This window comes from Parendozoicomonas haliclonae, from assembly GCF_900174585.1.
GTDB lineage: Bacteria > Pseudomonadota > Gammaproteobacteria > Pseudomonadales > Endozoicomonadaceae > Sansalvadorimonas > Sansalvadorimonas haliclonae.
In genome coordinates this window covers 576,329-633,999 of record NZ_FWPT01000001.1, presented here as the reverse complement: position 1 = coordinate 633,999, position 57,671 = coordinate 576,329, and the positions used below count along the sequence as shown (strand labels likewise).

General features: G+C 51.9%; 51 protein-coding genes (2 of these 51 running past the window's edge). 18 read left to right on the top strand and 33 right to left on the bottom strand.

All coding sequences use genetic code 11. The features are described 5' to 3' along the window. Positions 1-521: the start of a hypothetical protein gene (locus tag EHSB41UT_RS02980; protein WP_133060369.1), read on the bottom strand. The gene continues 1,015 nt to the left of window position 1, outside the view; only the first 521 of its 1,536 coding nucleotides appear in the window; its start codon is at positions 519-521; its stop codon lies beyond the left edge, outside the window. Between the two features lie 134 nt (positions 522-655). Beyond that, positions 656-1,075 (bottom strand): CBS domain-containing protein, encoded by a 420-nt coding sequence (locus EHSB41UT_RS02975; RefSeq protein WP_087106714.1) that lies wholly within the window; start codon positions 1,073-1,075, stop codon positions 656-658. 153 nt (positions 1,076-1,228) lie between these two features. Between EHSB41UT_RS02975 and ppa the strand changes: the two genes are divergently transcribed. The 12 genes from ppa (at position 1,229) to EHSB41UT_RS02915 (ending at position 15,652) form a co-directional block, all read left to right on the top strand. Next, positions 1,229-1,753 carry an inorganic diphosphatase gene (gene ppa / locus EHSB41UT_RS02970; RefSeq protein ID WP_087106712.1) on the top strand — a complete coding sequence of 175 codons (525 nt, stop codon included), beginning with the start codon at positions 1,229-1,231 and terminating at the stop codon, positions 1,751-1,753. Between the two features lie 143 nt (positions 1,754-1,896). Continuing rightward, positions 1,897-3,762, top strand: a complete 1,866-nt coding sequence (gene dsbD, locus EHSB41UT_RS02965; protein WP_087106710.1) for a protein-disulfide reductase DsbD — start codon at positions 1,897-1,899, stop codon at positions 3,760-3,762. Positions 3,763-3,903: 141 nt separating this feature from the next. Then, positions 3,904-4,356, top strand: a complete 453-nt coding sequence (aroQ, locus tag EHSB41UT_RS02960) for a type II 3-dehydroquinate dehydratase (protein ID WP_087106708.1) — start codon at positions 3,904-3,906, stop codon at positions 4,354-4,356. 24 nt (positions 4,357-4,380) lie between these two features. Further along, positions 4,381-4,842: an acetyl-CoA carboxylase biotin carboxyl carrier protein gene (gene accB / locus EHSB41UT_RS02955; RefSeq protein WP_087106706.1), complete on the top strand. Its 462-nt coding sequence runs from the start codon at positions 4,381-4,383 to the stop codon at positions 4,840-4,842. Between the two features lie 10 nt (positions 4,843-4,852). Further along, positions 4,853-6,199, top strand: a complete 1,347-nt coding sequence (gene accC / locus EHSB41UT_RS02950) for an acetyl-CoA carboxylase biotin carboxylase subunit (protein ID WP_087106704.1) — start codon at positions 4,853-4,855, stop codon at positions 6,197-6,199. Between the two features lie 180 nt (positions 6,200-6,379). After that, on the top strand, positions 6,380-7,264 hold the full coding sequence (gene prmA, locus EHSB41UT_RS02945; protein WP_087106702.1) for a 50S ribosomal protein L11 methyltransferase: 885 nt from the start codon (positions 6,380-6,382) through the stop codon (positions 7,262-7,264). Positions 7,265-7,370: 106 nt separating this feature from the next. Then, on the top strand, positions 7,371-8,447 hold the full coding sequence (locus tag EHSB41UT_RS02940) for a zinc-ribbon and DUF3426 domain-containing protein (protein ID WP_087106700.1): 1,077 nt from the start codon (positions 7,371-7,373) through the stop codon (positions 8,445-8,447). A 294-nt stretch (positions 8,448-8,741) separates the two neighbouring features. Then, positions 8,742-9,680, top strand: a complete 939-nt coding sequence (gene dusB, locus EHSB41UT_RS02935; protein ID WP_242667230.1) for a tRNA dihydrouridine synthase DusB — start codon at positions 8,742-8,744, stop codon at positions 9,678-9,680. After that, positions 9,677-9,976: a DNA-binding transcriptional regulator Fis gene (fis, locus tag EHSB41UT_RS02930; RefSeq protein ID WP_087106696.1), complete on the top strand. Its 300-nt coding sequence runs from the start codon at positions 9,677-9,679 to the stop codon at positions 9,974-9,976. The genes dusB and fis overlap by 4 nt, the downstream gene beginning before the upstream one ends. 229 nt (positions 9,977-10,205) lie before the next feature. Then, the gene (purH, locus tag EHSB41UT_RS02925) at positions 10,206-11,789 is read left to right on the top strand and encodes a bifunctional phosphoribosylaminoimidazolecarboxamide formyltransferase/IMP cyclohydrolase (RefSeq protein ID WP_087106694.1); all 1,584 of its coding nucleotides are present in this window, start codon (positions 10,206-10,208) and stop codon (positions 11,787-11,789) included. Between the two features lie 99 nt (positions 11,790-11,888). Then, complete coding sequence (purD, locus tag EHSB41UT_RS02920) at positions 11,889-13,169, top strand: phosphoribosylamine--glycine ligase (protein ID WP_087106692.1); 1,281 nt, start codon at positions 11,889-11,891, stop codon at positions 13,167-13,169. A gap of 119 nt (positions 13,170-13,288) precedes the next feature. Further along, positions 13,289-15,652 (top strand): response regulator, encoded by a 2,364-nt coding sequence (locus EHSB41UT_RS02915; RefSeq protein ID WP_165767127.1) that lies wholly within the window; start codon positions 13,289-13,291, stop codon positions 15,650-15,652. A gap of 25 nt (positions 15,653-15,677) precedes the next feature. Here EHSB41UT_RS02915 and hemE read toward each other — a convergent pair whose 3' ends face one another. After that, positions 15,678-16,736 carry a uroporphyrinogen decarboxylase gene (hemE, locus tag EHSB41UT_RS02910; RefSeq protein ID WP_087106688.1) on the bottom strand — a complete coding sequence of 353 codons (1,059 nt, stop codon included), beginning with the start codon at positions 16,734-16,736 and terminating at the stop codon, positions 15,678-15,680. A gap of 424 nt (positions 16,737-17,160) precedes the next feature. Between hemE and EHSB41UT_RS02905 the strand changes: the two genes are divergently transcribed. Next, positions 17,161-17,535, top strand: coding sequence for a RidA family protein (locus EHSB41UT_RS02905; protein ID WP_087106686.1), 375 nt, complete (start codon positions 17,161-17,163; stop codon positions 17,533-17,535). A gap of 79 nt (positions 17,536-17,614) precedes the next feature. On the opposite strand, the gene EHSB41UT_RS02900 is transcribed toward EHSB41UT_RS02905, so the two are convergent. The 9 genes from EHSB41UT_RS02900 to EHSB41UT_RS02860 all read right to left on the bottom strand — a co-directional run bounded on the left by EHSB41UT_RS02900 (position 17,615) and on the right by EHSB41UT_RS02860 (position 30,635). Next, positions 17,615-19,033: an FAD-dependent oxidoreductase gene (locus EHSB41UT_RS02900; protein WP_087106909.1), complete on the bottom strand. Its 1,419-nt coding sequence runs from the start codon at positions 19,031-19,033 to the stop codon at positions 17,615-17,617. A 95-nt stretch (positions 19,034-19,128) separates the two neighbouring features. Beyond that, positions 19,129-23,586, bottom strand: a complete 4,458-nt coding sequence (gene gltB, locus EHSB41UT_RS02895; RefSeq protein ID WP_087106908.1) for a glutamate synthase large subunit — start codon at positions 23,584-23,586, stop codon at positions 19,129-19,131. Positions 23,587-23,965: 379 nt separating this feature from the next. Further along, the gene (aroB, locus tag EHSB41UT_RS02890; protein ID WP_087106684.1) at positions 23,966-25,045 is read right to left on the bottom strand and encodes a 3-dehydroquinate synthase; all 1,080 of its coding nucleotides are present in this window, start codon (positions 25,043-25,045) and stop codon (positions 23,966-23,968) included. Between the two features lie 74 nt (positions 25,046-25,119). Then, positions 25,120-25,635, bottom strand: coding sequence for a shikimate kinase (locus EHSB41UT_RS02885; protein WP_087106682.1), 516 nt, complete (start codon positions 25,633-25,635; stop codon positions 25,120-25,122). 8 nt (positions 25,636-25,643) lie between these two features. Next, complete coding sequence (locus EHSB41UT_RS02880) at positions 25,644-27,770, bottom strand: type IV pilus secretin PilQ (RefSeq protein WP_087106680.1); 2,127 nt, start codon at positions 27,768-27,770, stop codon at positions 25,644-25,646. Between the two features lie 96 nt (positions 27,771-27,866). Next, positions 27,867-28,397 carry a pilus assembly protein PilP gene (locus EHSB41UT_RS02875; protein WP_087106678.1) on the bottom strand — a complete coding sequence of 177 codons (531 nt, stop codon included), beginning with the start codon at positions 28,395-28,397 and terminating at the stop codon, positions 27,867-27,869. Next, a complete protein-coding gene (locus EHSB41UT_RS02870) occupies positions 28,397-29,014 on the bottom strand; it encodes a type IV pilus inner membrane component PilO (RefSeq protein ID WP_087106676.1) in 618 nt (205 codons plus the stop codon). Before EHSB41UT_RS02870 ends, EHSB41UT_RS02875 begins: the two co-directional genes overlap by 1 nt. Beyond that, the gene (locus EHSB41UT_RS02865) at positions 29,011-29,571 is read right to left on the bottom strand and encodes a PilN domain-containing protein (RefSeq protein WP_087106674.1); all 561 of its coding nucleotides are present in this window, start codon (positions 29,569-29,571) and stop codon (positions 29,011-29,013) included. Before EHSB41UT_RS02865 ends, EHSB41UT_RS02870 begins: the two co-directional genes overlap by 4 nt. Beyond that, complete coding sequence (locus EHSB41UT_RS02860) at positions 29,571-30,635, bottom strand: pilus assembly protein PilM (protein ID WP_087106672.1); 1,065 nt, start codon at positions 30,633-30,635, stop codon at positions 29,571-29,573. The genes EHSB41UT_RS02865 and EHSB41UT_RS02860 overlap by 1 nt, the downstream gene beginning before the upstream one ends. A 202-nt stretch (positions 30,636-30,837) precedes the next feature. On the opposite strand from EHSB41UT_RS02860, the gene EHSB41UT_RS02855 reads away from it, so the two are divergent. Further along, positions 30,838-33,345, top strand: coding sequence for a penicillin-binding protein 1A (locus EHSB41UT_RS02855; RefSeq protein ID WP_087106670.1), 2,508 nt, complete (start codon positions 30,838-30,840; stop codon positions 33,343-33,345). Between the two features lie 74 nt (positions 33,346-33,419). Here EHSB41UT_RS02855 and EHSB41UT_RS02850 read toward each other — a convergent pair whose 3' ends face one another. Together EHSB41UT_RS02850 and rpmE are read right to left on the bottom strand one after the other, a co-directional pair. After that, positions 33,420-34,688, bottom strand: coding sequence for a malic enzyme-like NAD(P)-binding protein (locus tag EHSB41UT_RS02850; RefSeq protein ID WP_087106668.1), 1,269 nt, complete (start codon positions 34,686-34,688; stop codon positions 33,420-33,422). 326 nt (positions 34,689-35,014) lie between these two features. Continuing rightward, a complete protein-coding gene (rpmE, locus tag EHSB41UT_RS02845) occupies positions 35,015-35,230 on the bottom strand; it encodes a 50S ribosomal protein L31 (protein WP_087106666.1) in 216 nt (71 codons plus the stop codon). Positions 35,231-35,538: 308 nt separating this feature from the next. On the opposite strand from rpmE, the gene EHSB41UT_RS02840 reads away from it, so the two are divergent. Together EHSB41UT_RS02840 and EHSB41UT_RS02835 are read left to right on the top strand one after the other, a co-directional pair. After that, complete coding sequence (locus tag EHSB41UT_RS02840; RefSeq protein WP_087106664.1) at positions 35,539-36,726, top strand: CD0519/CD1768 family membrane protein; 1,188 nt, start codon at positions 35,539-35,541, stop codon at positions 36,724-36,726. 80 nt (positions 36,727-36,806) lie between these two features. After that, on the top strand, positions 36,807-39,074 hold the full coding sequence (locus tag EHSB41UT_RS02835; RefSeq protein WP_087106662.1) for a primosomal protein N': 2,268 nt from the start codon (positions 36,807-36,809) through the stop codon (positions 39,072-39,074). A gap of 273 nt (positions 39,075-39,347) precedes the next feature. On the opposite strand, the gene EHSB41UT_RS02830 is transcribed toward EHSB41UT_RS02835, so the two are convergent. The 13 genes from EHSB41UT_RS02830 to hslV form a co-directional block, all read right to left on the bottom strand. Continuing rightward, a complete protein-coding gene (locus EHSB41UT_RS02830) occupies positions 39,348-40,073 on the bottom strand; it encodes a 16S rRNA (uracil(1498)-N(3))-methyltransferase (protein WP_087106660.1) in 726 nt (241 codons plus the stop codon). A 101-nt stretch (positions 40,074-40,174) separates the two neighbouring features. Continuing rightward, positions 40,175-40,972, bottom strand: a complete 798-nt coding sequence (tatC, locus tag EHSB41UT_RS02825; protein ID WP_087106658.1) for a twin-arginine translocase subunit TatC — start codon at positions 40,970-40,972, stop codon at positions 40,175-40,177. A 24-nt stretch (positions 40,973-40,996) separates the two neighbouring features. Next, on the bottom strand, positions 40,997-41,374 hold the full coding sequence (gene tatB, locus EHSB41UT_RS02820; RefSeq protein WP_087106656.1) for a Sec-independent protein translocase protein TatB: 378 nt from the start codon (positions 41,372-41,374) through the stop codon (positions 40,997-40,999). A gap of 126 nt (positions 41,375-41,500) precedes the next feature. Then, on the bottom strand, positions 41,501-41,749 hold the full coding sequence (tatA, locus tag EHSB41UT_RS02815) for a twin-arginine translocase TatA/TatE family subunit (RefSeq protein ID WP_207626547.1): 249 nt from the start codon (positions 41,747-41,749) through the stop codon (positions 41,501-41,503). Between the two features lie 75 nt (positions 41,750-41,824). Then, the gene (locus EHSB41UT_RS02810) at positions 41,825-42,160 is read right to left on the bottom strand and encodes a histidine triad nucleotide-binding protein (RefSeq protein WP_087106654.1); all 336 of its coding nucleotides are present in this window, start codon (positions 42,158-42,160) and stop codon (positions 41,825-41,827) included. Between the two features lie 54 nt (positions 42,161-42,214). Beyond that, positions 42,215-42,571 (bottom strand): phosphoribosyl-ATP diphosphatase, encoded by a 357-nt coding sequence (locus EHSB41UT_RS02805; RefSeq protein WP_087106651.1) that lies wholly within the window; start codon positions 42,569-42,571, stop codon positions 42,215-42,217. Between the two features lie 26 nt (positions 42,572-42,597). Next, positions 42,598-43,002 (bottom strand): phosphoribosyl-AMP cyclohydrolase, encoded by a 405-nt coding sequence (gene hisI / locus EHSB41UT_RS02800; RefSeq protein WP_087106650.1) that lies wholly within the window; start codon positions 43,000-43,002, stop codon positions 42,598-42,600. A gap of 28 nt (positions 43,003-43,030) precedes the next feature. After that, on the bottom strand, positions 43,031-44,629 hold the full coding sequence (gene ubiB / locus EHSB41UT_RS02795) for a ubiquinone biosynthesis regulatory protein kinase UbiB (protein WP_087106648.1): 1,599 nt from the start codon (positions 44,627-44,629) through the stop codon (positions 43,031-43,033). 7 nt (positions 44,630-44,636) lie between these two features. Next, positions 44,637-45,323 (bottom strand): ubiquinone biosynthesis accessory factor UbiJ, encoded by a 687-nt coding sequence (locus EHSB41UT_RS02790; protein ID WP_087106646.1) that lies wholly within the window; start codon positions 45,321-45,323, stop codon positions 44,637-44,639. Further along, entirely contained in the window at positions 45,320-46,078 is a 759-nt protein-coding gene (gene ubiE / locus EHSB41UT_RS02785; RefSeq protein WP_087106644.1) for a bifunctional demethylmenaquinone methyltransferase/2-methoxy-6-polyprenyl-1,4-benzoquinol methylase UbiE, read from the bottom strand. The genes EHSB41UT_RS02790 and ubiE overlap by 4 nt, the downstream gene beginning before the upstream one ends. Before the next feature lie 89 nt (positions 46,079-46,167). Beyond that, a complete protein-coding gene (locus EHSB41UT_RS02780; protein ID WP_087106642.1) occupies positions 46,168-46,551 on the bottom strand; it encodes a gamma-butyrobetaine hydroxylase family protein in 384 nt (127 codons plus the stop codon). A gap of 144 nt (positions 46,552-46,695) precedes the next feature. Next, positions 46,696-48,030: an ATP-dependent protease ATPase subunit HslU gene (gene hslU / locus EHSB41UT_RS02775; RefSeq protein ID WP_087106639.1), complete on the bottom strand. Its 1,335-nt coding sequence runs from the start codon at positions 48,028-48,030 to the stop codon at positions 46,696-46,698. A gap of 54 nt (positions 48,031-48,084) precedes the next feature. Next, positions 48,085-48,627, bottom strand: coding sequence for an ATP-dependent protease subunit HslV (gene hslV, locus EHSB41UT_RS02770; protein WP_087106904.1), 543 nt, complete (start codon positions 48,625-48,627; stop codon positions 48,085-48,087). Positions 48,628-48,931: 304 nt separating this feature from the next. Here hslV and EHSB41UT_RS02765 point away from each other — a divergent pair, with 304 nt between their 5' ends. Together EHSB41UT_RS02765 and EHSB41UT_RS02760 are read left to right on the top strand one after the other, a co-directional pair. Beyond that, positions 48,932-50,665, top strand: coding sequence for a DnaJ-like cysteine-rich domain-containing protein (locus EHSB41UT_RS02765; protein ID WP_133060368.1), 1,734 nt, complete (start codon positions 48,932-48,934; stop codon positions 50,663-50,665). 224 nt (positions 50,666-50,889) lie between these two features. Further along, positions 50,890-51,267: a hypothetical protein gene (locus tag EHSB41UT_RS02760; protein ID WP_133060367.1), complete on the top strand. Its 378-nt coding sequence runs from the start codon at positions 50,890-50,892 to the stop codon at positions 51,265-51,267. A 110-nt stretch (positions 51,268-51,377) separates the two neighbouring features. Here EHSB41UT_RS02760 and trpC read toward each other — a convergent pair whose 3' ends face one another. The 6 genes from trpC to EHSB41UT_RS02730 all read right to left on the bottom strand — a co-directional run. Next, positions 51,378-52,193 (bottom strand): indole-3-glycerol phosphate synthase TrpC, encoded by an 816-nt coding sequence (gene trpC / locus EHSB41UT_RS02755; protein ID WP_087106634.1) that lies wholly within the window; start codon positions 52,191-52,193, stop codon positions 51,378-51,380. Between the two features lie 23 nt (positions 52,194-52,216). After that, positions 52,217-53,263 carry an anthranilate phosphoribosyltransferase gene (gene trpD / locus EHSB41UT_RS02750; RefSeq protein WP_087106632.1) on the bottom strand — a complete coding sequence of 349 codons (1,047 nt, stop codon included), beginning with the start codon at positions 53,261-53,263 and terminating at the stop codon, positions 52,217-52,219. 30 nt (positions 53,264-53,293) lie between these two features. Further along, positions 53,294-53,878 carry an anthranilate synthase component II gene (locus EHSB41UT_RS02745; protein WP_087106630.1) on the bottom strand — a complete coding sequence of 195 codons (585 nt, stop codon included), beginning with the start codon at positions 53,876-53,878 and terminating at the stop codon, positions 53,294-53,296. An 18-nt stretch (positions 53,879-53,896) separates the two neighbouring features. Then, on the bottom strand, positions 53,897-54,754 hold the full coding sequence (locus EHSB41UT_RS02740) for an ion transporter (RefSeq protein ID WP_207626546.1): 858 nt from the start codon (positions 54,752-54,754) through the stop codon (positions 53,897-53,899). 97 nt (positions 54,755-54,851) lie between these two features. After that, the gene (trpE, locus tag EHSB41UT_RS02735) at positions 54,852-56,324 is read right to left on the bottom strand and encodes an anthranilate synthase component I (RefSeq protein WP_087106628.1); all 1,473 of its coding nucleotides are present in this window, start codon (positions 56,322-56,324) and stop codon (positions 54,852-54,854) included. A gap of 360 nt (positions 56,325-56,684) precedes the next feature. Beyond that, positions 56,685-57,671, bottom strand: the 3' portion of a protein-coding gene (locus tag EHSB41UT_RS02730; protein ID WP_087106626.1) for a TolC family protein. 462 nt of this gene lie beyond the right edge of the window; 987 of the gene's 1,449 nt are visible here — the last part of the coding sequence; its start codon lies off the right edge, out of view; the stop codon is at positions 56,685-56,687.

Below are 57,671 nucleotides of genomic sequence, written 5' to 3'. Positions count from 1 at the left end.
AGGAAAATACCAAAGCCGACAGCACCAATTCCGACCTGAAGCTCTTTATTATGCATCAGCTCGTGCATGCCTTTTTTGACGATGGAGAAGAAGGCTTTCAGCTTGCCCGAGCTGCCCTTCTCCAGCTCTCCGGATTCTTCCTTTTTCTGTACCTCAGCAAGGAGCTTATCCTGAGCCAGAGGGAGATCATCGCCATTCGTGCGGGTAAAGATGATTTTGCCTTTATCGCCTAAATCCAATTCACCTGACGGAGGTAACTCTCCCGGTGGAGTCAGCTTGGAGGATAAAGGCTCATGGACAGCACTTTTACGCTGGCCCAATTCGGTTAGCTTGGAAGGTGGCGTACCAGGGGCACCAGTCAAAGACGGTCCCAGATTACGCGTGGGCTGGGTCTTGTGAATAGACCTTCCCTTCTGATCCTGCCCCATGCGTTTCTCTAGCCCGGACTCCTGTTCCGAGCCACCAAGGTGGCCTGGACCTACAGGAACCGGTTGAGTTGAAACGCTCTGCGACCTGTCCATATCAATCTCCGTGACAGATTAGGTCTTCCCGGACCTGTCTCAGTTTTAGCTTAGATGATTCAATGATAGGCAGAACCTGCCCATTAGACGGGCTGGTGACGAGTTTCCGGCAGAAAGGAGATTGAAGTTTTTATTTAACCAGCAGAAGCCACCGGTTTTTCATAGTATTCAAGCACAGCAGCCATAAGATCCTTCGGGCTGAGCATACCCTCAATTTTTCCAGTCTCGTCCAGAACAGGAACACGCTGAGCATTTTTCGCCATGCACTTTTCGTAAATATCGATAATGCTGTCGGAAGGGCTGGCTGTTACAACATTACGGGCCATAAACTCAGAAACCACATTACTTTCCTGCGAGTAATAGCTTCCGGAGAGGGTTCCCGCCAGACAATCCGTTTCCGAGAGAATCCCCACCAGCTTTCCATCATTATCCAGAACCGGGACTGCCGTAATATCATTACGGAGTAGAATTCTGAGCCCTTCAACAATGTCCATGTCCGGCTTTACAGTAACAACAGCCCGGGTCATGCAGTCCTGCACTTTGATAGAACGCATAGTGATTACTCCCGCCAAATAGCGAAATCCTTCAGCTTCATTTATAGGCTATAGCTGCCAACCTGAAAGCTGGCAAATATTTGGGGTGGCGGGCACATCGGCAGAACACATATAATTCGCGGGCTTACACACAAAAACAGGGGTTAATACCTAATGAATTTCAACGCCATAGTGCCCGGCAAAGATATCCCTAACGACATTAACGTCATCATTGAAATCCCTGCCAACAGCGATCCGATCAAATATGAGATCGATAAGGACACCAATGCGCTGTTTGTGGACCGCTTTATGTCCACCCCAATGTTCTACCCAGCCAACTATGGCTACGTGCCTCAGACTCTGGCTGATGATGGCGATCCCCTGGACGTTCTGGTTGTAACCCCTTACCCGGTTGCCCCTGGCTCCGTGATTCGCTGCCGTCCGGTAGGTGTGCTGAATATGTCTGACGAGAGCGGTCAGGATGAGAAAGTCATTGCCGTTCCCCACGACAAGCTCACCAAGATCTACAAAGACGTCAAAGAATATACCGACCTGCCTGAGCTGCTGATCAAGCAGATTGAGCATTTCTTTGAGAACTACAAAGATCTGGAAGAAGGCAAATGGGTAAAAATCGACGGATGGCAGAATGCTGATGCCGCCCGTGAAGCCATCATCAAGTCTGTAAAAGCCTACAGCTGATCCCCCTCAAGAGCGGTTCACTGAGCCGCTCTTCTTTCCAGATTGTCCTTTCACCCAAAACCACTCCAATAAACCATTGCCCTGCTGCTAACCTGAGGCAACAATACCTCCATACCAAACAGAAAGAACGTGACTCTCTGGCTATGCATTTAAACACCAGATTATTTTTCCCTGCTTTTTCTATCCTTTTGGCTTTTTTATTGTGTTTCTCTGCACAATCTCAGGCCATCAGTTTCAACTCGCTACTCAATGGGGATAACCAGAAGGCTGAATTCCTGCCTGTAGATGAGGCATTTCAGGTTTCAGGTGAGATTCTGGGCGGCGACCTGATCGTTAAGTTTGCAGTCACTCCCGAGCACTATCTCTACCGACATATGCTGAGTTTTCAGCCTGCAGACTCGGCCATAACCTCTTTGGGTGCACCTCTGTTTCCGGAAGGGATCACCAAATACGATCAGTTTATGAGAGAGGATGTGGAGACCTATCCGACGGATATGGAAGTCACCCTCCCCATAAACTCGACAGAAGAACTTCCTGAAATCATTGTCAGCTTTCAAGGATGTGCCGATGCCGGGCTGTGCTATCCACCCACTTCAGTCAACATCATCCCCATTACAACGGGTGCTGAAGCAGCATCATTATCTAACCCATCTTCGACTTCGGCTCTAACCGAAGCTTCAGTATCTGACCAACCGATTGCCGAAGATTCCTTTTTGGCCTCTCTGATCAATGGTGCGAGCTTGGGTAAAGCCTTGCTGCTGTTTTATCTGGGCGGATTGGCTCTCACCTTTACCCCCTGTGTTCTGCCGATGATTCCGATTGTCTCTTCCCTGGTTGCCAATGCGCAGGGGAGCCGAAGACATCGTGTCACACTGACTCTGTTCTATGTGCTGGCCATGGCGATGACTTATGCCATTGCAGGTATGCTGATGGGTTACTTTGGCGCCAGCCTCAATCTGCAGGCTCGCCTACAGTCTCCCTGGTTACTGATCCCGTTTGCAATTCTGTTCGTCATCCTTGCACTCTCCATGTTTGGCCTGTTTGAACTTCAGCTTCCAGAAAAACTGCGGGACAAATTGTCCAAGGCCGATCAGCAAACCTCTCAAAAACGGAAAGGAACAATAACAGGCGCAATTCTGGCCGGAATATTCTCAACTTTGCTGGTATCTCCCTGTGTATCAGCCCCGCTTGCAGGCGCGCTGGTTTATATCAGCAGCACCGGGGATGTCGCTATCGGCGGTCTGACCTTGTTTGTTCTGGGCTTGGGGATGGGTACACCATTGCTGATCGTAGGGATCGGTGGGGCCAGCCTTCTTCCCAAAGCCGGCCCTTGGATGAACGGAATAAAGTCTGCCTTTGGTGTACTGATGCTGGGTGTCGCCGTCTGGCTGCTGGAACGCATAATTCCTGAATCTGCAACACTGCTGCTATGGGGAGCTTTGGCAACAGGCTGTGCGGTTTATCTGGGTGCCCTCAATTTTACTCAGAAAGCAGGATGGGCGGCCTTCCGGCAGGTTATAGGTGTCCTGCTGCTGGTTTATGGCGTTTGCCTGCTGGTTGGAGGCATTCAGGGCCACTCTGACCCACTGAGACCTCTTGGAGAACCTGCCACGTCCCAAGCCGGCATTCCTTACAGCGATACTGGCTTTACCACTCTCACAACATCTCAACAGCTTGAAGCCGCTCTACAACAGGCCGCAAGACAAGGGAAGCCAACCTTTATCGACTTTTATGCCGACTGGTGCATAAGCTGCAAAGTCTTTGAACGAGAAGTGCTGGCATTACCAGAGGTTCAAAAAGCACTGGCACCTTTCTCCAAAATCAAGCTCGATATCACCGACAACTCCGCCGATCATCAAGCGATCTTGTCCCGATATAAGCTTTTTGGCCCACCAGCCTACCTTTTTTACTCAAAAACTGGCCAGGAACTGGATTTTTTGCATCGCCAGGGTGAAATCAGTGCAGAAACACTACTCACATTGCTGAAAAAGAGCAGCTCAGCTCCGTAAACTGGTTTTGAAGCTATGGTGAAAATAAGTAAACATGCCGATAACCTCCTGTAACATGCAGCGTATAGACTCGTTACAGTGCATCGGGCACAATGTGTAGATATTGTGTTTATTAATAAGAGTCACTGACGAGGTTTCCCGATGGCCACAATCCTTGTATTGCATGGTCCCAACCTGAACCTGCTGGGTTCCCGGGAACCGGGTATTTATGGGACAGACACTCTCGAAGGTATCAACCAGAAACTGATCGCCCAGGCCCAGAGTGCCGGCCATCAGCTCAGTTGCTTCCAGAGTAATGCCGAATATCAGTTGATCGATCAAATCCATGAAGCCGCCCAACAGGGTGTAGACTTCCTGATCATCAATCCGGCAGCGTTTACCCATACCAGTATTGCCCTGCGTGATGCCATTCTCGGAGTGAAACTGCCGTTTATCGAGGTTCACCTGTCGAATGTGCACAGCCGCGAGTCTTTCCGCCACCACTCCTACTTCTCAGATATTGCCGTGGGAGTTATTTGTGGTCTGGGAGCGTCCGGCTATGACTATGCCCTGCAGGCCGCCATCAAACATCTCGAACAGTCCTCATCTCACTAATCGTTTCAAGTTTCGGAAGACACCATGGATATCCGTAAAGTTAAAAAGCTGATTGAACTGCTTGAAGAGTCCGGCATTGATGAGCTGGAAATTCACGAAGGTGAGGAGTCTGTTCGTATCAGTCGCCATTCCAGTCGTGCCGCAGCACCAGTACCACAGGCTTATGCGGTACCACCTGCAGCCCAGCCAACTCCAGCAGCCGCTCAACCTGTACAGGCGGCAGAAGCACCTGCTGCTGACCCAGCCATGACCGGTCATCAGATTCTGTCTCCAATGGTCGGCACCTTCTATCGCTCCCCTTCCCCGAGCTCCCCGGCTTTTGTTGAGGTTGGCCACAGCGTTAAAGAAGGCGACCTCCTCTGCATCGTGGAAGCGATGAAGATGATGAACCAGATTAAAGCTGACAAATCCGGCAAAATTGAAGCGATTCTCGTCGAAAATGGCGCTCCGGTTGAATATGACCAGCCTCTGTTCACTATTGCCTGAGGTCTGAGTCATGCTGGAGAAAGTTCTCATTGCCAACCGCGGAGAGATCGCACTGCGCATCCTTCGCGCCTGTAAAGAGCTGGGCATCAGTACTGTTGCGGTTCATTCCAAAACGGATGAAGACCTGATGCATGTCCGTCTTGCCGACGAAACCGTCTGCATTGGCCCTAACAGCGCGTCTGAAAGCTACCTGAACATCCCTTCCATCATCAGTGCTGCTGAAGTCACTGATGCTGTCGGCATCCACCCAGGCTATGGCTTCCTGGCCGAAAACGCAGACTTCGCCGAACAGGTTGAACGCAGCGGCTTTACCTTTATTGGCCCTTCTCCAGAGGCTATCCGCCTGATGGGAGATAAGGTGTCTGCCATCAGAGCCATGAAAAAGGCTGGCGTCCCTACCGTTCCAGGCTCCGATGGCCCGCTGACTGATGATCACGAACGTAATCTCGAGATTGCCCGCAAGATCGGTTACCCGGTCATCATCAAAGCTGCCGGTGGTGGCGGTGGTCGTGGTATGCGAGTTGTTCATCGTGAACAAGGACTGTTGAACGCTATCAGCGTAACCCGTACTGAAGCGGCCGCGGCATTTAATAACGATGTCGTTTATATGGAGAAGTTCCTGGAAACTCCTCGCCATGTTGAGGTACAGGTACTTTCCGATGGTCAGGGCAATGCTATCCATCTTGGCGACCGTGACTGCTCCCTGCAGCGCCGTCATCAGAAAGTGATTGAAGAAGCTCCAGCACCCGGCATTCCTGAAGAAGCTCGTCAGAAAATCTTCAAGTGCTGTACCGATGCCTGCATTGATATGGCTTACAAAGGTGCAGGCACCTTTGAGTTTCTCTATCAGGATGGCGAGTACTACTTCATTGAGATGAATACCCGCGTACAGGTAGAGCATCCGGTTTCCGAGGAAATCTCCGGCTTTGATATCATCAAAGAGCAGCTGCTGATTGCCAGCGGCGAGCCTTTGTCCGTCAAGCAGGAAGACATTACCTTCCACGGTCACTCCATCGAGTGCCGTATCAATGCCGAAGACCCGAAAACCTTTATGCCATCACCGGGCAAGATCACCCAGCTGCATATGCCGGGTGGTAATGGTGTGCGTGTAGACTCCCATATCTACCAGGGTTACTCAGTTCCGCCGTTTTATGATTCCATGATCGGCAAACTGATTACCTGGGGCCCAGATCGGGAAACTGCCTTAATCCGGATGCGAAATGCACTGGATGAGCTGGTGATTGAAGGTATCCGTACCAACACACCTCTCCATAAAGAACTGGTACGTGACGCCAACTTTATGAAAGGTGGAGTCAATATCCACTATCTCACCAAGAAGCTTGAGCACGGCTCCTGAGAACCTGCTCTCATCTGATCACAAAGGCTGCTTCGGCAGCCTTTGTGCTTTCTGCCGATTGCGTCTGTTTGACACAAACACCCCACCTCTCTAATCTGCGCCCATTATTTTACAAACAATCACTCCCTCTGACGTCTAACTCACAGGGAGACAAGCCCCTTCTACGGTAGCTGAACATTTATGTCCTGGATTCAAATCAAACTCGACACCACCCCGGATCATTCTGAATCCGTTGAAGATCTGCTGCTTGAGTGTGGCGCACTGGCTGTCACCTTTCTGGATGGCTGCGACCAGCCATTGTATGAACCAGACCTCGGCACCACTCCCCTGTGGAACAACCTGCGCATTATTGGCCTGTTCACTGCAGATGCTGACATGGATGCCGTTATTGCTCACCTGAATGAAACCATTCCGGGCAGCTATCAGGCTCACCGTGTAGAGATTGTTGAGGACAAAGACTGGGAGCGGGAGTGGATGACTCACTTCCACCCAATGCAATTTGGTGAGCGCCTGTGGGTTTGCCCAAGCTGGAAAGAAGTACCGGATGCCAACGCTGTCAATCTGATGCTAGATCCAGGCCTTGCCTTCGGCACCGGCACCCACCCAACCACCGCACTGTGCCTGAAGTGGCTGGACGCCCAGGACCTGGCTGGCAAGCAAGTGATTGATTACGGCTGCGGCTCCGGCATTCTTGCCATTGGGGCACTGTTGCTGGGTGCGGAGCATGCCCTTGGTGTCGATACCGACCCTCAGGCTCTCGAAGCCTCCCGCGACAATGCCGAGCGCAATAAAATTGCCAGCGGCCGTCTGCACGTCTGCTATCCGAAAGATACGCCTGACACCATGGCCGATGTTATGGTCGCTAACATTCTGGCCGGCCCGCTAATGAGCCTGGCCGAAACTCTGGCCAGCCATACCAAGCCTGGCGGCAAGCTGGCTCTATCCGGCATTCTGTCCGAGCAGGCTGAGGATGTACTGGCCGCTTATGAACCATGGTTTGAAATGGATCCTGTCACCGAAATGGATGGCTGGGTTCGCCTCAGCGGTGTTCGCCGCAACAACTGATTGCAAAAACGATAACTCCGTCGCCTGTCATGTGACGAGTTAAGTTAGAGTTTGTCTGACAAAGCTGGCAAAATAATTTGTCAGCTGCGTCAGCAAACACAGAATCATGCAAGCCACACATCAGAACCGAAACACTGCAGACTCATGGATTACCCGTTGCCCGGAGTGCAATACGGCTTTCCGTATTACCCGTGGGCATCTGCAGGCGGCCAAGGGTTCGGTCCGTTGCGGCTCCTGCCTTTATGTATTCCGTGCCGACCAGCATATTGTCGGGGGCTCCCTCCCGGAAGACCTGATCCCGGCACCACGCCCTTCCCAATCCGTGGACTTCCCGGAGGATGATACTGACGACGATGTTCTGTTCAGTGTCAGTTCTGAAGGAAAGTCTCAAAAGGATGCTGAAGAATCCCTGGATCTCAGCGACGATGTTTTTGCCATAGAGCAGGCTCCCAAACGACACTTCTCCAGTAACAACGAGACTCCGGCCCCACAAGGCGATGATGATGAAGCCTGGGCAAGAGCCATGCTTGATGAGCTGGATCTTGAGGAAGAAGAGCAGGCTGCTCCCGAAATTCAGAAAGTAGAACCAGAGTTCAGCGCCTTCGATGTCGATGAAGCCCCTGCCGAACCTGAAGTTCGCCATCAGGCACCCGCTGACAGCCTGACGGGGCTGGATGACGATCCGCTGGATTTGCACTATCAGAAGAAAAGCTTCCTGCAGCGAGCAGCTATTCCTTTCTGCTGCCTGTTACTGACGATCGGCCTTGTCGCCCAGCATATTATTTATAACTTCGACAATATTGCCTGCACGCCATCACTGCGCCCATTGATATCCACTCTTTGTGGTGTAACCGGATGTCAGCTTCCGGAAATGAAAGACCTTTCCCGAGTCAGTGTCCGCAATATCGTGGTGCGCAATGAGCCAACCTACCAGAACGCTATCACGGTGGATGCCATCATTAGCAATGAGGCCGCCTTCCCACAGCCTTACCCGAATTTGATGATGGTGATCTCCGGCGTGAACAATAATGTGCTCGGAACCCGCCTGCTCACACCGGAGCAATACCTCTCCGGAGAAGCGGCCGGAGAGACCGACATGCAGCCGATGAAACCTGTTCATCTTTCGCTCAACATTATGAGCCCAGGACCGGACGCCCGAAATATTACCTTTGACTTCCCCTGATACCAGAACACTCTTCTGATATAGGTCAAAAAGAAGACAATAAAGTCTGAACAAATATTGTTATTTTTGGCGATTCCTTCACCATAGCGGGACTGATTCACCTGCGTCCAAAGGCCTTTTGCCAATGGGCAGCATTCGGCTTTATCCGCTCGTGGGAAAGGGTTATGATACCCGCCCAAACGGTTAAATTTTGACCAGCATTCTCTGAAATAATTCGCCTGTGTTTTTTTGAGTGTACGCAAATTGCTGAAGATCGGACCCTACCAGATTACTACCCCACTCGTTCTTGCCCCCATGGCTGGTGTAACGGATCGCCCGTTCCGCAGGCTGTGTCTGCAAATGGGAGCGGGGCTGGTTGTCTCGGAAATGGTTACCAGCGATGTTCGCCTCTGGAATACCCGCAAATCCCGTCTCCGCCTTGAGCACTCCGGCGAACCCGAGCCTCGCTCGGTGCAAATTGCCGGTGGTGATCCGGAGATGATGGCTGAGGCCGCCCGCCGCAATGCGGAAATGGGCGCCCAGATCATCGACATCAACATGGGCTGTCCGGCCAAGAAAGTCTGTAACAAAGCGGCAGGTTCTGCCCTTATGAAAGACGAAGCTCTGGTCAAGGACATCCTTACGGCTGTTGTGGGAGCCGTCGATATTCCTGTCACACTCAAAATCCGCACAGGCTGGAGCCCCGACCAGCGCAATGGCGTAACCATCGCCCGTATTGCTGAAGACTGCGGCATTCAGGCTCTTGCCGTCCATGGCCGCACACGCAGCTGTATGTACCGGGGAGAAGCGGAATACGATACCATTGCGGAAATCTGTTCTGCTCTCTCAATCCCCGTGATTGCCAATGGCGATATCACTTCACCCGAAAAAGCCAAACAGGTTCTGGATCATACCGGAGCACAGGCCGTCATGGTTGGCCGGGCCGCCCAGGGTCGCCCCTGGATATTTCAGGAAATTGCCCACTATCTGGAACACGGCACTTACCTGCCCTCACCGTCATTAGAAACCATCTGCAACATCCTGCTTGATCATTTGCAGGAGCTTCACAGTTTTTATGGTGATGTCATGGGACCGCGTATCGCTCGCAAACATGTGGGCTGGTATCTGCAGACAACAGATGGGGCAACCGCTTTTCGTAAACAATTTAACCAGTTGGAAACACCCGCGGCCCAAATTGCCGGAATCAGGGAATATTTTACGCACTTGATCGAAGGAAAGGAGTTTGCGGCATGACGGTAACAGATATCGCAGCCCAGGAGTCCACGTTCAACAGTAACCTGAGCAGCCCGGTTTCCCAGGAAACCCAGACTCTGCGTGACAGCGTTGAAAAGGCCATGACCAACTATTTTGCCCATCTGGACGGGCAGGACGTCACCAATGTCTACAATATGGTGCTGTCCGAAGTTGAAGCGCCACTTCTGGAAAGCGTGATGACTTACGTGAAAGGTAACCAGACCCGGGCATCTGTAATGCTCGGCCTCAACCGGGGAACTCTGCGTAAAAAGCTCAAGCAGTATGGCTTGCTGTAAATTGAATTGAAACGAACAGGCGGTTTATCCGCCTGTTTTTTTTATGGCGACTTTTTACATCAGCTATTGAAGCCTGCCACCAGATAAGGTTTCATAGCCGCCCATAACAGGGTCAACGGACCTAAAGCCGCACTCAGGCACGGACGGCAATAAATGAACAGGCTGTACAGCTCACCCACTGTGCAGTAACTGGCAGAACAAACCTATACAATCCAAGAGTGAGACTGTAATGGCTGACAACACCGGTATTCGCCCCGTTCAACGAGCACTGATCAGTGTCTCCGATAAACAGGGCGTGGTTGAATTCGCCCGCCGCCTGGCAAACCTCGATATCGAGCTACTTTCTACCGGAGGCACCTTCCGCCTGCTGCAGGAAAACAATATTCCTGTTACCGAAGTATCCGATTACACCGGTTTTCCGGAGATGATGGATGGCCGGGTTAAAACTCTGCACCCAAAGATTCATGGCGGCATTCTCGCTCGCCGTGGTCAGGATGATGAAGCCCTGGCAACCCACGGCATTAACACCATTGATATGGTGGTGGTAAATCTCTACCCGTTTGAAAAGACCGTTGCCAACCCGGCATGCACGCTGGCCGATGCCATTGAGAATATTGATATCGGCGGCCCGACCATGGTGCGTTCCACCGCGAAGAACCATAAGTACACTGCGATTGTGGTGAACGCTGACCATTACGACACCATTGCTACCGCGCTCGAACAGGATGGCGGACTCAGCGAAAGCCAGCGCTTCCAGCTGGCGGTTGAAGCTTTTGAGCACACTGCCGCTTACGATGGTGCGATTGCCAACTATCTGGGTTGCATAAATACCGACAGCGAAGAAAAAAGTCGCTTCCCTCGCACCTTTAATACCCAGTTTATAAAAGCAGACGATATGCGTTATGGGGAGAACCCTCACCAGGCCGCTGCTTTTTATCGGGAGACAAATCCTGCAGAAGCCAGCGTATCCACAGCAAAAGTTCTGCAGGGCAAAGCGCTCTCTTACAACAATATCGCCGATACCGATGCTGCACTGGAGTGTGTAAAAGGCTTTGAGCAGCCAGCCTGCGTTATCGTCAAGCACGCCAATCCTTGCGGTGTAGCCATTGGCTCCGACATTCTGGAAGCTTATAACCGCTCTTACGCCACTGATCCAACATCAGCCTTTGGCGGCATTATTGCCTTCAACCGTCCACTGGATGCGCAAACGGCCAACGCGATCTTGGATCGTCAGTTTGTCGAAGTGATCATTGCGCCATCCGTAGCCGACGAGTGCCACGACATTCTGGCCAAGAAGCCAAATATCCGGGTTCTGACCTGTGGAGAACTGCCGGCTTCCCCAACTCCATTCCTCGACTTCAAGCGTGTGAATGGCGGCCTTCTGGTTCAGGATGCTGATATTGGCCGTGTCAGTGAAGAAGAACTGAAAGTTGTGACCGAACGCCTGCCAACAGATGCCGAGCTGCGTGATCTGCAATTCGCCTGGAAAGTGGCCAAATATGTGAAGTCCAACGCCATCGTCTACTGCAAAAACAACCAGACCGTAGGTATCGGCGCCGGCCAGATGAGCCGTGTTTACAGCGCCCGTATCGCCGGTATTAAAGCAGCAGACGAAGGGCTGGAAGTGCGCGGCTCCGTTATGGCGTCCGATGCCTTCTTCCCGTTCCGCGATGGTATTGATGCGGCAGCTGCTGCTGGCATTACCGCTGTTATCCAGCCCGGTGGCTCGATGCGTGATCAGGAAGTGATTGATGCCGCTAACGAAGCCGGCATGGCCATGGTCTTTACCGGCATGCGCCACTTCCGTCACTAATCACGAAATCATTCGCTCCGCTCGGAGCTGCACACCCACAGCTTTGCTGGCAGCTCCGACTTCACACTCTCTTAACTCAGCATCAAAGGATCTGACGTTATGAAAATTCTAATTATTGGTAGTGGCGGTCGTGAGCACGCCCTGGCCTGGAAAGCCCTGCAATCCCCACTGACGACAGAAGTGTTTGTCGCTCCCGGTAATGCCGGAACCGCTATCAGCGAAGGCATCACCAATGTTGCTATCGAAGCGACTGATATCGAAGGTCTGAATAATTTCGCGAAAGACAAACAGATTGGCCTGACTATCGTTGGCCCAGAAGCACCGCTGGTTCTGGGTGTTGTTGATCGCTTTCAGGAACAAGGCCTGAAGATCTTTGGCCCGACCCAGGGTGCCGCCCAACTGGAAGGCTCTAAAGCCTTTACCAAAGACTTCCTGGCTCGCCACAAGATTCCTACCGCCGACTACGCCAACTTTACCGAGATTGAGCCCGCTGTCGCCTACGTGAAAGAGAAAGGCGCACCCATCGTTGTGAAGGCCGACGGTCTGGCTGCAGGCAAAGGCGTCATCCTCGCCCAGAGTGAAGATGAAGCGATTGCTGCTATCAAGGACATGCTGGCCGGAAATGCCTTTGGTGATGCGGGCCATCGCGTTGTTGTAGAAGAATTCCTGCAAGGCGAAGAAGCCAGCTTTATTGTGATGGTCGATGGAGAGCATGTTTTGCCGCTCGCTACCAGCCAGGATCATAAAGCGCGGGATAATGGCGATACCGGCCCCAACACCGGCGGTATGGGCGCGTACTCCCCGGCTCCTGTTGTGACTCCGGAAATGCACGACAGCATCATGGAACAGGTGATCTGGCCAACAGTCAAAGGCATGGCGGCAGAAGGCCATCGCTACACCGGTTTCCTGTATGCCGGTATTATGATTGATCCGCAGGGCGTGCCTAAGGTACTGGAATACAACTGTCGTTTTGGTGACCCGGAAACCCAACCGATTCTTGCGCGCATGAAGTCCGACCTTGTTGAACTTTGCCTGGCAGGCGCTGATGGTCAGCTAAACGGCAAGAACTGTGAGTGGGACTCCCGCGCAGCTCTGGGTGTTGTTATGGCGGCAGGTGGCTATCCGGCCTCCTATAACAAGGGTGATGCTATTTCCGGTCTGGATAATGCCGGTGAGGCACTGGTATTCCATGCCGGCACAGCGCTGAATGGCGATGATGTTGTGACCAGTGGTGGACGGGTTCTGTGCGTAACAGCCCTCGGCAATACCGTTGCAGAGGCACAGCAGAAAGCCTACAAAGGCGTGGAAGCTATTCAGTGGGATAACTGCTACTTCCGAACCGATATCGGCCACCGCGCCATTGCCCGTGAAAAGGCTTAGGCACAAAACGGTTAAATCCTGAAACCACGCACGTTATACTGCCTTCCATAAACTCGTTTATACAGCGTCGGTACTGGCGCTGTATAAACGCGGTAAGGACACCCGAAAGGTAGATGTGCGTGAACCAGAATAATAAGTTCATCTCCCTGATTGCCGTATTCTTCTGGCTTATCAGCGCCAGCCTGTCGTCACAGGCCTCTCTCTCTATTCACAGCGACGATTTCAGTCAGTCTGTCACTTACTTTGATATTCTTCATGAAGGTGACCTTTCCCTTGCTGAGGTACAAAGCCCGCAGAAGCAACACCTTTTCGCCCCCTGGAACATCCTCCGCCAGAAGCTGCCACGTAACAGCACCATATGGCTCAAGTTCAGTGTCCGTAACACACAAATGCACGACACCAATATGGTGCTGCATATTCTGCATAACCTCAGCCCGCCACCAGAAATTTTTATCTCGCCCCATGATAATATCGAAGGTCATCATGGCAGCCATATCCAGAGTTCATTAACCTACCAAAAACGCGCCCTTCATTTTTCTCTGCTTGCAGGGGAACAGCGTGAGCTCTACATCAAGGTTCAAACTAATCAGGCTCCTCGTATGAGCTTTATGCTGGAGAATCCCAGTGCAGCGGTCAGCAACTCCCAGTTGGCTATGTTGGGTTTTGGCATTCTGGCTGGCATCAGTCTTTTTCTTATCGCTTTAAGTCTTTATCTCTATAGAGTGCATCGGTCCCAGGACTTTTTGATTCTTTCGGCTCTACCCATTATTTATCTGTTTATCGAGTTAAGCTGGGCCGGTATTCCCGCATCCATCTGGCAAAGCTTTACCACCCCAAGATTAGACTTCTCCCATGGTCTGGTATTACTGGCTTACTCCGCGTTTATTTCGCTGTTTATGAACACCATGACAGTACGTGGTCAGCATACCCAGTTACGAACCAGCCTGATGATTCTTATTGCACTCAACGTCACATTGGCTTTTGCCAAGATGGCTAATATCTGGGTGTTCTCTGATCTACCTTTCCATATTCTGTGCATTATCAATGTGCTGATTCTGACACTGTCCTGCATTACTCGATTGTATGAAGGTGACAGCTTTGCCGGACGCTGGATTGCCGTAATGACGCCACTGTTTATACTGCAAATCACGAATGATCTGACCTCACTGTTTATCCTGCCTTTACATCCTGGCTTTTTAGGCGGTCTTCATTTATTGGCGTCGATCTTCGCAATTACCTCTTTGACCTTTATGCGTATACCGGCACGACAGGCGGCAATCAGCACTTCGGCATTCTCATCACCGGATGAACCGGAGCCTGCCCCGCCGGCCACTTTCCAGCTCAGCTCACTGGGTCACGAGCTGCGTACACCAATGAATGGGATCATGGGGATGACAGAACTGCTCCTGAACACAAATCCCTCCCATCGTCAGGCGGAATATCTGCGTACTCTCCAGCTGTCTGGACATGAACTGCTGACACTGATTAACCAGACCGTTGATGCCAGCAAAATTCTGAATGATAAAATTACCCCGACTCAGGACAGAATTGATTCAGACGAATTACTGCACCAGTGTGTTGAGCGTTTTAATTACCGGGCTTATCAACTGGGACTGGAGCTGGCACTGCTCAGCAAGATAGATCCGGAAACCGACCTACTGGGGGACACCAGCCGAATCAACCGGACTCTTAACGCCCTCATGCTACATGCCATTAATCATATGGAACAGGGTAGTATCCTGCTTACAGCCAATCTGCATACTTCTCCTGCAAATGCTTCCGCGCAGATCAGAAGCCCTCTGGTCGTTCGTTTTACCATTACCAGCACCGATGGCGGAGTCGGTTCGGAAGCGGCCCGTAAAGATTTAAACCGACAGGACAATAGCGACAGCCCTCTCAATATTCTCTCAATGACCCGGGATATCATTCAGTTTCTGGGAGGTGCTATCGGCACAACAGAGACCACAGACGGCAGCATGTACTGGTTTGACCTGCCGGTACAAAAGACTGAAAAACACCACAGCCATGCATCAGCACTCGATCACATAGCCCTGGCGGATAAGAGAGTTCTTGTGGTGGATGACAATGACACCTGTCGTACTGTTCTGGTCCAACAACTGCAAAAGCATGGCCTACATGTTGATCCTGCCAGGGATGCCACGGAAGCCATGGCATTGTTACGCACCGAAGCGATGCTCGGTCGCCCCTATGATGCCATTTTCCTGGATCACCAGATGCCAGGCATCAATGGTCTGCAGCTGGCTGAACGTTTACGTCAGGACTCACTGTTTACCAATCTGATTACCATTATGCTGACCGGGCTGAACCTGCCAAAAAGCGAAGAGGCTTATGCCAAAGGCTTTATCACCCGGATTTTGACCAAGCCCGCGAGCGGAAAAAGAATCAGGGAAACTCTTCAGGATGCCTTGCTGGAGGCCAATAAAGAGAAGGAAAGTCAGACAGAGCCTTTGGGCTCTGTCTGATAATGCTGCCTTCAAGGGGAAGGGATTACTTGCGAGCGGAGAACTCGTGGACAGCCTCAACAAACACGCCGGCATTCTCTGGGTTCACAAACTGGTGAATGCCGTGGCCAAGGTTAAAGACATGGCCATTGTGGGAACCAAAATCATCAAGAATACGCATCACTTCTTCCCGGATTCGAGCAGGTGAGCCGTAGAGTACAGAAGGATCCATATTACCCTGCAGGGCAACCTGATGACCTACACGCTCACGCGCCTCACCGACGTGGGTTGTCCAATCCAGCCCCAATGCATCGGCACCCGTTCCGGCCATCACCTCCAGCCACTGCCCACCATTCTTAGTGAACAGAATCACCGGCACCTTGCGGCCTTCATTCTCCCGAATCAGGCCAGCAACAATGCGCTGCATATAGGCCAGAGAGAACTCTCGGTATTCCCGGTGCCCCAAAACGCCGCCCCAGGTATCAAAGATCTGAACAGCCTGAGCACCGGCCAGAATCTGCGCATTCAAATAATCAATAACGCTGTCTGCCAGACGATCCAGCAGTTTATGCAGAACTTCCGGCTGGCTGTACATCATACCCTTGATATGACGGAAGTCTTTGGTACTACCGCCTTCAACCATATAGGTCGCCAGCGTCCACGGACTGCCGGAGAAGCCGATCAGCGGGACACGACCGTTCAATTCACGGCGAATCACCCGCACAGCATTCATCACGTAGTCCAGCTCATCATCCATTTTGGGCTGAATCAGAGCATCGACATCCTGCTCAGAGCGAATGATCTTTTTAAATTTTGGGCCTTCGCCGGTTTCAAAATAAAGCTCCAATCCCATAGCATCGGGTATTGTCAGGATATCGGAGAAGAGAATCGCGGCATCCAGTGGAAAACGTTCCAGCGGCTGAATGGTCACTTCACAAGCCAGATCGGCATTTTTACATAAGCTGAGGAAGTCACCGGCCTGACTGCGGGTTGCACGATATTCCGGAAGATAGCGTCCTGCCTGGCGCATCATCCAAACTGGGGTATAGTCAACAGGCTCCCTCAAAAGTGCCTTGAGAAACGTATCATTCCTGAGTTCGCTCACAGTAAAACTCTCTCTATTATTCGTGGTGAACTGTACCCGAATACGGATTGCACTTATACAAAAAGATGCCAGACTCAAACGCTGTTTTAGCCGAAACAGACGCAGGTCAAATTAAACTGAATTTGAAAAAGTAGCCATTTATTTCATTGACGAAAATCAAAGCAGTAAGCCTGCGTGCGAGTAGCATGCCAAACTCCTGAAGAGCCCCTGCAAAAGAGTGAAGATTCACTCAGCCATGGGCTTATGCTCTTACAGGATCGCGAAATACGCCCTTTTTATTTTCTCCCGAATAACCAGTACCTGCTGGATGAAAACCCGGCCACATATGACTGACCAGATTCGGGAGAGCTGACCAGCCGCCAAAGACTACCAGCCTTTGCCGTACCCGCTGTTCAGCCACACAAGTTACAAGTTGAGCAATATCATGGAAAAAGTTATCGAAACGACCGATGCCCCTGCAGCTATCGGCCCTTACTCCCAGGCTATGCAATTCAACGGCATGATCATCACGTCCGGCCAGCTGCCTATTCACCCGGAAACCGGTGATATGCCTGAAGACACCAAGGCGCAGGCGCGTCAGTGTCTGGAGAACGTAAAAGCCATTTTGGAAGCGGCCGGCTCCAGCATGAGCAAGGTTCGCAAGACTCTGGTTTTCGTGAAGGATATGAACGACTTCACCGACATCAACGAAGTTTATAAGCAGTACTTCAGCCTGCCTTTCCCGGCTCGCAGCTGTGTAGAAGTCGCTCGCCTGCCAAAAGACGCCAAGGTTGAAATTGAAGTGATCGCGACAGTTTAATCGCCAGCACAGATTCAATAAAAAAGGAGAGCCTGAGCTCTCCTTTTTTATGCGCCAGATTTATGCGCTCGAGGCACGTTTAAACATCCAGATAATCCAGAATCCCTTCCGCGGCCTGGCGACCTTCCCAGATAGCCGTTACCACCAGATCAGAACCACGGACCATATCACCGCCAGCAAAGATCTTTGGATTGGAGGTCTGGAACGGGAATTCGGCGTGCTCAGGGGCAATCACCCGACCGCCATCATCCATAGCAATATCCTGATCACCAAACCAGTCTGCCGGGCTAGGGCGGAAACCAAAGGCGATCAACACTACATCGGCTGGCAGAATCTCCTCACTGCCCTCAACCGGTTCCGGACGGCGGCGACCGTTTTCATCCGGCTCACCCAGCTGCGTGGTAATCACCTTAACGCCTTCAACCTTGCCATCACCGACAATTTCCACCGGCTGGCGGTTAAACAGGAACTGTACGCCCTCTTCCTTGGCATTAGCCACTTCCCGAACAGAGCCAGGCATATTGGCTTCATCCCGACGATAGGCACAGGTGACCTTTTTCGCACCCTGACGAATAGATGTGCGGTTACAGTCCATCGCCGTATCACCACCACCAAGCACGACAACGGCTTTGCCCTTCATACCAATAAAATCTTCAGGACTCTTTTCAAAACCAAGATTGCGATTCACATTGGAAATCAAGAATGGCAGAGCATCATAAACACCGGGGAGATCTTCACCGGCGAAACCGCCCTTCATATAGGTGTAGGTACCCATCCCCATAAACACCGCGTCGTAATCCGACATCAGCTGTTCAATGGTAATATCCCGACCCACTTCCGTTTCCAGCCGGAACTCGATACCCATATCGGTAAAGATTTCACGACGCTGGGCCATAACATTCTTTTCCAGTTTGAATTCGGGAATACCGAACGTCAGCAGACCACCAATTTCTGGGTTGCGGTCAAAGACAACAGGCTTCACACCATTGCGCACCAGAACATCAGCACAGGCAAGCCCAGCCGGACCGGCACCGATAACGGCCACCTTCTTATTGGTCCAGACCACCTTGGACATATCCGGACGCCAGCCCAGAGAGAACGCCGTATCGGTAATATATTTTTCCGTAGAACCAATGGTAACGGCACCAAAACCATCATTCAGGGTACAGGCGCCCTCACACAGTCGGTCCTGCGGGCATACACGACCGCAGACTTCCGGCAGGGAGTTGGTCTGGTGAGAGAGTTCAGCCGCCTCAAACAGACGACCTTCGCTGACCAGCTTCAGCCAGTTGGGAATATAGTTGTGAACCGGGCACTTCCATTCACAGTAAGGATTGCCGCACTCCAGACAGCGATGCGCCTGGGACTTCACATCCTTTTCATTAAACGGCTTGTAGATTTCTACAAACTCTTTGCGGCGGGATGTAATTGTTTTCTTGGCAGGGTCTTTCCGCCCCACATCCACGAACTGGAAATCATTATTCAGTCGTTCAGCCATACACACCTCATCAATTCTGTGACCTTGCATCTCCGCGGGAGATGTCGGCAGCCTGCTCACGCTACAGACTGCCGGGATAACCTTTCCCCTCAGGGTTACTCAGGACGCCCTCTGGTACTGGCCAGCAGGTTGTCGAGATTGGCCGCCTTGGGTTTCACCAGCCAGAACAGGCTGGTGTAGTCCTCAAAGTCCTCCAGAATCTGCGCCCCCCAGGCGCTTCCGGTCTCCTGCACATACTCTTCGATGGTGCTGTACAGGTGGGTACGATGGTCTTCCATCAGATCGGAATCAATCCGATGAATATCCACCAACTCGTGGTTGTAGCAATCAACAAAGTTGCGATCCCGGTCGAGCACGTAAGCAAAGCCACCGGTCATACCGGCACCAAAGTTACCGCCAACCGCGCCCAACACTGTTACCTGACCTCCGGTCATATATTCGCAGCAGTGATCGCCTGCGCCTTCCACAACCACATGGGCACCGGAGTTACGCACGGCCAAACGTTCACCAGCTCGGCCTGCGGCAAACAGCTTGCCTCCAGTCGCGCCATACAAACAGGTATTGCCGATAATAGACGTCTCTTCGCTGTCGAAGACGCTACCCTGCGGTGGGCTGATAACCAACCGGCCACCGGTCATACCTTTACCAACATAATCGTTGGCATCCCCTTCCAGGTACATATGTAGGCCACCGGCATTCCAGACACCAAAGCTCTGGCCCGCACTGCCTTTCAGCTTGACGGTCACAGGGGCATCAGACATACCCTGATTGCCATGACGACGGGCAATTTCACCGGACAACCGCGCACCGATAGAACGATCACAGTTGCCAATCTCGTACTCAAACGTTCCACCCGACATGCTTTCAATTGATGGCAGCATATCAGCAACCATCCGTTCAGCCATGGTGCCCTGATCAAATGGGGGGTTGCGATCAACCTGACAGGTCAGCGGCTTCTCCGCAGGAATATGACTGCTATCGAGCACCGGAGAAAGATCCAGATTGGCCTGACGAGCCGTAAGCCCTTCTTTCGCTTTCAACAATTCCGTGTGACCTACCAGTTCCCCCAGACTTCTGTAGCCCAGACGCGCCAGCCATTCGCGCACTTCTTCTGCCAGGAAGGTAAAGAAGTTAGTCACCATCTCAACCGTACCGACAAAGTGTTCATCCCGCAGGTTTTGATCCTGGGTCGCCACACCGGTCGCACAGTTATTGAGGTGGCAGATACGCAGATACTTACAGCCCATCGCCACCATCGGCGTGGTGCCGAAGCCAAAGGTCTCCGCTCCCAGCAATGCGGCTTTCACCACATCCAGACCAGTTTTCAAGCCACCGTCAGTCTGCAGTCGCACCTTGCCACGAAGGTCATTAGCGCGCAGAGCCTGCTGAGTTTCTGCCAGACCCAGCTCCCATGGAGAACCGGCATAGCGAATAGACGTCAGCGGGCTTGCCGCTGTACCACCGTCATAGCCGGAGACGGTAATCAAATCCGCATAAGCTTTAGCAACACCGGCTGCGATGGTGCCGACGCCTGGTTCGGAGACCAGCTTCACGGAGACCAGCGCCTCAGGGTTGACCTGCTTCAGATCGAAGATCAGCTGAGCCAGATCCTCAATGGAATAAATATCATGGTGTGGTGGAGGCGATATCAGCGTCACACCCGGTACGGAATAACGCAGACGGGCAATCAGGCTGTTGACCTTACCACCAGGAAGCTGACCACCCTCACCAGGCTTGGCGCCTTGGGCCACCTTGATCTGCAAAACCTCTGCATTAACCAGATAGTGAGGTGTAACACCAAAACGTCCAGAAGCGATCTGCTTGATCTTGGACACCTTATCAGTACCAAAGCGGGCTGGATCTTCACCACCTTCACCGGAGTTGGAGCGACCACCGAGACGGTTCATTGCCTGAGCCAGTGCTTCATGAGCTTCCGGTGACAAAGCACCAAGACTCATAGCGGCAGAGTCGAACCGACGAACAATCGCAGAGACTGGCTCAACCTCTTCCAGAGGAATAGGATCACGGTCACTGGCCAGCTCAAACAGGTCACGAATCACTGCCACAGGGCGCTCATTCACTAGCGCGGCATAATCGCGCCAGGCACCGTAATCACCATTTTTAACAGCCTGTTGCAGCGTCTGCACCACATCCGGGTTGAAAGCGTGATACTCGCTGTTATGAACAAACTTCACATAGCCGCCAGGCTCAATCGGCTTGCGCTTCTTGCCGGATTCTTTGCACAGAATAATCTGATCTTCTTGAAAGTCCGCAAAGCGAGCTCCCTGAATACGACTTTTCACACCCTTGAAGCAGAGATCAACCACCTCATCACTGACCCCCACAGCTTCAAACAGCTGGGCACCACGATAAGACGCGATGGTTGAGATGCCCATCTTGGACATGATCTTCAGAAGACCTTTGCCAATACCACGGCGATAAGACTTATAGGCCGCCAGAGTGTCGGCAATCACCGCTCCGGTCTTGATCATCTCCCGGATCACTTCATAAGTGAGCCATGGATAAACAGCTGTCGCACCAAAGCCGATCAAAACTGCATAATGATGAGGATCACGGGCAGTCGCCGTTTCAACAATCAGGTTGGAGTCAGCCCGCAGACCTTTGCTGATCAAGCGGTGATGAATCGCACCGGTTGCCATAGCCGCATGAATAATCAGCTTGTCCGGCTCCTGCTCATTATCAGAGATATGCAGCAGAACCTTGCCATTACGAACAGCCTGTTCCGCTTTATCACACAGAGCCTCAATCGCAGCCTGCAGACCAAGAGACTCGTAATAACCCAGGTTCAGACGCTCAACAGCCAGATCATCATGCTTATGTTCGCCATTGATCAGATTCAGGAACTTTGTGCGGGACAGGATTGGCGACTTCAGAATCACCCGCTTGGCATGTTCCGGTGTCTCTTTGAACATGTTGAGCTCACGGCCCATACAGGTTTCCAGAGACATCACCACCGCTTCCCGCAGAGGATCAATCGGTGGATTGGTCACCTGCGCAAAGAGCTGGCGGAAATAGTCATAAACCGGGCGCACCCGCTGGGACAGAACCGCCATCGGGGTATCATCCCCCATGGAGCCTACAGCTTCCTGCCCATTTTCTACCAGTGGGCGGAGGATCTGATCACGCTCTTCAAAGGTGATCTGGAAACGCTTTTGCTCACGCAGTAGGGTTTCCGGGTCCAGCGCATCAACCTTGTGTTCCTGCTCGATAAAACGTGACTGCAAACGGCAGGCATGTTCTTTCATCCAGTGCTTGTAAGGCTGACGGCTCTTAAGCTTGAGATCGATATCGTTAGCCTGCAGGAACTCACCGGTTTCCGTATCGATCGCTACAACCTGACCGGGACCAACGCGCCCTTTGGCCAGTACATCTTCCGGCTGGTAGTTCCAGACACCGATTTCCGAAGCAACGGTCAGCAGACCGTCTTTGGTTTTCACCCAGCGGGATGGACGCAGACCATTTCGATCCAAGGCACAAACGGCATAACGACCATCGGAGATAACCAGACCGGCCGGACCATCCCAGGGTTCCATATGCATGGAGTTATATTCGTAGAACGCCCGCAGATTCGGGTCAAGAGTATCAACATTCTGCCAGGCCGGTGGCACCAGCATCCGGATGGCACGGTAAAGATCGACGCCACCGGTGACCAGAATCTCGAGCATGTTGTCGAGAGAGGAGGAGTCCGAGCCGGTGTGATTAACCAGCGGACGAATATCGCTCAGCTGAGGCAACAGCTCAGATTGGAATTTATTGGCTCTCGCCTCAGCCCAATTACGGTTGCCGGTAATGGTGTTGATCTCACCATTATGAGCCAGCATGCGAAACGGCTGAGCCAGTGGCCAGCGCGGCATGGTGTTGGTAGAAAAACGCTGGTGAAACACGCAGATGGCGGTTTCAAAACGACTGTCACTCAGGTCCGGATAGAAGCTGGCAATATCTGCCGGCATCATCAGGCCTTTGTAGGTGATCACCCGACTGGAAAGAGAACAGATATAAAAGTCCTGATCTGCGGCCAACAGCTGGCTGGCTTTCCGGTGCACCATAAACAGGCCAGCTTCCAGCTGGTGTCGATCCTTCTCCTGTTCGGGAACAATAAAGACCTGTTCAATACGCGGCAGCTGATCCAGGGCGATCGGGCCGAGGCATTCACTGTCGGTAGGCACTTCGCGCCAGCCCACGACTTTCAGCCCCTGATCAGCCAGCTCCTGTTCAACAACAGTGCGAGCCTCACTGGCTATGCGATCATCCTGACTCAGGAAGACCATGCCAATGGCATACAGGGCGGGAAGTTGGGTATTAAAGGTTTCTAAAGCGACAGACCGGAAAAAGGTATCCGGTAACTGGATCAACAGACCGCAGCCATCACCGGTACGGCCATCGGCGGCTATACCTCCGCGATGGGTCATACAGGTCAGGGCTTCAATAGCCTTGCCGAGCAGTCCATGAGTTTTTCTGCCTTCCGTGTGGGCAATCAGACCGAAGCCGCAATTGTCCCTGAACTCACCGGGGTGATACAAACCTGAACTCATAGGCGATCTCTCAACAGCCATTTTGATAATCATTATTTGGCGTTATGGGGTCATCCTGACCAGTGGCAGCCTCCCTTGCTTTTCGCTCAGGCTGAAACCGACTGCACCCAGAAAATTTGGCTGCAGATAATCCGGCATCAACGCATTCACGCCACCCGCCAGACACTAGGTGTAACAGACAAACAACCCTCTGCAAGTTGTCTCTTGATCTGCCACACCTGCACACATCAACGCTTTCTTATAAATTCTTGCTAGCGTCGAGCGGCCGATCATTGTACATAGTCACCGAAAACGAGACAAATGAACAAGGCAGCCGATCTAAGAAAATTACACGGAATATGGCTTTTTTCAGAATATTTTTCTTAATACACCATTAGTTTCAGTGGCAAAGGCTATACAAAAGTTCACAAAGAACTTCTTTTGGAGCCTCTGCCGTGACCACCGCATCCCCTAAAGACTTCAGCAGTATCAGGCGTAATTGACCATCGATAACCTTTTTATCCACAGACATTAAATTCAGGAAGTCATCGGGCGTCATACCCTTGGGAGGCTGAACGGGCAGCTTGCATTGCTCTAACAACGCGATCGTTCTTTGCAGTACGTCAGACTCAACCCAACCAAGCCGAACCGAGAGATCAACAGCCATGACCATACCAGCAGCAACGGCCTCGCCGTGCAGCCATTTCCCATAACCCTGATGGGTTTCAATGGCATGACCAAAGGTGTGACCAAGGTTCAGAATGGCACGACGCCCTCCCTCACGCTCATCCTCAGCAACAACCTTGGCTTTATTTTCACAGGAGCGAAGTACGGATTCTGCCAAAGCATCAGCATCACGCGACATCAATCGTTCAGCATTCAATTCCAGCCATTCAAAAAACGGAGCATCGCTGATCAAACCGTACTTGATCACTTCAGCCAGCCCTGCGGAAAGCTCTCTATCCGGAAGAGTGGTCAGAACGTCCATATCCGCAATAACTGCCTGCGGCTGATGAAAGGCGCCAATCATATTTTTGCCAAGTGGGTGATTTACTCCGGTTTTTCCACCAACAGAAGAGTCAACCTGGGACAATACCGTGGTTGGAATCTGGATAAAATTAACACCACGCTGGTAACTCGCAGCAGCAAAGCCACACATATCCCCAACCACCCCACCACCCAAAGCAATCAGCGTGGTGGCGCGGCTATGCCGATCAGCCAGCAATCGATCAAAGATCTGATTCAGCTCGGTCAGGTTTTTATATTGCTCACCATCAGGCAGCACGACTTCCGTAACCCGATAACCACCCAGCAGCCTACGCAGATCTTCCAGATAAAGCGGCGCAACCGTCTCATTAGTAACAACCGCCACCTCGGAACCACGGATATAGGGTTTTAGGAGTTCCGGCTTTGACAGCAACCCTGAGCCAATAAAAATGGGATAAGAGCGATCACCAAGATCCACGGTCAAGGTTTGCACAGCCGGACTCCTGCCTTACGAGAGGGTTTTATTGTTGGAGGGATGATTGTCGAATAAGAAGGGGCTGCTGGCAATTACCCCATGCCAACAGCTTCAGTAATCTCTTTAATAACCTGACGCGGGCTGCCCCGATCAGTACAGACAACCAGATCGGCAGCTTCACGATACAAAGGCTCACGCAGCTCGTAAAGATCTGCGAGAACCTGCTCACGATCAGGTCGCTGAAGAAGGGGGCGACGCTTGTCTTTGGCTGTTCTCTGCATTTGGGTAGCAACGGAGGCCTGCAGAAAAACCACAAAACCGCTGGCTATCATCAGCCTGCGGTTTTTTTCACGCATAACGATTCCGCCACCGGTCGCGACAACCTGCGCCGGTGCCCCTTGCAGGGACTCCAGCACAAAAGTCTCTCGCTGCCGGAAGCCATCTTCCCCTTCCCTATCAAATATCCAGGGAATATCGGCACCACAGCGATCTTCGACTTCCTGGTCGGTATCAAGGAAAGGCAGGTTTAGCTCACGGGAGAGCATACGGCCGATGGTACTCTTTCCTGCCCCCATCGGCCCTATCAGGTAAATCGTGCGAGACTGCATACTTCCTGTCAGCGCAAAGCCATAGTTGCCGTCAAAATTTTCGGGGTAATGAAAATCAGGGTTTCGTTACGCTCGTCTTTCTTGGTGTCCTTTCGGAACAGGCGACCTACACCCGGGAGATCTCCCAGCAGAGGCACCTTCTCAACACCGCGGGTCTCAGTTTTACTGAAAATACCGCCCAGTACAACCGTCTGACCATCTTCGATCAGAACCTTGGTTTTCACCTCATTAGTGTTGATGGTTGGAATACCGGAGGCCGTCGCTGGGCCTTCCGAGTCATTATTCACCTGAATATCCATAATCACCCGGCCATCAGGGGTGATCTGCGGGGTCACCTCAACAGAGAGCACAGCCTCCTTGAACTCGGTTGTGGTGGCACCGCTGGAGCTTGCTTCCTGATAAGGAATCTCTTTACCGCTCTTAATTGTCGCCTTCTGCTTATCGGAGGTGATTACGCGAGGTTGCGAAACAATTTCACCACCACCATCACTTTCAAGAGCGGAGATTTCCAGATTTACAACAGCGGAGTCTGTCAAGAGGCCAATAGCCAGGGCAGAAGACCCAGTCCCAGTTACAGACAAATCTGTAAAGAGGTTATTATTTCCGAATGAAGCTTCACCACCAGAACCAGGGCTTGTCCCATCCCCCAACGGCTGATCCCCTGGATTCCAACTAGAACCCTGGCCACCCAGCTTAAGGTTATTACCACTCCCAACCTGAACAGCGCCACCCCACTTAACACCAAGCTCTTTCCGGAAATTGGTGTCAGCGGTCACAATTCGAGCTTCAATCTGTACCTGACGTACAGGGATATCAACTCGCTCGACCAAGTCGCGAATTTCATCCAGCTTATTCTGGGTTTCCTGAACCAAAAGACTATTTGTCCGATCAATAACCTGGACACTGCCACGTTCAGAAAGAATGCGATTTCCTTCACCACCCAACAGGACGGCTGCAATCTCTGCGGCTGTAGCATAATTAACTTGAACCAGTTCAGTATAAAGAGGCGCCAGCTCAATGATCTGCTGCTGAGACTCCAACAGCTCACGCTCCTGAGCTGCCAGCTCGGCGGCCGGGGCCACAACAAGCACATTATTTTCCAGACGCTTACCCAGACCTTTGGATTTCAAAACAATATCCAACGCCTGATCCCACGGAACACTCTTTAGACGCAGAGTTACACTTCCGCCAACAGTATCACTGGCAACAAGGTTCAAATCCTTAAAGTCTGCCAGAATCTGAAGCACATCACGAACTTCAATATCCTGGAAGTTCAGGGAAAGCTTATCTCCGGAATAGACCAGTTGTTTCCGGGCCTTCTGCTCGATCTGCTGAGATGTCAGCTCTTTTACACTGATGGTCATCTTGTCATCAGTCTGCCACGCCAGATAGTCAAACTCGCCCTTTGGCTCAATAACAACCAAAGCTTTTCCATCTTCAACCCGCGCATCGATAAACTGAACAGGGGTAGCAAAGTCATTCACATCAAGGCGATTGCGGAGGCTGACAGGAAGGTCAGCATTCGGGAAGGTTAATCGCAGGCGACCACCTTGCTCCTCAAGATCCATCAGCACCTTTTTCGAGGAAAGGCCAATAACGATGTTGCCCTCACCATCATCGCCACGCTCAAAATCAATACTGGTCAGACCATTTGAAGAACTAAAGGCATTTTTGGTTGAAGCTGCTGCCTGATTGGTAATTGCTGCAGCAACAGCTGGAGCAGCCTGGGAAACCGGCCCTCCTTCACCAACAAGGACGTAAACATTATTCCCTTCAGTACGTGTTGTGTATGAGGAAGAGGAATCCATACTTACAGTCAGGCGTGTCCTATCCTTAGTTTCCATAACCGTGACACTACGGGCATTGGAAAAGCCAAGCTCGTTATATTTATCCACAGCACTTTCAGTACCGGGCAGATCAAGGACAATCCGAGCAGGCTGTTCAATGGAATAACCTTTAATTTCCGGAGGAGCCGAATCAAAAGAAAGCTTCATCTCTACCCGATCACCAGGCAGGGATGTCACATCAACCCCCTGCAGGGTGCCGGCGAGCGCCGCTGTCGAGCAAAGCGTGGTTAGCAATCCCGCACCGGCCAGATAACCACCCCAACTTGTCAACCTGCCTTTCCTATTCATCCGGTCACACCTGTGTAGTCTTTCTTATTCCATCTGCTTGACCAGACAAACTGGCAGCACAATCTTCTATACGTTATATCGGTCGCCTTTAACCGACTATGAACCACTGAGACTGAGAGTTCTGGGACGTTCGACCCAGTTGTCCAGTCCACTTTCTACAATTTCGATCACCTGAACCTCGGAATCGGTAATGCCGATAATCCGGCCGTGATTCCGACCCAGATAATCTCCGACGCGAACCCGGTGCACACCACCATCCATCGAGAGCAGAGCAAAAAAGCCGTTATCATCACTCAATGTGCCAACCATTGCGAAGGCATCAAAGGCAAAATTCTCAAGGTATTGCTTGACCCGATCCAGGTCTGGGCGAATATCGCTCTGAACCTTCTGCTTACGAACAAGCTGAACCTTGATGGGCTTATCAAACGGACTGCGCATCCCTGAAGCCGAGTAGGTAAAGGCTTCATAAGGCGTAAACTGCGGAAGAGGCTCTATCCTCCCGGTTGGCCGGGCACGGGACTCATCCATAAACCGGGAGAGGTCTTCATAACCGGCATTGGAATCACATCCTGCAAGAATGGTGAGCCCTGAGAACAGCAGAGCTGGTGCAATCTTTCTGGAATTCATCACGCACCACCTCCGTCATTGTAACGGTAGGTTCGGGCTTTGATTTCCATACTCAGCGCACCCGTATTTTTATCGCTTTTAATCGTGAAATCATGGAGCGTCACAATTCGAGGCAGGCTGGACACACCGCTGATAAAGGTGCCCAGATCGTGGTAATTACCTCGAACACTGATATCGATAGGCAATTCGATATAAAACTCGTGGCGCACCTCAGACTGAAGGTTGATGGAGTTAATCGACAAACCGGACCCCAGGCCGGTGTAATCAATATCCTCAATCAAACCCGGAACCTCGGTCTTGCTGGGCAACTGTTTGATCAGTGCACCAAATGAAGCCTCCATCTCAACCATCTGCGCTTTATAAGCTCCCAGGTTGGCCGCAAGGAAAGCTTTAGTCTGGAACTGTTGCTTCAGATCGTTTTCCTTACTGACTTCCCTATCCAGATGGTCACCCAGATCATTCAGATGAAAATGAAAGCCCAGGAAGACAACCAAGCCAAAAACCACAGCACAGAGGATCACCTTCACTGGCACAGGCCATGAGCCTACGTTTTCCAGATCCAGCTCATTGAGATCCATATTGTTCAGCTTCTGGAGCGATTCCTGCAGCGAACTCATGACCCACCCTCCTCTTTCAGTTCAGGAGCCACCTGACTCACCGACAGGATAAAACTGCTGCCCGTACCGCCCTGCAGGGCTTTAACCGCAGTCAGGTTCGGACTATCAAACCAATCCGACTCATCCAGCTGGCGCATCAACTTGGAAATCTTGTTATTGGACTCAGATACACCCTGAATGCTGATGGTATTGCCGGACATACTGAGAGTAGTGAAGTACACACCGTCAGGCAGCACCCGCACCAGCTCATCAAAAACCCGCACAATAACCGGTCGATTACCCTGCAGATTCTGGATAACCTCCATACGAGCCAAAAGTTCTTTCTTCTTACTCTTCAGCTCGTTGATTTCTTTGATCTTGGCATTAAGGGTATTAATTTCCGTCTGCAGAAACTGATTGCGCGACTGTTGATTCTCAATGGCAGCATTCAGCATCAAGTCACGAACAAAAATCAGCAGGGCTGCGAGGGCAACTGTTGCCCCCAGGGCAATCAGGAAATTCTTCTGGCGCTCTTTGCGGAGCTCTTCACGCCAGGGTAAAAGGTTAATTCTGGCCATCAGTCAAAGCTCCTCATTGCCAAGCCACAGGCAATCATCATCGCCGGAGCATCGTTGGTGAGGGCACTGGCATTCACTTTCCCCGCCACCGACATATTCGCGAAGGGGTTTGCCAGAACGCATGGGGTACCAATTTTCTGGGTAATCCGCTCGGCCAGCCCTATGGTGGAAGCGGCGCCACCGGCCAGAACTATGCAGTCCACATCGTTGTAATGGCTGGCGGAATAAAAGAATTGCAGACTGCGGGATACCTGTTGAACCGCAGCATCCCGGAAAGGCTCCAACACCTCTGGCTCGTAATCATCCGGCAGTTCACCGGTTTTCTTGGCCAGGCCAGCTTCTTCGGGCGACATGCCGTAGCGGTGCTGGATCTCATCGGTCAGCTGACGCCCACCAAAGATCTGTTCGCGGGTATAAATGGTGCGCCCTTTCTCCAGAACACTCAGCGTGGTCATGGTGGCACCGAGATCGACGATGGCGACCAGAGGCTCGTCATCATCCAGCTGGAGCTGAGTCTCAATCAACTCGTAAGCCCGCTCCATGGCATAGGCTTCAACATCAACAACCTTGGCTGTCAGCCCGCCGATATTAAGAGCGGCTTCGCGATTGTCGACGTTCTCCTTACGGCTGGCAGCCACCAGCACCTCTGCACGTTCAGGGTTATTTGGGCTTAGCCCAACAACCTCAAAGTCCAGTGCCACTTCATCCAGCGGATAAGGGATATACTGATCGGCTTCGACAGAGATCTGGTTTTCCATCTCCTCATCACTGAGGGAGGCATCCATTTCCAGAGTCTTGGTGATAACAGCTGAGCCGGCTACGGCGACAGCAGCATTTTTGAGAGACGAGCGAGATTTCGCAAGTACCTTCTTAATGGACTCACCTACGGCTTCCAGCTCATTAATATTCTTTTCCACTACAGCGTTTGGTGGCAGAGGCTCAACAGCGTATGATTCCACCCGGTACTGATCGCCGTTTCGGCTTAATTCCAATAACTTTACCGAAGTGGAACTGATGTCGATCCCCAACATCACGCTGGATTTCTTTTTGAACAGCCCCAACACAAGTGTTCGCCCCGCATAGTTCTTTTAATAGGATTTTGCAATAATTCCTTGCTTACGCCCATTAAATAACAGTCTGCGAGTTATGGCAATTGTGCTGACGCTATTACTCTCGCATATAATAGTCATTTCGTGATCTGGTGCAGCATTTAAACGGCGGCTGTTCAGTACTTCCCCAACATGGATTTACATATAAATAAAACTTATGAAAAAAGCTGTCAGCGTTATTAGATTCGGATTATGGTGCGCGCTGGCCGTATTCAGTGGCACTCTCCTGATCGGCAGCAGCGCATATCTTTTTCTGAGCCCGAGCCTCCCTTCTGTAGACTCACTCAGAGATATTAACTTCCAGACACCTCTGCGCATTTACTCCGCAGACAACAAACTCATTGCCGAATTTGGCGAAAAGCGCCGTACGCCCGTTGATTTCGAGCAGGTACCAAAAGAGCTGATTGATGCCTTCCTGGCTGCCGAGGATGATCGTTTCTACTCCCACAATGGCGTTGACATCGTCGGTCTGGCACGCGCGACCGTGCAGCTGGTGTCCACCGGCAGCATCCAGTCCGGCGGCAGTACCATCACTATGCAGGTGGCTAAGAACTTCTTCCTGAGCCATGAACGGGTCTTCTCCCGCAAGTTCAATGAAATCCTCCTGGCCCTGGAAATTGAGCGCAAGCTCAGCAAGCAGGAGATTATGGAGCTTTACCTGAACAAAATTTATTTGGGTAATCGCGCCTATGGTATCGAAGCCGCAGCCCAGGTTTATTACGGTAAAACCATTCAGGAACTGACTCTACCCCAAATGGCCATGATTGCCGGACTGCCGAAAGCACCATCCCGTTACAACCCTCTGGTGAACCTTACACGGGCACTGGAACGTCGCGACTGGATTCTGGGCCGGATGAAAACGCTGGGTATGATCAGTGAACCCCAGTACACCTTTGCCGTGAACACACCACCAACGGCTACTTTCCACGGACTGCCCGTCGAACTGGAAGCTCCTTACGTAGCCGAGATGGTACGTATGGAGGTGATCGAAAAGCTGGGCACCGCCGCCTATACCGACGGTTATAAGGTTTACACCACCATCAACAGCGCTCAGCAGAAAGCAGCAAACCTGGCTATCGACAAAGGTCTGCAGGCCTACGACGAGCGTCATGGTTTCCGCGGTCCGGAGTTGCAGCTCGGTGAATCGCTGGAGATCTGGCAACAGACCCTCAAAAATACTTCACCTATCGGCTCTCTGGAACCGGTTGTCGTCACAGAGGTGCATGAAGACAGAGCAATCTTGATGCTTCGGGATGGTAGCCCGGCCGTGATGGACTTTGAGCAGATGAAGTGGGCCAAGCCTTATATTGATGTTAACCGTCAGGGCAAAGCGCCAAAGCAGCCATCAGATATTGTTGCTGTGGGCGACCTGATTCGTGTTCGACATATTGATGGGACAGTGAGACTGAGTCAGCTGCCAGAAGCTCAGGCCGCCATTGTTGCCATGCAACCAAAGGATGGCGCCATCACTGCGATCGTCGGTGGCTTTAACTTCTACGACAGTAAATACAATCGCGTCACTCAGGCCAACCGCCAGGTCGGCTCTGCCTTTAAGCCGTTTATTTATACGGCAGCAATCAACAAAGGTATGACCGCGGCAACACTGATCAATGATGCACCTGTCGTTTTTAATGATGACCAGCTGGAAAGCCATTGGCGCCCACAGAACGATAATCAGAAGTTCTATGGCCCAACCCGCCTGCGTAAAGGTCTCTACCGTTCGCGCAATCTGGTCTCCATTCGCATTCTGCAACGTACTGGCATTGATTACACACTGGATCTGATCGAACAGCTGGGCATGCCAAGAGACAAGATGCCAGATAACCTGTCCCTGTCTTTGGGTAGCGCCGGCATTACTCCAATGGAACTGGCAACGGGTTATACCGTACTGGCGAATGGTGGTTTCCGTATTGAGCCTTATATCATTCAGCATATCGACCAGCTGGATAAAACCATCTATCAGGCCGATCCGCTGATCGCTTGCCGGAACTGTGATGAAACACCAGAAGCAGAAACCAGCTCAGCCCAAACAATTCCTGCCGAGGAAGGCTTTGCTGCAGGCTTTTCCGAGGAAGGTTTAACTCTGGAGTCCATTCTGGAAGAGAACCCGATAAATCCGGATGGCAGCCTGACTACAACCGATCCCAAGGAGTTACTGAAATCAGTCAAGAAAGCTCCACGGGTTATGGATGAACGGGTGAACTACATCGTCTACGACATGATGAAGGATGTTATCACTGAAGGAACTGGTCGCCGTGCCAAGGCACTCAACCGTAACGATCTTGCTGGCAAAACCGGAACCACCAATGATCAGCGCGATGTCTGGTTCTCCGGCTTCAACCCGGAACTGCAGGCCACCGTCTGGATGGGCTTTGACCAACCAAAAACCTTGGGTCGCTGGGAATACGGCGCCAACGCTGCACTGCCGGTATGGATCGACTTTATGAAGGTCGCACTGGCCAACAAACCGGAAACCTCCCTGCCCCAGCCGGATGGTATTGTCACCATGAAGATCAATCCGGAAACCGGTAAACCTGCACGCCCGGACGAAACCAATGCCATCTTTGAAGTGTTCCGCACAGAGAATGCGCCCAAACCAGAGTTTGAAGATGAAGAAACCTCAACCAACGACAATGGCGACTTTAATCCCGGCGACATCTTCTAATACCAATATATTCTGACCATAAAAAATCCCCGCAGCTGCGGGGATTTTTTATGGAACGCCAAACCTGATAAAAATCAGAACACGATATCATCCATAGAATTCAGCGGATAATGGGCAGGATATGGCAGACGTGCTACACCACTATCCACAGCAGCCTTGGCTACCGCTGCAGAAACCACACCCATCAGGCGGGCATCCATTGGCTTGGGAATGATGTAATCACGACCAAACTTCATGGAAGAAACGCCATAGGCATCCATCACTTCCTGAGGAACCGGCTCCTTGGCCAGATCTTTCAGTGCATAGGCTGCAGCGACCTTCATCTCTTCATTAATGCGGGTCGCACGCACATCCAGCGCACCACGGAAGATGAACGGGAAGCCCAGAACATTGTTCACCTGGTTCGGGTAGTCGGAACGACCCGTTGCCATAATCACATCAGGACGCGCCTCTTTGGCCTTCTCAGGACGAATTTCCGGATCAGGGTTTGAGCAGGCAAAGACAATCGGGTTATCAGCCATACGCGCCAACTGTTCTGGTGACAACAGATTCGGACCAGACAAGCCCAGGAACACATCAGCCCCTTGGATGGCATCATCCAGCGTACGACAGTCAGTCTCTACCGCAAATGCCGCCTTGTACTGGTTCAGATCAGAGCGACCAGTATGAATCACGCCTTTACTGTCCAGCATCAGGATATTTTCCGGCTTCATGCCACAGCTCACCAGCAGCTTGACGCAGGAAATAGCTGCGGCACCAGCACCCAGACAAACCGTGCGGGCTTCTTCGATGCTCTTACCTGCCAGTTCAAGCGCATTCAGCATACCGGCAACTGTCACGATGGCTGTGCCGTGCTGGTCATCGTGGAAAACCGGAATATCGCACAGCTCAATCAGAGCACTTTCAATCTCGAAGCATTCAGGCGCCTTAATATCTTCCAGATTGATACCACCGAAGGTAATAGCAATACGCTTAACTGTATCAATAAAGGCCTGAGGGCTTTCGGAGTCAACTTCCAGATCAATGGAATCGATACCGGCAAATCGTTTGAATAGAAGACTCTTGCCTTCCATGACCGGCTTACTGGCAAGTGGGCCAAGATTTCCCAGACCCAGAATCGCAGAACCATTACTGATTACCGCAACAAGGTTGCCTTTCGCCGTATATTTGTATGCCAGCTCAGGATCACGGGCGATCTCACGAACGGGTTCTGCCACACCAGGGCTATACGCAAGGGAAAGGTCACGGGAGGTTTCCGCGGGCTTGGTCAGCTCCATGCTGATCTTGCCGGGACGCGGATTCGCATGATAATCCAGAGCGGCTTGCTTCATATCCTCAGCCATTTCATCTCATCCAGTTTTTTATTGCCTGCCGGAAAAACGAGAATAACGAAAAGGACGACACCACTCAACAAAACAAACTTTAAAACAAGCGTTTGAAAGCAAAATTACATAGCGATAAAACACACGCCAGAATTATATTCTGCGCATTCCGTTGTTAACGCCTTGAATTTAGTGAGGAAAGCCCAGATAGCGCCGTTTATGGCATGAATAACCATCATTCAGGGTCTGAATAGAGGTATGGGTTTTGTATGAAAACTACAAGGGGAAAAACGGGAAAATAGAAAAGATGGGAATCAAAAAAGGCACCCGAAGGTGCCTTTTTAATCTCAGCGCTTGGTGCTGAGCGCGCCGAAACGCTTGTTGAAGCGTTCGATACGACCGCCGGTGTCCATAACTTTCTGAGTACCGGTGTAGAACGGGTGGCACTTAGCACATACGTCCAGACCGATGTCTTTACCCAGAGTGGAGTTCACCTTAATCACGTTACCGCAAGAGCAGGAAGCAGTGATTTCTTCGTACTTAGGATGGATATCCTTTTTCATGGCTCAGCCTCAAAGCTTGGTTGTGCACCGCCACCGAGCCTTCAGCTTCCTTACTGTATAAGGAAGAAACAGAACCTCGGCACCGCACACTGATAATCCGATAACTCCCAGAGAAGAGCTACCGGCAGAAGAGCGCGAATATTAGCAGACCCTAAGCCCGGGGCAAATAGCCTGAATGCACGTTCCCGCATAAACCTCTGCCGAAGTGCCTCACGCGCACCACTTATAAGGGATAGCTCGCATTGCGGCACCCTACCACAGGGAAGGTATTATGCCCGGCTGCTAATTATTCCAAATCATGGAGCGCCATGAATAAGCTTTCGACTACCGCTGAACAATCCACCTCCAGCCTTGGTCGCCGCCTTGAGCCCTTTATCCTGCTGGCCGCCCTGAGTCTGTTTTTTGGGTATATTGGTTCGACCATGGGTGTGGCCAATATGTTCAACACCCTGTTCAAGACAGCCCATGACCTACTGCTGAACACTGTTTTCTTTATTATGGGCATCACCGTCCTGACCGGCGCTTTCAGCCGTGTTCTGGTGGAATTTGGCCTGATCAGCATTCTTGAGAAGCTGCTGGCTCCTCTGATGCGCCCTATTTTCAACCTGCCTGGCCGCTCCGCTCTAGCTGCGCTGATGACCTTTTTCTCGGACAACCCGGCCATTATCAGCCTGGCCACCGACCGTCGCTTTAATAAAGGCTTCAAGGCCCATGAGTTGTTCTCCCTGACCAACTTCGGTACTGCCTTTGGTATGGGCATGCTGGTGATCACCTTTATGTCGACTCAGGATCTGGGAACAGGTGAAAGCAGCTTTATGCCTGCACTGATAGGTCTGGGCGGTGCTCTGGTGGGCGGCATTATGTCTACCCGTCTGATGCAATTCTTCTGCAAGCCGGTTGTTGGTGATCAGGAAATCGATATCGACTTTGACGGCAATGCCGGCGAGCTTCTGGATATCGAACAATCCGTAAATCCACAGGATTCCGCCTGGCTGCGCCTGCTGAACGCCATGCTGGATGGTGGCAAGGCCGGTGTTGGTCTGGGTATGGCTATTATTCCTGGCGTTCTGGTAATCAGCTCCATTGTGATGATGCTGACCTTCGGCCCATCCGCCAATGGCTACACTGGCGCAGCCTATGAAGGCGTTGCCCTGTTGCCTGCGCTGGGTAACCAGATTTCCTGGCTGCTGTCCGGCCTGTTTGGCTTCCAGCACGCTGAACTGATTGCCTTCCCGGTCACCTCTCTCGGTGCGGTTGGCGCGGCCATGTCCACACTGCCGCACCTGATTGCCCAAGGCATGATCACAGGCAATGAAATTGCGGTATTTACCGCCATGGGCATGTGCTGGAGTGGCTACCTGAGCACACACACTGCCATGATGGACACTCTCAAGCGCCGCGATCTGACCTCCAAAGCCCTGCTGGCTCACACCATTGGCGGCCTGTCTGCCGGTGTTGCTGCTCACTATCTCTACCTGGCTTCTCAACTCATCTGACAGCATGGCTGATCTAACAGTCTGTTAAGCCTTCTGATAAGCTAGCGTTTTACATCACCGTGGAACGCTGGCTTCACTCCATGACCGACTTCCCTGCCGGTATCCTGCGCCTTGCCCTGCCGGTCAATCTGCGCCGTTTATTTGATTATCTACCTCCGCAACAGGTTACGGCTGACCAGCTGCAACCCGGTGTTCGGGTGCGCGTCCCCTTTGGCCGAGGCAATCGGGAAGTTGTTGGTATTCTGATCGAGACCTCTACACACTCCGAGGTGCCATCGGGCAAACTGCGTCCCGCCAGTGAAATTATTGACAGCACGCCTATCGTTCCTGAATCCGTCTTTCAGCTGGCCTGCTGGACTGCCCGCTACTACCACCATCCGATCGGCGATACCTTTATGCAGGCGCTTCCAGCGCTGCTGCGTCAGGGCTATGACCTGTCCAAGGAAGTGCATGAGTTCTGGCAGCCTGCATCTTCCCTCGATACCACAGCCGAGCAGACATTGATGCGCACCCGTGCTCCCAAGCAACAGGAAGCCTGGGCACTTATCAAGAAGCACCCTGATGGCATTTCCGGTGAAGCTCTGCGCAGCATGGGGTTTGATCGAACCTTACTGAAAAACCTGCATCAACGTGGGTTAACAGAGTGTGTTGAACGTGCACCGGGTTTTCAGATGTTTCATGAAAACACCCCGCTGCTGAAATCTTCGCCTCTGGTATTGAATCAGGAACAGGCACAAGCACTGGATGCCATCACTTGCGATCAAAAGTTCAGTACAACACTTCTCCATGGTGTGACAGGCAGCGGCAAGACCGAGGTTTATCTGCAGGCTATTGCCCATGTGCTGGCACAAAAGAAACAGGCGCTGGTGATGATCCCGGAAATTGGCCTGACCCCACAGACCATGAATCGTTTTCAGGAGCGCTTTAATGTTCCAGTTGTAGTGTTGCACTCTGGGCTGACCGATCGTGAACGCCTGAATGGCTGGCTGGCAGCCAGACGTGGCGAAGCGGGTATTGTTATTGCCACCCGTTCTGGAATTTTCACCCCGCTGCACACTCCCGGCATTATTATTGTCGATGAAGAACACGACCTGTCGTACAAACAGCAGGACAGCGTCCGTTATTCCGCCAGAGATCTTGCCCTGTACCGCGGGCAACTGGAAAACATTCCAGTGGTTCTGGGTTCCGCGACACCAAGCATGGAAACCCTGCATAACAGTGATACCCACCGTTACCGCTATCTTCATCTGCAAGGTCGAGCCGGCAAAGCCGTGCCACCAAAAATATCCCTGATTGATACTCGCCATCAGAGTTTGCAGGGCGGCTTAACACCGGACACCTTATCAGCCATTAAAGCCACCCTGGATAAAGGCCAGCAGGTGCTGGTGTTTTTGAATCGCAGGGGATATGCCCCAACTCTGGCCTGCGACGACTGCGGCTGGCTGATCGACTGCCCTAACTGTGATGCGCATCTGACCCTCCATCGCACGCCACTGCATCTGCATTGCCATCACTGTGATTACCAGCAGGGTATTCCTTACACCTGTCCCAACTGCCAGAGCCCGGAACTCAGTCCTGTAGGGCAAGGTACGGAACGCACCGAAGAAATTCTGGAAGAGATGTTTGGCCACGGCAGACATAAGGTCGATGTGATGCGTATCGACCGGGACAGCATGCGCAAAAAGCACGCCTTCCATGAGATGGTGGAGAAAATCCACAAGGGCAATCCCGCCATTCTGGTAGGCACCCAAATGCTGGCCAAAGGCCACCACTTCCCGGCTGTGACCCTGGTGGTAATTGTGAATGCCGATGCCGGCTTCTTCAGCTCAGATTTCCGGGGTGCCGAGAAAACCGGACAGTTGATTCTACAGGTTGCCGGTCGTGCCGGTCGCGCTGAACATCCCGGCCATGTATTGATTCAAACCGGTAATCCTGAGCATCCTCAACTGCAAACATTGATCCAACAAGGCTACGACAGTTTTGCCCGCAATATTCTTCACGAACGTCAGATTATTGGACTGCCGCCGTTCAGCTATATGGCGTTAATTAATGCCGAGGCACCGAATGCTCAGCCTGTGGAAGAATTTCTGCAGGTGTCAGCACAGCAGGCCCGTGAGTTGATTAATGTGAACAATCTGGGTGGGCCGGAAGGTGTTGTGCTGCTGGGCCCCATGCCAGCACCCATGGAAAAGCGCCAGGGCCGGATGCGCTGGCAGCTGTTACTGCAGGCCAATAACCGCAAGCCGCTGCACAACTTGTTGAGTGTGTTGCTGCCGGTTATGGAACAAAACCCACTGACCCGTCGTATACGTTGGTCAGTGGATATTGATCCACAGGAAATGACTTAACGTAGGTTAGGGTCTGTGGACGTTTGATGATGCGACTCAGTGAGACAGTAAACGGCTTATCGTTAGAAAGGCTTGTGAAAATCGTAGTTGACCTACATTAAGCAAGCCTGACGCAGCGAGAAGTCGTTTACAGCCTCACCCGAAGGGCTTTTTCGAGAGCTTCCATGGCGTCGTTACAGTGATTTGAAAGAGAACCACTATTCCTTCACCACTGCGCCTAGCCCTGAAAGCTCTCGGAAAAGCTGAGTGCGATCAGCAAACGCCCACAGACCCCTAGCTTGATAAACGGCTGAGCAAAACCGGCACAGCCGTTTCCACCCGCAGAATCCGTTGCCCCAGGTGCACACACTCAAAGCCAAACTCCACCAGTCGCTCGACTTCGTAAGGAATAAAACCACCTTCCGGGCCAATGGCCAGAACAGCTGGTTCGCTTAGCTGTCGAGGGCATTCCACATCCGAAACCGGATGCGCGACCAGCTTGCGCATGCCAACGGTCATCTCGGTTAAACGATCTTCCACAAAAGGTTTGAAACGCTTTTCCAGAATCACTTCCGGCATCACCGTATCCCGCGCCTGCTCAAGACCAAGGATCAATTGCTCACGAATAGCTTCCGGCTTAAGCCATGGCGTCTGCCAATAGCTTTTTTCCACCCGGTAGGTATTCATCAGCACTATGCGTTTAACGCCCATCGCCGCCAGTGTTTGAAAGGTACGCTTTAACATTTTCGGGCGCGGCAGTGCCAGCAACACCATTATTTCCAACGGAGCCGGGGGAGGAGTGCCAAGAGTATATTCCAGCTCCAGCTCATCCTTTTCCAGACGCACAATGGTGGCCGTACCCATTTCACCATTCAGCTCTCCTACACGAAGCGTATCGCCGACTTCCGCCTTGTGAACGTCCTGAACATGAGTCAGCCGTCGCCCACTGATCACAGCCCGCCCCGGTGTCGCATCAACCGGTTTAACAATATCGCCTGATTCAAGCAGCAGAAGATTCATGGTTTCGCAGTTCAACACTATTAATAAATTAAAAACACAACCAATAAACTAAAAACACAAAAGCCGCCTGATGGCGGCTTTTTCGTGCAGAGAAGGTCAGCTTACGCGTTTTCCTGCTCTTCGCGTTCCTTATCCACTTCTTCACGGGTCTGAACAAACCGTGAGAAGACAATACCGCATTCAAACAGCAGCCACATGGGGATCGCCAACAGGGACTGGGAAATCACATCAGGCGGTGTCAGCAGCATACCGATAACGAAGCAGCCAACTACAACATAAGGGCGCTTCTTTTTCAGCTCTTCAACCGTGGTCAGACCAGACGCCACCATCAACACCGTGGCAACCGGGATTTCAAACGCCATACCAAAGGCAAAGAACATCTTCAGGACAAAATCGAGATACTTGTTAATGTCCGTCATGATAGTCACGCCTTCCGGCCCAACACTGGTAAAGAAGCCAAACACCAGCGGGAAGACCACATAGTAGGCAAAAGCGGCACCACCATAGAACAGCAGTACACTGGAAACCAGCAGTGGAATCGCCAGCTTTTTCTCATGCTGGTACAAGCCAGGAGAAATAAAGGCCCAGGCCTGATGCAGAATAAAAGGAACACTGATAAAGATCGCCACCACCAGAGTCAGCTTGAAAGGCGTCAGGAAGGGCGAAGCCACTTCTGTCGCAATCATGCTGGCACCTTCCGGGAGATAAGCTCTCAGCGGCTGGGACACAAAAGCATAGATATCGTTGGCGAAGTAAAACAAGCCCAGGAAAATGGCCACGATCACGATCACCGAGCGCAGGATACGATTCCTGAGCTCCAGCAGATGTTGGATCAGTGGCTGCTCCTGATCAGCTGAACCGTTGCCCTTCTGGCCGTTTTCGTTCTGATGAGTACTCATTAATCTGTCTTACAGTGACGTCCTTCAGGACTGGCTGGAAGGATCTTTTGGCGGCTGGGCATCAGCTTTGGGCGCTTCCGGTGCGCTGGAACTCTTCTCAGCAGTCACACCTTTGAGATCGTCGGTCAGATCCACCTGCTTGCGCATGGCACTGACTTCCTGGCTGATCTCTTCACGGGTACGCTTCAGCTCATCCATCACATTGTTGTTGTGGATTTCCCTGCGGATCTCATCCACTTTCAACTCTCGCTCAATCTCCGAGCGAATTCCCTGGAAGCTGCGCTTGATTCGGGACACCCAAAGAGCCGTGGTCTTGATCGCCACCGGCAGTCGCTCCGGGCCAAGCACAACCAGTGCTATCACCGCAATAATGACCAGTTCCAGAAAACCAATATCAAACACAGCGCATGCCTTCCGTTAACGCCTATTTCAAGAGCCTCGCTGCCAATTCAGCCAGGCACAGAGAACAACATAGAAACCAGCAAAAGCTGATGGCAGATAGTAGCCCTGCAGGACTACCGCCCGCTATCAGGATTGATGCTTGTCCTTGGCGTCTTTGGCGTCGGTCTTCACATCGGCATTCATATCGAAATCAGCGTCTTTCTGTTCCAGCTTGTCCGCATCTTTCTTTGCGTCGCCTTCTTCGTTGCCCATGGCCTTGCGGAAGCCTTTCACGGCACTGCCCAGATCACCGCCGATATTGCGCAGACGCTTGGTACCGAAGATCAAGATCAGAATTGCCAGAATAATCAGCAGCTGTGGAATACTGATGCCCATAATTAATCCCTCATTCACTCATTAACGCGCGCAGTCCTGCGACTAGGAATAGCCCTGCGACTACAAACCAAAACCTTACAAATGGTGGAGTCTACCACCACCAAGAATATGGAAGTGCAGATGGAACACTTCCTGACCGCCACCTTCGCCATTGTTGGTCACGGTACGATAACCTTCATTCAAACCCTGCTGGCGGGCAATACGTGGAATGGTCAGCATCATATGGCTGATCAGATCACGATCATCGTCTGTCAGGTCATCCAGATTCGCCACATGCTTGCGGGGAATGACCAACAGGTGAACAGGCGCTTTCGGCTGAATATCACGAAACGCGATACAGTGTTCATCTTCATAAACGATCTCTGCCGGAATCTCACCCTTGGTGATCTTGCAGAAAATACAGTCGCTCATTACTTTCATCCTGTCTGAATGGCCTGAGCCAGAACAATGGCCATAACATAGCCATCAGTTCTGGTTTCGCGCTGCCTTCTCATCATGGCCAGATAAACCAAAGCGACGGCTCAGTTCATCCAGCACTTCCTGGGGGCCAGCCCCCAGGTGAGACAGCATAACCAAAGAATGAAACCACAAATCTGCCGTTTCATATACTACATTTTGCAGGTCGCCGCTGGTGCCGTCGGCCTGCTGAGCATCCTTGGCCGCCAAAATCGTCTCAGTGGCCTCTTCCCCCACCTTTTCAAGGATTTTGTTCAACCCTTTATGGTGAAGGCTGGCCACATAGGAGCTCTCAGGGCTTTCACCCTTACGCTGCTCCAAAACGTCTGCCAACTGCTGCAGTATATCCTGATGATTGCCTTTCATTATTGATTCTCCACAAACATCAGTCACTAAACATCGGACTTGTAAATATCACCCGGTGCTTTTTTTACCGGCTCTACCGGCTGCCAGCTGAGCTTGTCCCCAGCCTGCAACTCTTTATAGAAACAATGCTCCCGCCCGGTATGACAGGCAATACCACCACGCTGACGAACCCGCGCCAGAATCGCATCGCTGTCACAGTCCAGACGCAGATCCACCAGCTCCTGCGTGTGGCCTGATGTCTCACCCTTGCGCCAGAGTTTATGACGGGAACGTGACCAATATATGACAAAGCCTTCCCGAACTGTGGCTTCCAGTGCATCACGGTTCATCCAGGCCATCATCAGCACCTTCCCGGTGTCCACATCCTGGGCGATGGCCGGAACCAGACCATCACTGTTCCAGCTCACCTCATCCAGCCATGCTGAAGACATCTTCTCCCCTCCTCTCAATAATTCCCGGTCAGCTATTGTGACCTGAGAACAGGTAGCCCCCCAGACCACCCAACAATACGATCCCCACGCCTTCAGCTGTCAGCCCCACAGTCTGATGAGCCAGCCATGCAGCTCCGGCCAGAGCCGCAAGCCCCAGCCAGCGGCCATAACCTTTGGGAACCGGCAAAACAGACTGCGGCTTGGCAGACGTTCGCCCGCGCAGAGTATGAATATCTTCCATCAACTGATGAGCCAGCATAGGGGCCTGCTCGATCAGCTCTGGCATATTTTCATTGATACGCTTGAGCACCCCGAGTGGTGCCACCCGCTCTCGCATCCATTTTTCCAGATAAGGCTGAGCAGTGGCCCACAAATCCAGCTGAGGATAGAGTTGCCGTCCCAGCCCTTCAATATTGAGCAGGGTCTTCTGAAGCAATACCAGCTGCGGCTGAACTTCCATCTGGAAGCGACGGGCCACCTGAAACAGGTTCAGCAGCACCATACCAAAGGAGATTTCTGCCAGCGGCTTTTCAAAGATCGGTTCACAGACCGTACGAATTGCCCCTTCCAGCTCATTCACCCGGGTATCCGCCGGAACCCAGCCGGAATCAATATGCAGTTTAGCCACCAGTCGGTAGTCCCTGCGGAAGAACGCCAGCAGGTTACGGGCCAGATAGCTTTGATCTTCCGGTGTCAGGGAACCCACGATGCCACAGTCGATTCCAATATATTGCGGGTCTTCCGGATTCTTTCGGGAGATAAAAATATTGCCGGGATGCATATCGGCATGGAAGAAGCTGTCACGAAATACCTGAGTGAAAAAGGTTTCCACCCCGCGCTCTGCCAGCAGTTTCATATTGGTGCCCTGCTCACGCAGCTCATCAATATTGGTCACCGGAACGCCATCAATACGCTCCATCACCATGACTTTTTCACGGCAGTAATCCCAATACACCTTCGGGATATAAAGCAGATGAGAGTCGAGGAAGTTACGACGTAGCTGGGACGCATTGGCTGCTTCGCGCTGAAGGTTCAATTCGTCCAGAATGGTGCTTTCATAATCAGCCACCACTTCAACCGGACGCAGGCGTTTGCCATCAGCGGTCAGGAAGATCAGACGGGCCAGCATATAAAGCAGGCTGATATCTTTTTTGATGGTCTTTTGGATCTTCGGTCTTACGACCTTCACCACCACCTTTTCACCACTGTGCAGAACCGCACCATGCACCTGAGCCACAGAAGCGGAAGCGATTGGTTCCCACTCAAACGACTGAAACAGTTTATCAACCGGCTCGCCCAGAGCCTGCTCAATAATAGCTACCGCTTCTTCGCTGCCGAATGGCGGTACCTTATCCTGCAACTGGGCCAGCTCAATGCCAATATCGTCCGGAAGAATATCGCGACGTGTGGAAAGGATCTGGCCAAACTTAACGAAGATGGGGCCAAGCTCGGTGAGAGCAAGCCGCAGACGCTCGCCTCTCGAGCGATCATTTTTAATCCAGCGCCAGGGCAGGCAGTTCAGAAACAAACGCCCATACCAGGGCAGCATTTCCTTATCGACCAGATTATCAAGGCGGTAACGAGCCACCACGCCAATAATGGTGATTATTCGAGACAAACGCACCACGCGCTATTTACTCCCTGTCTGAGGCGGACTGATCCTGCCTCTCCATCAAGTCTTTATCCAGACGAGCCACCCTCGCCTGTAACCGGTCAGCGGCCAGACGCAGTTCATCCAGGTCTTCACGGAACGCATCCACTTCCCCAACCGGGGGCAGCACACGTAACTCCTCCTGAATAAACTCGGGAAGATTAGTCAGCATGATATCTGCGGTTTTACGGGCCGAACGATGCCCCGAGCGCACAACGGAACCCAGCATATGGGCAAAAATACCGCCGGTGTATTTCGCCAGCTGACCTTCCCAGTCAAAGTCGGCTTCCCGAGCAATCGCCGCCGCGGTATTCAGAAGATCACTGTTTCCGGTCAGAGTGATGCCCGATTGTTGCAGGAACACCAAAGGCTCATCGGACAAAGCCAGACGCATCAGTTCAACGGCTGATCCTTCCAGCCTGCAGTCCACCTCATGTTCCCACACTGCGAGGATGGTGGGCTTTTCACCCATGCGGACATAAATATCCAAGACAGGTGTCGTAGAGGAAACCTGCAGCACCCGGTCATCCAATGCCTGTAGACGCTGAGCAGTCACAGTATCGAGTTGAATAATACGGGCAGCGGCCTGTTCAAAGGCCATGCGGGCAGCCACGCCAGGCATACTGGATAACCAGCCGCCCGCCTGCTCCCCATTGGAATCTTCGCTCATGGCTTGATGCCCTTGTGCAAAGCAACCACGCCATCGGTCAGATTGTGATACCCGGTCTTAACAAAGCCGGCGTCTTTCATCATCCCTTCCAGAGTGTCCTGATCAGGGTGCATGCGAATGGACTCAGCGAGATAACGGTAGCTTTCCGCATCATCGGTCACCAGCTTGCCCATCATTGGTAAAGCAGAGAACGAGTAGGCATCGTAAACCTTGCTGATCACATCATGGCGTGGCTTGGAGAATTCAAGAATCAGCAGACGTCCGCCCGGACGAAGAACCCGCAACATGGAGCGGATAGCTGCATCTTTATCGGTCACGTTACGAAGACCGAAAGAGATGGTCACCAGATCGAAGGTGTTATCAGCAAACGGCAGACACTCTGCGTTGGCCTGCACATAATCGATATTGCCGATAATGCCCTGATCGGTGAGTTTGTCCCGGCCGACCTTGAGCATGGAGTCATTGATATCTGCCAGAACCACCTTCCCCTCGGGCCCGACAATCTCAGCGAACTTCATCGCCAGATCACCGGTACCACCAGCAATATCGAGCACCTTCTGCCCTTTGCGGATGGCGCTCAATTCAAGGGTAAAGCGTTTCCACAGACGATGAATGCCCATAGACATAAGGTCATTCATCAGGTCATAACGACCTGCAACGGAATGGAAAACGTTGGCGACAAGTTTTTCCTTGTCTTCACTATCTACGGTTTTGTAACCGAAATGGGTTTTGTCCCTGGAGTGCTGTTCGCTCATTGGATTTCTATGGTCATTGCCTGACTTCAGTGGCTCCATTCTATCTGCGAGCAGCACGTACCACAAAGGATATAGATCAGTAAAACAACCTAAAGCAAACGGACAACACTTACATCAGGATCGCGAGAAGCCTGCGCTTCTTCCAGACGGCCCAGATAGTCTTGCCAGTTCTCATCCTGCTTTTCGCCCAGCTCGCACAGGTATTCCCAAGTGTAGATACCGGAATCATGGCCATCATCAAAGATCAGCTTCAGGCCATAGTTGCCTACCGGCTCAATAGCCTTGAGGGAGACATGCATTTTGCCGGTCTGCAGAACATCCTGCCCGACACCATGACCTCGCACTTCTGCCGACGGGCTGAACACCCGCAGATATTCACAACTCAACCGCCAGTTACGACCATCCAGATAGCCCAGTTCCAGTTCACAGGACTTTTTGTGGAGGTTAATTTTGTTTGGGATAAAGGCGCTCATACATTTAATCTACAAAAACAGCCAATCTACAAAAGCAGCCTATCGACAAAAACAGCTCAGTGTTTTCACAGTCAAATCTGGCAGCAGAAATAAAAAATCCCCGGTATGAAACCATACCGGGGATCAGTAAAGCAGAAATCCCGATTAGAGGATATAACGGCTCAGGTCTTCATCCTGCACCAGATCACCCAGATGCTTCACAACATAGGCTTCATCAATGCGTACGGATTCACCGGCAGAGGCCATATCAGCTGCAGAGAAGGAAACCTCTTCCAGCAGACGCTCCATCACGGTGTGCAGACGACGGGCACCAATGTTCTCGGTACGCTCGTTCACCTGCCAGGCGACTTCAGCCACTTTGGTCAGGCCATCATTGCTGAACTCGATATCCAGACCTTCAGTCTTCATCAGCGCCTTGTACTGCTGAGTCAGCGCCGCGTTTGGCTCGGTCAGAATACGCTCGAAGTCCTGAACGCTCAGAGCTTTCAGTTCTACACGAATTGGCAGACGGCCCTGCAGTTCCGGAATCAGGTCGGACGGCTTGGCCAGATGGAAAGCACCGGAAGCGATGAACAGGATGTGATCCGTCTTGATCATGCCGTACTTGGTGTTCACGGTGCAGCCTTCGATCAGAGGCAGCAGATCGCGCTGAACACCTTCACGGGATACGTCAGCATTGGTGCTGCCGGAACGCTTGGCAACCTTGTCGATCTCGTCGAGGAAGACAATACCGTTCTGCTCAACGGACTGAACAGCCTTGGTCTTCAGCTCTTCTTCGTTAACCAGTTTGCCGGCTTCTTCGTCCTGCACCAGCTTCAGGGCATCTTTCACCTTCAGCTTGCGGCTCTGCTTACGGCCTGCGCCCATGTTAGAGAACATGCTCTGCAGCTGGTTGGTCATCTCTTCCATGCCAGGAGGCGCCATAATCTCTACGCCCATTTTGGCTTCAGCCACATCGATCTCGATCTCTTTATCGTCAAGATCACCTTCGCGCAGCTTCTTGCGGAACATCTGGCGGGTGCCGTTTTCTTCACGGGGCTGGCTTTCTTCGCTAAAGCTGCGAGCCGGCGGCAGAAGGGCATCCAGAATACGGTCTTCGGCAGCATCCATTGCACGGTGCTTAACCTTTTCCATCTCCTGCTCACGCATCATCTTGATCGCAGCATCCATCAGATCACGAACGATGGATTCCACATCGCGACCAACATAACCCACTTCGGTAAACTTGGTCGCTTCGACCTTGATGAACGGGGCATTAGCCAGACGGGCCAGACGACGGGCCACTTCGGTCTTACCAACACCGGTCGGGCCAATCATCAGAATATTTTTCGGGCTGATCTCGTTACGCAGGTCGGCATCAACCTGCATACGGCGCCAGCGGTTACGCAGAGCGATCGCCACAGCACGCTTGGCTTCGTCCTGGCCGATAATGTGTCTGTCCAGTTCATGGACGATTTCGCGGGGCGTCATGTTAGCCATAATACTTAATTCTCGGAAACGGCAATCTCAGAAACAGCGGCACGCAGGCGGCTGTTACTCGCTGTCCAGTTCTTCAATTCTGTTGGAATGGTTGGTGTAAACACAGATATCGCCCGCAATCTTCAGGCTCTTCTCGACCACTTCGCGGGCAGAGAGATCGGTGTTTTCCATCAGGGCGATAGCCGCTGAACGCGCGAAGTTGCTGCCGGAACCGATAGCCAGAATGCCATCATCGGTATCCATCACATCGCCATTACCGGTCAGGATCAGAGAGTCCTTGCTGTCGGCCACAATCAGCATCGCTTCCAGACGCTGCAGGGTACGATCAGCGCGCCACTCTTTAGCCATTTCAACAGCCGCTTTCTGCAGCTTGCCCTGGTGCTTTTCCAGATGGTTTTCAAAGCGCTCGAACAGGGTGTAGGCATCTGCGGTACCACCGGCAAAACCGGCCAAAACCTTGCCACCATAGAGGCGGAGAACCTTACGGGCTGTTCCCTTGATCACGGTGTCACCCAGGGATACCTGACCATCACCACCTACGACAACCTTGCCGTTCCGGCGCACGGAAAGAATGGTTGTTCCTCTGAACTGTTGCAAGGGAAACTCCTGCGAATAAATTTGCTTACCGGGGATATGGGGCAGAGTGACCGATATTTCAAGCTTCCAGCGAAAGAAATCTTCAATCGGCCCGGTTTTCGCAATAGCCGGCACAGGAGTTATGCGCTCGGACAATACTTCCGCAACTTACCAGGTTCCATTGATGTAAAAACGGTAACAGCCCCTTACAATCCGCGCGCGGTGAGCTGACTGCTACAGGAACCTCTCACCACACGGAGATAGCACGCCTGCAGTGATCCCGCACAAGGGCTGCCTGGACCTACCCAGAGTTAGGACGTTGTATATGGGTACCATGGAACAATTATCCCAACGGATAAACAGTAAGATAACCAGGGAAACAGGCGAAGACGGTCAGGTCAGCCTTTCAGAAGAGAGTCGAAAACACAGCGGGCTAAGGTTTCGCTACGGCTGGACCCTCAACTACGGCCTGAATTACCAGTCTCTCGGCAATCGCTCCCCCCGAGGAGGTTATTACTGCGGCTCGCCTGAAAGGGCACGGAGTGACGCCACCTCCCAGATGAACAAATACAAGTCCGGGGCGGATCCTTCCTTTCTGAGACTTCTAAGAAGCAAGGTGTCCAATACGCTGTCCTCATTCCGCACCCACAATATGGTTCTGGGGAATGATGGGGATCTCTATTACGGCTCCGAAACCTGCACCTCCTGCTCAGGTCGTGGAGAAAACAGCTGTACTTCCTGCAATTACTCATCCGGCTGGACCACGTGCAACAGCTGCTACGGTCGTGGTTATTACCACGACACCCAGTACATCAATGGCCGTAATGAAACGGTCAGACGCACCTGCTCGGTCTGCTACGGCAATGGCAAGACCCGCTGTTATACCTGCAGTGGCAGCGGCAAGGTTCAGTGTTCGTCGTGCAACGGCAGTGGCGAGCACTATTACGGCTATTACATTACCGTTACCGCCGACCGCGGCACCAACTTTGTTATCAAAGATGATACGCCTCACAGCTGGACGCTGGATTTTCTGAAGGCCAAGGGGCTGGAGTCCAGTCATTACTTTACCGAGATAGAGATCAAGGAACTGGAGGCCGGCCATAACGGTTACTCCGTCGCCTATGAAATGCACTCGGTGCTACCGACCCTGCAATACAAGGCCACCATTCCGGCCGGCTCAACAGAGATGCGTTTTATCGGCGAGAACGATGACATCTACGACGCTGGATGTGTCATGGATGCCAGTTTCTGGGAACGGGCTATCAACCTGGGCGCGGGCAGTGTGCAGCGGGATAAAAATATTCTGGCGCTTTCCGGAGTTAAGAAGCTTCTCAAAAAGCATGAGTCCGACAATTATGCGGACCTGATGTCTGATAACTGGATTTCCAAAGATATCTATAAAGCCTTCACTGAGAAGTATGAAACCTTCGTCGGCAGCTTGAGCAAGCAGAACAAAAAAGGATTATGGAAAACGATTATCCTTGGCTATCTGCTAACCCTGCTGACCTTAACAGTTCCGGTCTTTCTGATCGGCGTGTTCTCCCCGGAAGCGGCCGTTGAATTCAACTGGTATCTCCATGACTACTTCCGCAATGTTTCCGAGCTAAGACCCTGGGCGCTGCAAAACACCCTTCCCTCTATGCTGGAAGAAATGATTGATGGTTATTACCGGAAGTGGGACAGTCTTGCTGTAGCAGCTTTGGCGGCTTACGGGTTTACCAAACTGGTGCAATTTATCCATCGCAAAAAACACTCGAAGAAAGAGACCTTCTTTAGCTTTCTGGTCTGGTTCTGGCTGCTGCCTTACTTCTTCAGCTGGATTGCCATGATGATTAACCTGACTGTAAATAATTTTGGTGATACCCCGTCCAAAGATGTGGAATGGTATATCTACTGCATAGCGCTCGTTTACAACAGCCTGCCGGAAATATTCCTGTTCTCGGCAGCCATTGCTTTTGTGGTTTTAAACTGGCGTTACTGGAAAAAGAAATCCAATCGGATTCAACAATACGACTCCGAGATATTAAACAGCCGCTTCAAGCTCAAAGCCAAATCATAACCACATTAGCTGTATGAATAAGTCCTCTCCCTAGGGGACTTACTCTTTCTCTAACCATCTGGTTAGTTATAACCGTCACTACGCCCTTTCAAATACTGTCTTAATGTTTCCGGAAAGGAGACTTGGACATGTTAGAGCTACCCAGACAGGTCATTATGGCCCAGAGTTGTATCACTGTAGTCAACCAGATGATTACAAGTCACCCAGACCAAACATGCATTACCATGGAATTTGAAACCCCTATGGACTGCATGTTTTTTGAGCACACGGTGACCTTTATTCAGTCTCTTGGCAGGGTAAACACATACTATCCTCGACTAGTCGCCCCACTTAGGTTGGTCAAGGATATAGGCGACCGATCAACCCAGCCACGCAGTCCGACAACAGTCCTGCTCTTCCGCCTCAACACTACAAAAGAATTTCCTTTAAACCCGCTAAAACGTAAAGGGACGTTTGAAGAAAACAGTGATGGTATTAAAACGTTACGCTTAACTCCCCCTGATGAAGATGAGATTAAGGTTGAAGGTGAGGGCGAGAATAATCACGATCCGAATATGCAGGTTGATTCTCCTGACAGTGACTCGGAAACAGAATCTTTGTAAAGACTCCCACAGCTCAACCTTTCAGTTTATTTACCATCGTCAAACATAAAGAAAACACACCGTTTTTCTTGCGCCTGATCAAAGCCTTTTGTGGAGCTAGCCTTGCCTGATTACAGATAGCCGGTAAACAGTTCCCTGAGGGCATCACCGGGATCTTCCGCCCGCATAAAGGCTTCCCCGACCAGAAAACTGGCCACCTTATGGTCAAACATATCCACCACATCACTGTGGGTATGGATACCGCTCTCCGTGACCACCAGCTTGTCGTCTGGAATACCATGCAACAGTGAGTAAGTGGTCTCCAGCGTAACATCAAAGGTGTGCAGATTACGATTATTAATGCCGAGCAGACGGTTATCCAGCTTTAAGGCCCGTTCCAGCTCATGGCCATTGTGCACTTCTACCAGCACATCCATGCCCAGTTCCTGCGCCAGTTTATTGAGGTCACCCATCATCACATCATCCAGACAGGCGGCTATCAGCAGGATACAGTCCGCACCCATCGCCCGAGCTTCGTATACCTGATAGGGTGCAACAATAAAGTCCTTGCGGATCACCGGCAGGCTGCAGGCCTTTCTGGCTTCCACCAGAAAGTCTTCATGCCCCTGAAAGAAATCCCGATCGGTCAGAACCGAAAGACATGCGGCTCCTGCCTGTTCATAGCTTCTGGCAATCTCAGCCGGACGAAAGTCTTCCCGAATCACACCCTTGCTGGGTGAAGCCTTTTTGATCTCAGCAATAATTCCGGCACGACCAGCGTTCACCTTGTTTTCAATCGCCTGCACAAAACCACGTGGTGTTTCGGCCTGAGCCGCTTTCTTCTGCAACTCTGCAAGAGGAACATTGGAAGAACGCTCGGTAATTTCCTCCCACTTACGGGCAACGATCTTCTTCAGAACTGTAGGCGTATCAATCTGACTGCTCATTTCCATGCACCCTTACACTCGAATCATTCTTCGCCAGCATCAGCAAAAACACTGGTAAAGTGGGCCAGTTCCTTCATCTTTTCCAGCGCAAGACCGCTGGCAATCACATCCTGTGCCACAGCAACACCTTCCTGCAGACTGGCAGCAACACCGGATACATAAATTGCAGCGCCAGCATTCAGAGCGATCACATCTGCCGCCTTCCTGGCGTACTTACCTTCCTGCTTGCCCAGCACATCCTGAATCAGGGCCAGAGAGGCTTCAGGGCTATCCACATCCAGACCAATCAGACTCTGGCTATCAATGCCCACATCTTCAGGCTTAATGGTGTATTCCGTCACCTCACCATCTTTCAGCTCAGCCACACGGGTTCCGGTCGCCAGACTGATCTCATCCAGACCATCAATAGCATGTACGACCATGACATGACGATTGCCAAGACGCTTCAACACTTCTGCCATTGGACGACACAGTTCACCACTGAACACGCCGATCAACAGATTGGGAACATCAGCAGGGTTGGTCATCGGGCCGAGGATATTCATGAAAGTGCGGATACCCAGCTCTCTGCGCGGACCAACGGCATATTTCATGGCGGCATGATGGTGAGGAGCGAACATAAAACCGATACCCAGCTCTTCAACACAGCGTTTCACCTGCTCGGAGTTGATATCCAGATTCACGCCCGCCTGCTGCAGAACATCGGCACTGCCGGAACTGCTGGAAACACCCCGATTACCATGTTTGGCAACCGCTGCGCCAGCGGCTGCAGCAACAAAGGAAGAAGCGGTGGAAACGTTAAAGAGGTTGGCACCATCTCCACCTGTGCCAACAATATCCACCAGATGATCAGCCTTGATCTCTACCTTGGTGGCCAGCTCGCGCATAACCGTGGCAGCACCGGCAATTTCATCAATGCTTTCACTCTTCATGCGCAGCGCCACCAGAAAAGCACCAATCTGGGCCTGTGTGGCACCGCCGGTCATAATCTGACGCATCACGGCTTCCATCTCATCATAAGTGAGATCCAGATGCTGAACTGCACGACCAATGGCTTCTTTAATATCCATACTTCACTCCACTGATATCTGGTTAACGGCTTAAACTTTCATTTTTAAAAAGTTGGCCAGTAAGTCGTGGCCGTGGTCAGTCATGATCGATTCCGGGTGGAACTGCACCCCTTCAATCGCCAGCTCTTTGTGACGCAGTCCCATGATTTCATCCATGGAGCCGTCTTCATTCTGTGTCCAGGCGGTAATCTCAAGACACTCAGGGAGCGTCGCCTCATCAACCACCAATGAATGATAACGAGTACAGGTAAACGGGTTTTCCAGGCCGGCAAACACCCCTTTGCCTTCGTGATAAACCGGCGACAGCTTGCCATGCATCACCTGGCGCGCCCGGATCACATCGCCGCCAAACACCTGTCCCATGCTCTGATGACCGAGGCAGATACCCAACAGTGGTACCTTGCCGGCAAAGTGACGAATCGCTTCCATAGAGACACCAGCCTCATTCGGGGTACACGGGCCCGGGGAGATCACAATATGATCCGGCTTCAGTGCTTCAATCTGTTCCACCGTAATTTCATCATTCCGGTAGACCTGAACATCTGCTCCCAGCTCAGCGAAATACTGCACGACGTTATAGGTAAAACTGTCGTAATTATCGATCATCAAGAGCATCAGTCTCTCTCCGCAATCCTAGGAAGCAGAACGGTTCCGTTCTGCGTTCTCCAATTGTTTCTGCAACCGTATCAAACTGTCCTGGGTGGCTTTCAGCTCCTGCAGGATTTCACTCCGGGTCGGCTCCCGGGTCAGGTCCTGCAGTTTTTCGGCTTTGGCTTCATCCAGATTGTTCAATACCACCGCAATAAATAAGTTGATCACCACAAAGGTGCCACACACTACAAAGCTGACGTAGTAGACCCAGGCCCATGGATAGACTTCCATGGAGGCGTACATGACATCCGTCCAGTCTTCCAGAGTCACTATCCGAAACAGGGTCAGCAGGGAAATGCCCAGACTGTTCCAGTGGGTCGGATCCACCTCGCTAAACAGATGAAATCCGGCGACAGCGTAGATGTAAAAGATCACCATCATCAGCATGACCACATGGCCCATGCCGGGGATTGAGCGAATCAGCGTCGATACAATCAGTCTTAATTCCGGGAAGGCTGATACCAGCCTTAACACCCGTAACAGTCTCGCCAATCGTGCCAGCGTTGCCAGCGGGCCAACCGCCGGAATCAGGCTCAGCACCGTGACGGTAAAATCAAAACAGTTCCAGCCATTGCCAAAATAGCGGCCCAGTCGTGGTGCCACTGCCGTCATTTTCAGCACGGCTTCAATAACAAAGGCACCCACCACAATCTGATTCAGCAGAACAAACCAATCCCCGAAGGCAGCAACAATACCGGGATCAGTTTCCAGACCAATCACCAGTCCGTTCACAATAATCAGGCCGATAATCAGATTATTAAACCAGCCCGAATCGACGATGCCCTGTATGGCCTGCTGCCAGGGTTTTACTGCTGCGCCCTCTGTTCCAGCCTTTATCACTCTTGTTCTCCACACAAAAATTATTGTTCTGATATTGAATTTTTTATCGAACAATCATGCGTGGACAACATGGCAGTTACAAGTCTGCACTGACTGATCAAAGCCCTCTGCGGGCCATATCGACAGCACTGAAGATGGCACGCCCTTTATTCAGGGTCTCCTTCCATTCCAGCTCGGGAACAGAGTCAGCCACAACACCGGCACCAGCCTGAACATTAAGCTGACCATCCTTGATCACAGCAGTACGGATAGCGATTGCCGTATCCATATTGCCGTTCCAGGACAGATAGCCGACAGCGCCACCGTAAATGCCACGCTTTACCGGTTCCAGCTCATCAATAATTTCCATGGCCCGAACCTTCGGTGCACCACTTAGAGTTCCTGCCGGCAAAGTCGCCCGCAGTACATCCATAGCAGTCAGCCCTTCTTTCAGACGACCGGTGACGTTAGAAACGATATGCATCACATGGGAGTAACGCTCCACCACCATCTTATCGGTCAGATTTACGCTGCCGGTCTGAGCCACCCGGCCCACATCATTGCGGCCCAGGTCGATCAGCATCAGATGCTCGGCAATCTCTTTCGGGTCGGCCAGCAGTTCCTGCTCAAGTTCCAGATCACGCTCAACGGTTGCACCCCGCTTACGGGTACCGGCAATCGGCCGAACAGCCACTTCACCATCTTCCAGACGGGCCAGAATTTCCGGTGATGAACCCACCACATGAAAGTCCCGCAGATTGAGGAAGTACATATAAGGTGACGGGTTCAGACACCGCAGCGCCCGGTAAAGGTTTAAAGGATGATCGTGAAAAGGGAGCGTCATACGCTGGGACGGCACAACCTGCATCACATCACCGGCCAGTGTGTACTCCTTAACCTTGTCGACCGCAGCCTTGAAGGCCTCTTCACCAAACAGGGACTGGGCCTGCTCTTCGGCAGGAGCCTGCTCGGTGGCATCCGATGGCAGGAAGGCACGCTTGCTGCGGAGGGTCTGCAGATAGGTTTCGATAGTGGTCTGGGCTTTGACCAGTGCATCGGCCTCGGCAGGATCAACATGAACAATAAACATCACCTTGCCGGTCAGGTTATCGAAGACCACAAGGTCATCCATTACCATCAGCAGAATATCCGGAGTGCCCAGCAGATCCTTTGGCTGACTATTGGCCAGACGCGGCTCGATATAACGCACAGTGTCATAGCCAAAGTAACCCACCAGGCCGCCGTTGAAGCGTGGCAGTTCCGGCAACGCGGGTACCTTGAACTGCGCCATAAAAGTTTCGATCTCTGCGAGCGGATCTTCCACTTCGCGTTTGTCGATGATGTAGCCGTCTTCCTCCAGCTCCCAGGTCTTGCCGGTTACCTTCAGAACCTTCCGGCTACCCAAACCGATAAAGGAGTAACGCCCCCACTTCTCGCCACCTTCAACCGACTCCAGCAGGCAGGAGTAATCGGTATCCGCCAGTTTGAGATAGGTGGACAACGGCGTGTCAAAGTCAGCCAATACTTCCCGGTAAACCGGTATCCGGTTATAGCCCTGGCTGGCAAGTGATTGAAACTGTTCGGGTGTCATGGCGATTCCCTGTACTCAGCAAGCTTTGTGGAACTTAGGATTTATATTAGAAAAGTGAGCCTGCACATCCTTTTTCCACCAGCCTCGCTGGAAAGATATTGGTGTGCCGTACATGCTCAGGCTTCAGGACGCCATCGCCAGGAATCGGTGACTTTGCAGCTGCAAGTCTTTTGGGTGGAACAGAATCTTCGCACGGTGTGCTCTCCAGCCTTTCACAGGGTCATCAGTACAGAGTGGTTTCAAAACAATGTACTGGTGCAGTGATACGTTTGAGCTAGAGAATATATAAGGTTTCGGTTATTGGCAATAACAGAAGTGTTACTAACTACAAATTTCTTATTTACTGCCTATGAAGCGAGATCACAGAGCCGGAGGAACCAGCCAGTCCGATGCAAGACTTTCGCTGATCAGCTGCTGAAACTGTTCGCTTTCAACCTGCCCCAACAGCTCCCAGGGCAGATTGATCTGATCCTGTCCAACCGCCACCTGCAACTCCTGATAACTGGCCAGAAGCTTTAAATAACTGTTTCGTTCGTCAAATCCGGCCTGCAGGGCGTTGACTCCGGCCAGTGTTCGGGCAACATCATCGGCCAACGCCAAAACCATTCTTTGCTGCCAGAGCACATCCACCTTTTGCTCGGCTTCAGCGACCAACTGAACATGATCATGTCGTTGCTGTGCAGACCGCCAGCGGATATCAGCCAACTGCACCTGCTTAATCACCGTGAGAGCCAAAGCTTCCCGCTGACGCTCAAACCGTTCCCGCTCCTGTCTGGCAGACTCAATAAGCACGGGGGCCTGAATCGCATTAAGAAGATCAAACGTGGCGACCACACCTCGCTCTCCCCACTCATTGTGTCTCAGGTTGGGGGAGTCATCGTAACGGTAGCCAGCGAAGAAACCGGGATCAGGAAGCCACTGCCAGCGGGCACGCTGCTCATCCAGTGCATAGTTGCGCCACTGGTAATCTGCCTGATACAGCTCGGGGCGAGCATCTAAGGCTTGCTGTTGCAGCTTGCTGGACGCAACGCTCGACAAAGAAAACTCCAACCTCTCTCTTTGCGTCAACTGCAGAGACGACTCATCCATCATCAACAGTGCCGCCAGCTCAACCCGGGCTTCATCAATCATCCGGGTCATCTCTAATAAGGTTTGCTGAGCACGCACAAGATCACGCTGATAGCGGGCAATCTCCAGCGGATCGTTATGGGAATCCTCACCGGCCTCGTTTAGCCGGGCCAGCATCTTTTCCAATTGATGCTGGTTCCGTGCAATGTCATCACGATAGTCGCTCAGAGCCTCAGCCCGCAGATACACCAGACGCAGCTGATGCACCATATTATTTAC

Excerpts from the sequence above, each read along its gene's own strand:
- trpD (WP_087106632.1), bottom strand. The coding sequence starts at position 53,263 with ATGGATATTAAAGAAGCCATTGGTCGTGCAGTTCAGCATCTGGATCTC.
- EHSB41UT_RS02900 (WP_087106909.1), bottom strand. The coding sequence starts at position 19,033 with ATGGCTGAACGACTGAATAATGATTTCCAGTTCGTGGATGTGGGGCGG.
- EHSB41UT_RS02885 (WP_087106682.1), bottom strand. The coding sequence starts at position 25,635 with ATGCAGTCTCGCACGATTTACCTGATAGGGCCGATGGGGGCAGGAAAG.
- EHSB41UT_RS02830 (WP_087106660.1), bottom strand. The coding sequence starts at position 40,073 with ATGAATCTTCTGCTGCTTGAATCAGGCGATATTGTTAAACCGGTTGAT.
- EHSB41UT_RS02880 (WP_087106680.1), bottom strand. The coding sequence starts at position 27,770 with ATGAATAGGAAAGGCAGGTTGACAAGTTGGGGTGGTTATCTGGCCGGT.
- EHSB41UT_RS02760 (WP_133060367.1), top strand. The coding sequence starts at position 50,890 with ATGGAATTTGAAACCCCTATGGACTGCATGTTTTTTGAGCACACGGTG.
- tatC (WP_087106658.1), bottom strand. The coding sequence starts at position 40,972 with ATGAGTACTCATCAGAACGAAAACGGCCAGAAGGGCAACGGTTCAGCT.
- dsbD (WP_087106710.1), top strand. The coding sequence starts at position 1,897 with ATGCATTTAAACACCAGATTATTTTTCCCTGCTTTTTCTATCCTTTTG.
- rpmE (WP_087106666.1), bottom strand. The coding sequence starts at position 35,230 with ATGAAAAAGGATATCCATCCTAAGTACGAAGAAATCACTGCTTCCTGC.
- EHSB41UT_RS02810 (WP_087106654.1), bottom strand. The coding sequence starts at position 42,160 with ATGAGCGACTGTATTTTCTGCAAGATCACCAAGGGTGAGATTCCGGCA.
- EHSB41UT_RS02745 (WP_087106630.1), bottom strand. The coding sequence starts at position 53,878 with ATGCTCTTGATGATCGATAATTACGACAGTTTTACCTATAACGTCGTG.
- hslU (WP_087106639.1), bottom strand. The coding sequence starts at position 48,030 with ATGGCTAACATGACGCCCCGCGAAATCGTCCATGAACTGGACAGACAC.
- fis (WP_087106696.1), top strand. The coding sequence starts at position 9,677 with ATGACGGTAACAGATATCGCAGCCCAGGAGTCCACGTTCAACAGTAAC.
- purH (WP_087106694.1), top strand. The coding sequence starts at position 10,206 with ATGGCTGACAACACCGGTATTCGCCCCGTTCAACGAGCACTGATCAGT.
- purD (WP_087106692.1), top strand. The coding sequence starts at position 11,889 with ATGAAAATTCTAATTATTGGTAGTGGCGGTCGTGAGCACGCCCTGGCC.
- EHSB41UT_RS02780 (WP_087106642.1), bottom strand. The coding sequence starts at position 46,551 with ATGAGCGCCTTTATCCCAAACAAAATTAACCTCCACAAAAAGTCCTGT.
- hisI (WP_087106650.1), bottom strand. The coding sequence starts at position 43,002 with ATGTCTTCAGCATGGCTGGATGAGGTGAGCTGGAACAGTGATGGTCTG.
- EHSB41UT_RS02835 (WP_087106662.1), top strand. The coding sequence starts at position 36,807 with ATGACCGACTTCCCTGCCGGTATCCTGCGCCTTGCCCTGCCGGTCAAT.
- dusB (WP_242667230.1), top strand. The coding sequence starts at position 8,742 with ATGGCTGGTGTAACGGATCGCCCGTTCCGCAGGCTGTGTCTGCAAATG.
- EHSB41UT_RS02975 (WP_087106714.1), bottom strand. The coding sequence starts at position 1,075 with ATGCGTTCTATCAAAGTGCAGGACTGCATGACCCGGGCTGTTGTTACT.
- EHSB41UT_RS02855 (WP_087106670.1), top strand. The coding sequence starts at position 30,838 with ATGAAAAAAGCTGTCAGCGTTATTAGATTCGGATTATGGTGCGCGCTG.
- EHSB41UT_RS02850 (WP_087106668.1), bottom strand. The coding sequence starts at position 34,688 with ATGGCTGAGGATATGAAGCAAGCCGCTCTGGATTATCATGCGAATCCG.
- EHSB41UT_RS02765 (WP_133060368.1), top strand. The coding sequence starts at position 48,932 with ATGGGTACCATGGAACAATTATCCCAACGGATAAACAGTAAGATAACC.
- EHSB41UT_RS02805 (WP_087106651.1), bottom strand. The coding sequence starts at position 42,571 with ATGAAAGGCAATCATCAGGATATACTGCAGCAGTTGGCAGACGTTTTG.
- EHSB41UT_RS02865 (WP_087106674.1), bottom strand. The coding sequence starts at position 29,571 with ATGGCCAGAATTAACCTTTTACCCTGGCGTGAAGAGCTCCGCAAAGAG.
- aroQ (WP_087106708.1), top strand. The coding sequence starts at position 3,904 with ATGGCCACAATCCTTGTATTGCATGGTCCCAACCTGAACCTGCTGGGT.
- EHSB41UT_RS02875 (WP_087106678.1), bottom strand. The coding sequence starts at position 28,397 with ATGAATTCCAGAAAGATTGCACCAGCTCTGCTGTTCTCAGGGCTCACC.
- accC (WP_087106704.1), top strand. The coding sequence starts at position 4,853 with ATGCTGGAGAAAGTTCTCATTGCCAACCGCGGAGAGATCGCACTGCGC.
- accB (WP_087106706.1), top strand. The coding sequence starts at position 4,381 with ATGGATATCCGTAAAGTTAAAAAGCTGATTGAACTGCTTGAAGAGTCC.
- tatA (WP_207626547.1), bottom strand. The coding sequence starts at position 41,749 with ATGGGCATCAGTATTCCACAGCTGCTGATTATTCTGGCAATTCTGATC.
- EHSB41UT_RS02840 (WP_087106664.1), top strand. The coding sequence starts at position 35,539 with ATGAATAAGCTTTCGACTACCGCTGAACAATCCACCTCCAGCCTTGGT.
- gltB (WP_087106908.1), bottom strand. The coding sequence starts at position 23,586 with ATGAGTTCAGGTTTGTATCACCCCGGTGAGTTCAGGGACAATTGCGGC.
- prmA (WP_087106702.1), top strand. The coding sequence starts at position 6,380 with ATGTCCTGGATTCAAATCAAACTCGACACCACCCCGGATCATTCTGAA.
- EHSB41UT_RS02870 (WP_087106676.1), bottom strand. The coding sequence starts at position 29,014 with ATGAGTTCGCTGCAGGAATCGCTCCAGAAGCTGAACAATATGGATCTC.
- trpC (WP_087106634.1), bottom strand. The coding sequence starts at position 52,193 with ATGAGCAGTCAGATTGATACGCCTACAGTTCTGAAGAAGATCGTTGCC.
- ubiE (WP_087106644.1), bottom strand. The coding sequence starts at position 46,078 with ATGAGCGAACAGCACTCCAGGGACAAAACCCATTTCGGTTACAAAACC.
- trpE (WP_087106628.1), bottom strand. The coding sequence starts at position 56,324 with ATGACACCCGAACAGTTTCAATCACTTGCCAGCCAGGGCTATAACCGG.
- EHSB41UT_RS02940 (WP_087106700.1), top strand. The coding sequence starts at position 7,371 with ATGCAAGCCACACATCAGAACCGAAACACTGCAGACTCATGGATTACC.
- EHSB41UT_RS02790 (WP_087106646.1), bottom strand. The coding sequence starts at position 45,323 with ATGAGCGAAGATTCCAATGGGGAGCAGGCGGGCGGCTGGTTATCCAGT.
- ppa (WP_087106712.1), top strand. The coding sequence starts at position 1,229 with ATGAATTTCAACGCCATAGTGCCCGGCAAAGATATCCCTAACGACATT.
- EHSB41UT_RS02905 (WP_087106686.1), top strand. The coding sequence starts at position 17,161 with ATGGAAAAAGTTATCGAAACGACCGATGCCCCTGCAGCTATCGGCCCT.